The organism is Hahella sp. CR1 (assembly GCF_029813005.1).
Taxonomy (GTDB): Bacteria; Pseudomonadota; Gammaproteobacteria; order Pseudomonadales; family Oleiphilaceae; genus Hahella.
This window is the reverse complement of sequence record NZ_JAPELK010000018.1, coordinates 57672-100259: the sequence shown is the minus strand read 5'-3', so window position 1 is coordinate 100259 and position 42588 is coordinate 57672. Positions and strand designations below refer to the sequence as shown.

Below are 42588 nucleotides of genomic sequence, written 5' to 3'. Positions count from 1 at the left end.
GGTATCCCTCCCAAAGTGGCATCTGAGTCTCTCTTATTACTCCTGTATACCTCTTCACCTAGCTCTAATTGCTCTAGTTTCATTCGATTGGGCTAAATTTTCTTAAAAAGAAATGTCATTAAATTTATGTAGTTATAAGTGTTTTCTACTGGAAATTATCAACACTTATCGACTATAAATAATAGAGTCTATAAAATAAGCGATTCCGCCCTATTAAAAAGTAAATTATCACGGCGGAATCTGCTTGAAGCAGCAGGGACGCAAAATGTCATTGACGACGAAAATATAACCTCATTGTCGTTCTGCTATGCGTGTAAATTGGTTGTGGACAGTTTTGGCGTTGATTATTGGCGTCCTTCAATTCCGTCTTTGGGTTGGCGAAGGTTCTTTCGCTCAGGCTTGGGTGCTTGATCGTCAGGTTGAGAGTCAGAAAGAAGAAAACGAGCAATTGGCGGAAAGGAATCGCAGGCTTGAGGCTGAAGTCATGGAGCTAAAACTTGCACAGAGTGCGATTGAAGAGAGAGCTCGCAGCCAGTTGGGGATGGTGTATCCTGACGAGCAATTTTATTTGCTCATCGAAAACTGAACCTTTCTTGATTTTCCTTATTCGCTTCACTGATACTAGCCCGGTTTTTGCCGAAATCGAGCTTGATTAGTATTAGTAGACAGTATGGAAGAGCATAAGCTTTGGGTGATAGTGCCCGCCGCAGGCGTTGGCTCTCGCATGGGGGGCGAATGCCCTAAGCAGTATTTGAAGTTGCATGGCCGAAGCGTTATTGAGCATACGCTGGATCGGCTATTATCAGCGCCTGGAATATCACAGATCTATTTGCCTCTTCATCCGCAAGACAAATGGTGGCCTGAGATTGCTGGCAAGTATATTGGAAAGACAATACCAGTCGCTGGCGGGGCGGAGCGGTCGACTTCAGTGCTCAATGCTTTAGAGAAGATAGAGCCTCACGCCTCTACTGAAGACTGGGTGCTTGTGCATGATGTGGCTCGTCCTTGTTTTCGCATCAATGATATTTCCAATCTGATGCAGTCGTTATGGAATACTCAACCTGGCGGGCTTTTAGGCGTGCCTGTAGCCGACACAGTGAAAAGGACCAGTGCGACAGGTGAAGTGTTAGATACTGTGCCCCGGACTAATCTCTGGCGGGCGTACACCCCACAGATGTTTCGGTTTGGCATTTTATTGGCGGCTTTAAGGCAAGGGCTAGAAAAGGGCGTCAATATTACCGATGAAGCCTCAGCGATCGAAGCTCTGGGCTTAAGGCCAGTAATGGTAGAAGGGCATAGCGATAATATCAAAGTTACCCATCCTCAAGATTTACCTCTGGCGGAGATATTCTTACGCCGCATTATGCAGGAAGAAGAATGAGTTTGTTTCGAGTCGGCCATGGCTTCGATGTCCATGCGTTTTCTGAGAGTGGCGACTTTATTGCCATTGGTGGAGTGAAGATTCCATATGATCGCGGCTTACAGGCGCATTCAGATGGCGACGTCTTACTACATGCGATATGTGATGCTTTACTTGGCGCAGCAGCCTTAGGTGATATTGGTAAACATTTTCCTGATACCGACCCTTCTTTTTCCGGTGCGGATAGCCGAAACCTGCTTCGCTCTGTGGTTAGTAAACTGCATGAGAAGGGCTACAAGGTGGGGAATATTGATGGAACTATCGTTGCGCAAGCTCCTAAGATGGCTCCCCATATAGAAAGCATGCGGGTCAACATCGCCGCTGACTGCAATGTTTCTATTGATTGTATAAACGTAAAAGCCACTACCACAGAAAAACTGGGTTATACCGGCCGTAAAGAAGGCATTGCCTGTCATGCGGTAGCATTGCTTGAGGCGCAAAAGAACTGATATGAATTTTGATCTTAACTTTCCTGGACTTTGGACTGACACGGCTCCTGGAATATGGCGTCAAACGCCGGAAGACTTCGGGGTGGACGAATTATGGACGCCCCCAGACTCAGGAGGCGAGCATATTTTATTACATATTGAAAAGCGCGGGCAGAATACCGAGTGGGTATCTCGTAACCTCGCGCGTTTTTGTGGTGTGCGTGATTTTGATATCGGGTTAATGGGATTGAAGGATCGTCATGCCGTGACGAGACAATGGTTTTCAGTTTATTTGGGGAAACGTCCTGAGCCGGATTGGAGCCAGTTACAGATTGAAGGCGTAGAAGTGCTCAGCGTTACTCGTACGCAAAAAAAATTACGCCGTGGCGATCACTCAGGAAATGCTTTTAAGATCTGGGTCAGACAGGTGGAAGGAGTTCACGAGCAAATCGATGAAAAGCTTTCATTCATTCAGGCGAATGGTTTTCCTAACTATTTCGGAGACCAGCGCTTTGGCCACGATGGCTATAATTTACAACGTGCGAATGCATGGTTCGTAGAAGGCCAAAAACCGAAAAAGAAGGCCCATCTGGGGATGTATTTGTCTGCGGCGCGTTCTTATTTATTTAATGAAATTCTGGCTGAGCGCGTTCGTCGTGGTGACTGGTCGACCATGATTGATGGGGATGAAGGCGCTCCGGCCGCCAGCTCTGTCGTATCTGAATACACCGTTCCCACTGGCCCTATGCTGGGCGGCCCAGAGTTTTTGTCAGGGGCGGCCGGAGAGATTGAGCAACTGAGAACGGCATCTTTATCAGAATGGCTGACCGCTATTCACAAAGACGGCGCGCGGACAGCGCGGAGACCTTTTGTCGCTATGCCTGTAGATATGAGTTGGCAGTGGCTCAATGACGATATTGAGCTGACATTCTCTCTTGGCTCCGGCTGTTTCGCCTCTGTATTGCTGGACCAAGTATTTAGATTAAACTGATTCCAGCCAAACCTGTTTACTAATAGCTCCTCCCATTGCCACTATCATTGAAGCAATTGACTGCAAAGGCTGGTGACGAGGGAGTAGCGAAAAAAGGAAAAGCGGTAGTGAAATTATTATTGTCCAATGACGATGGCGTGCATGCGCCAGGTTTGTCGGCTCTGGCGGATGAGCTAAAAAATATTGCTGAGATTCGAGTAATTGCGCCAGATAGGGACCATAGCGGAGCGAGTAACTCACTGACGTTGACTCGCCCTCTGATTCTGCAGAAAACCTCACAAGGTTTCTTTGCTGTTGATGGTACGCCGACCGACTGCGTGCATATGGGGCTGAGCGAGATGTTCGGTTATGACGCAGAGCGAGTTGTATCCGGTATTAACTCCCACGCCAATCTGGGTGATGACGTGCTGTATTCGGGAACCGTCGCTGCAGCGATGGAGGGACGCTTTTTGGCGCAACCCGCAATTGCTGTGTCATTGGTAAATCGAGGGCAAGAAAACTACGCGACTGCAGCGAAAGTGGTCGCCAACTTACTGCTCAGACAGCTGAAGTCGCCGATCGCTCCGCGTACGGTGTTGAACGTGAATGTTCCTGACGTGCCTTTAGACGATATCCGCGGGATTCAGTTAACCCGTCTGGGGCATCGTTTGAAAGGCGGCGAGCCCCACGAAATTGTGGACCCCAGAGGTCGCAAGCGTTACTGGATAGCAGCGGCGGGAGAAGGGGACGACGCCGGACCTGGTACGGATTTTTACGCGGTGGAGCACAACTACGTCTCCATTACGCCTATTCATGTTGATATGACTCGCTACGACGCCTTTAATCAACTACAGGATTGGCTGGGAGATACTGAGTGAACTTCGACTTGCAAGGCATAGGCATGACATCGCGGCGCACGCGTCTGCGTTTGATTGAGCGCTTGCGGAAAAACGGAATTCAGAATGAAGCTGTGTTGGAGGCGATGACTGAGGTTCCCCGGCATATTTTTGTCGACGAGGCTCTCGCGCATCGCGCCTATGAAGATACTGCTTTGCCGATAGGACACTCCCAGACGATCTCGCAGCCTTATATCGTGGCTCGTATGACTGAGTTGCTGTGCAGTGGTTGGAAACCGAAACGAGTGTTGGAGGTTGGCGCCGGATCGGGTTATCAAACCGCGATTCTGGCTCGGTTATCCACACAGGTTTATACCGTTGAGCGGATTGCGCCGCTGCTGGAAAAAGCGAAACTGAGGTTCAAGGCGCTAAAGTTAAATAACGTTAGCGCGAAATTATCCGATGGGCGTTGGGGATGGCCTGAACAGGGGCCTTTCGACGCGATTATGGTGACTGCGGCCCCAGAGCAGACGCCATCGGAGTTGCTGGAGCAACTGGCGGATGGCGGACGTCTCGTCATTCCGGTTGGCGGCGGCAACGAACAGATGCTGAAGGTCTATAAGAGACAAGGCGCGGAAATAGAGGAGAGCAGTTTGGAGCAGGTTCGATTTGTGCCTTTGTTAGGAGGCGTTGTTCGATAACATGTGGAAGACTTATCTGAAAGGCGTGGCCATGGGAGCTGCGGATATTGTTCCTGGCGTATCTGGCGGGACGATTGCATTTATTTCCGGTATTTACGAGCGGCTTATTTCAGCTCTTGGGCGAATTCGCCCGGGACTGATTAGCATCTGGCGCACGCAGGGATTCGCAGCGGTTTGGAAAGACATTGATGGAACCTTTCTGGCGACATTGTTCGCCGGCATTCTCACTAGTGTCTTTTCGTTGTCCAGGATTATCAGCTCTCTATTGCAGAGCCATCCCAATCTGATATGGGCCTTTTTCTTTGGATTGATTCTTGGTTCCGTCTGGTTTGTAGGTAAGGCGATCAGAGAGAAGAATGCGCTAACTGCGTTGTTGATCGGGTTGGGCGCTGCGGTGGCCTATGCGCTGACGGCTTTGAGCCCTACCAGCCTGGAGCCGACCTACCTGAACCTGTTCATAAGCGGCGCCATCGCCATTTGCGCGATGATTCTGCCTGGCGTTTCAGGCAGTTTCCTGCTGTTACTTCTTGGCATTTATGGTCCGGTCCTCGCGGCGGTGAAAGGCTTTGAAATTCTGCCTTTGTCCATCTTCGCCTCAGGATGCCTGATTGGCTTGCTGTCTTTCACCCACCTGCTAAGCTGGTTATTAAGACGTTACCACGACTACACCCTCGCTGTTCTGACCGGCTTTATGCTGGGCGCTCTCAACAAAGTCTGGCCATGGAAGTATACGCTGGAATATCGTATTGATTCTCATGGGGCTCAGGTCCCCCTTGTGCAGGCGAATGTTTTCCCCTCTCGTTACGAGGTGATCACAGGTGAGCCGGCGCAAGTGTTAATGGTGGCGGCGTTGTTCGCTATCGGGGCGCTGATGGTGGTTGCGCTGGAAAAAGTGAGACTTGGTTATCAAAAATGAGAGAACACTTTTAGGAAATTAAATCACGTTAGTGTTACTTATTTTCCTTGGTGGTGTTACCTCTGGTATCAGGTATAACGAGCGAACCCGACGGCATTCAATCTATAACTCTATAGAATATAGTTGTAATTTAACTACTTAGGAGTTCGATTTAGAAACTTTTGTAAATAATGAGAATAATCTAGGCTGTATTAATTCCTTTTTGTTTTAAAAAAAGCTAAAAAGTGCATTGTCTAAAATCCCAAAAACACAGGTTTTGTAACAGACTGTATACTGGTAATGGCATTTTTTATGCTTTGAGATCGGTCGCTTTGTCGATCACGCTATTCTTGTGCGCCTGCACCTCTCCTTCTATATATAGAGACCCCGCATTTAACCCTCCGGTGTACTGGGGAAGCCATGTCGTAGAGAAAGGCGACACACTCTATTCTATCGCCTGGAGATATGGTCGGGATTATAAAGAGTTGGCTCGTATCAACCGGATATCCGCTCCCTACATGATTAAGCCGGGGCAGCGGATTTCTCTGGTTGTGCCGGATGGTTACCAGACTGCGAGCGCGCAGCCATCCAGGAAAACCAAAAAGACGACTGTCAAAACCAAGAAAACTTCATCTGTTAAGCCCAAGAAAACTACTCCGCCTAAAACTGCCCAGGCTCCCGTTTACAAAAATACACAAAAGAAAAAAGCTCCTGTAACCAGTAAAACTGATCGAATTGTTACCGGATGGGGGTGGCCCCATCATGGCCCGATTATTGATACTTTTTCTATTGCAGGCGACATCAATAAAGGTGTTGATATCGCCGGCAAAATCGGCGACCCGGTTTTAGCAGCGGCCAGTGGCGAAGTAGTGTATGCGGGTAATGGTTTGCTAGGTTACGGCAAGCTGGTGATTCTGAGCCACGGCGATGAATACATCAGCGCTTACGCGCACAACAGCAAGATACTGGTCAAGGAGGGTGACCTCATAAACCGCGGGCAGAAGATAGCCGAGATAGGTGAGACAGGGACCAACCGACCGATGTTGCACTTCGAAATAAGAAAAAACGGCAATCCGGTTGACCCTCTCAAGTACCTACCAAAACGATAAAACTTGCGCCTGAGCAAGTGCAAAACGTCATCAATACCCCGCAAGGGGTTAACGAGAGCAGGGCATCATCATGGCAGCAGAACGTGAATCTTACGCAGAAGATTTGGCTTACGATGTTGATATCGATTTGGCCGAAATTGAGGCTGAAGAGTTTGAAGACGATGAAAGTGATGTTGTTGTCTCGATTGATCAAGGACGTACCGGTCGTTTCTCCCTAGGTGAAGGCCAATCCTACAGAAACCTCGACGCCACTCAGATTTATCTGAACGAAATCGGTTTCTCCCCATTATTAACCCCGGAAGAAGAAGTTCATTTTGCGCGCATGGCGCGTCGTGGCGATGAGAAAGGCCGTAAGCGCATGATTGAGAGCAATTTGCGCCTGGTTGTAAAAATCGCCCGCAGATATGTGAACAGAGGCCTGAGCCTGCTTGATCTCATTGAAGAAGGCAACCTGGGTCTGATTCGCGCCGTTGAAAAGTTTGACCCCGAACGCGGCTTCAGATTTTCAACTTACGCGACTTGGTGGATTCGCCAGACGATTGAGCGCGCCATCATGAATCAGACAAGGACGATCCGTTTGCCGATTCACGTAGTTAAGGAATTAAATGTGTATCTTCGCGCGTCCCGCGAACTGACCCAGAAACTGGATCATGAGCCCAGCGCTGAAGAAATCGCCGACTTGCTGGAAAAGCCGGTGAAGGATGTTAAACGTATGCTCGGTTTGAACGAGCGCATCACTTCCGTCGATTCGCCGATTGGCGGTAACGCGGAAAAATCCCTTCTTGATACCGTCGCCGATGAGGCGAGCAATGATCCTGCCGAGCTGTTGCAGGATAGTGATCTTAAAGGCTGTCTGGACCGTTGGCTTGACCAATTGTCTGACAAGCAACAGGAGGTGATCGCCCGCCGTTTTGGATTGCGCGGTTATCCCATGAGCACATTGGAAGAAGTAGGGCAGGAAATTGGCCTGACTCGGGAAAGAGTGCGCCAGATTCAAGTAGAAGCGCTCAAGCGCATGCGCGAACTGCTGGAGAAAGAAGGTTTGACCGGAGACACACTGTTTAAGTAACTTTTGGTTACACAGTCGTAACAGTAAAAAGGGCGCATCCAGCGCCCTTTTTTAATGGACCGGTTAGGCTTGCTGTCAGGTTTGTCTTGCGCCTATAGTTGCGAACCAGCTCGCATAACCCGGTATAACTACCTGTTTTACCCTATCTACCGCTTTTGCGGGCTGCCTATAATGGAGTCCGCTCGCCGATTCGGAATTACCCCGCACCGTTGAGCGCTTACAAACAATAAACAGCAAATAATTTAAATAACAATCAATGCAACTAGGGATGAAATATGAAACAACTAATTTCTGCACTTGTGCTCTTGCTGGTTCTATCCCCTTCCTCGCAGGCCGCCAAAGTGGCTGGCGTCGACATTCCCGACACGCTTAGCGCAGCGGGTTCTGAATTAAAGCTCAATGGCGCCGGCGTGCGCTCCAAATGGTTCATTGACGTTTATGTGGGCGGTTTATACCTGCCGCAGGCGAATATGGACGCTTCTGCGATTGTGAAAGCGGACGAGCCTATGGCGATCAAACTGCATATGGTTTCCGGTATGGTGACCAGTGAAAAGATGCAGAAAGCCACTACAGAGGGCTTTGAGAACGCGACCAATGGCAATACGGCTCCCATTAAAGCAAATATCGATAAGTTTATTGGCGTGTTCGATGAAGAGATCCAGGAAAATGACGAATTCGATCTGGTGTACCTCCCAGGCAAAGGCGTAGAGGTGTATAAAAACGACGCGCTTGCGGCCACGATTGATGGCGGCGTTGCTTTTAAAGAAGCCTTGTTTGGTATCTGGTTATCCGACAAGCCGGCTCAGGAAGAACTCAAGAAGGCGATGCTGGGCGCAAAATAGTCTCGGCAATATCTTCCTAATCACACTTCACAGCCGAAGGCGGCTGGCTTTTCTGGTTAAAGGCGGGGTTCCCGCCTTTTTCATTTCCAACGACCCCTCTGATGCCTTAATTTGCCGTCGCCGATGGGCGCTATTGGCGATTTCGCCCGTTTTATTCAGTTAGGGTTAAGCTGCCGCAGGATATAAATAGACTCACATAAAGGCAGTGGCGATGGGATCGGGTAGTGAAATCAGGTCCCGTCGTAATATTCGAAAAATATGAGAATGGTGTAGGAAGATAATGTTGTCTAATCGCTTCAAAAGGTTTGCGGGAGTGGCGTTGGTGGCTTTGGCTGTAACAGGATGCGCGCACCGTAACCTGATCAAGGATGGGGAAGAGTATTACGCTCAAGGCCGTTATGAACTGGCGGTTGAGAGGTACGAAGAAGCCTTGAAGTTAAAGCCCAACGATAAGGACACCCAGAATAGGCTGCAACAGGCGCGCAGAGACTTTACCGCGTGGTTGAACCAGGTAAGAAGCGCCGCTAACACAGCTTATGACCGCAATAATCTGGGCAAGGCCATGCTGCTTTACGGCAAAGTGGCGCAGGCGACACATGAGCAATCCGCTTGGGATAGATATAACTCTGCTTATCAAACGATAGCGACGCAGCATCAGTTTCGCATTAAGTTGGACAGCGACCGGCGCGTTTTCGGCGATGACTTGGGGTATGGCGTAGCCGGTCTGCAGTTGGTCAATAAAGTAAGCAGCAAACTTGGCAATGAGGCGCGCGTGAGCATGTCCCGGGCTCCGGTTCACTATAATCTGAGCGAGTCCGTCGTGCCGGAAGTGCAGCAATACGTCAGCGGTCAGGTGATGGTGAGCAACCCGGATTTTATTCGTCTGCAGGGGGATGTGTCTGATCAGCGATATCAGCTGGATCGCGCCAAAGACAATATGCGGGACGCCCGTCGCGATTTTAAACGGGAGCGGCGGGAGCTGGAATCGGCGGAGCGGGATCTGTCGAAAGAAGAAAGCGCACTGAACAAACTTAACCTCACAGACCCGCAATATGACACACAGAAGAGAGAAGTCGACCGTCTGAAGGACAAGGTTTCTCGTCAAAGGGAGGAGGTGCGTAGAGCTGATGATGAAGTCGACAAGAGAGGCCGCAAACTGGATCGAGCCGATCACAAGCTGGACTCATTGCTGACCGAGTTCTCGATGGTTCCGCCAACCGTGATGGAGGATGTTTACTCCGACTACCATTACGAGCGATACATTCTAACCAAGACCGCCAGCTCTGCATTGGTAATGGAAGTAGATGGTCGCCGTAGCGACACCCCGGTGAATGTCGTCTCCGAAGACGATTATTACGATGATCACTACACGATTGGCTTGGCGCGTAAATCGGCGATGGTGGAGTCTGATCTGGATATGGAAGCGCGTCTGAATACTGAGGTGCGCATTGCCGCCCAAAACAGACTCAAAGCCTTGGTGTCGGACTATAAACAGTCGCTGTTGCTGGAAGCGGCGCAGGTAGTGGGTAACGACGACCGTTTCGACGCCTGGGTGGCCCATGGCGTAGCAGGCTTGCCCGGTGTAGACGGCTTCCTGGCGGACAAAATGCGTCAGTATCTTGAACTGGAGCTGGGAAGAGGCGGGGAACTGGATATCAACGCATTACTGACCCTGCACCCTGGCGCATAAGCGATCACTGTTTAGTGAAATAAAAAAGGCGGTATTACCGCCTTTTTGCGTCTGTCGCCAGGAATACAACTAAGGGGTTTTAATACATCAGGCGACGTTGGCGACGTTGGCGCAGTTCAGGGGATCAGACGAATAATCTGGTCGGCGATTTGGCCTTGCATTTCGGTCAGATCCCGAATGCCCCGGTAGGTTTTATGAATCATATTCTGCTGCAATACCCTGGCTTGATGGGCGACGCCTTCAAAAGGCTGGATCTTACCCAGCGCCAGTAGCGGCTTTTCCGCTATGGATGTGTGAATGCTTTCAAGTCGGATCAGGGACTTCTCGGTGGTGTCCTGCAGACGGTCCTTAACGCTTTGGATTCTACTCATGGCTTGACTCTCCTGTTCTAGCTGAGGGCGCTAATGCGCTGACGCGCCAGCTCATGGTAGAGGCGCAGCAGGGACGCTGGCAAGCTGTCTATTCACTCTAAAGACAATGGCTGCAAATGAGATTGGCGGGTGAATATCAGGCTTGCTCGCAGGCGTTCCCAGGACGAGCGGCGGTTTGTCCAACGTGCTGCAACACGACTTTGGCGACGCGGGCTATCAGCGGGGAAGGGAAGTCGTGGCCCATGCCGGCGATGACTTCAAGTTGCGCGTCACGGATGTTGCGGGCGCAGGCGACGCCCTCAGAAAGAGGGATGAGCGAATCCTCATCGCCATGGATGACCAGCGTTGGCGTGATGATGCGCTTTTGCAGCTCAACCAAAGAGCCTTCGGCAAGAATGGCGCTGGCTTGTCTCTGCAGTCCCTCGTGGTCGACGCTGCTTCTGTCGAGCACTTTACATACTCGCTGTAATAACTCTGATCGGGAGGATGGATAGCTGCGACTGCCAATACGCCGTATCTGACTGATTTTGCTTTCAATAACCTCCGCCCGCAACTTGGGGCGCGTAGGCTTGATTAGCGCCAGCAGATTGGCCGGATTTAAGGCGGGGAGGCGGCTAAAGCCAGGAGCGGACATGATAGAGGTCAGACTGAGCGCCCGTTCAGGATATTTGGCGGCGGCGATTTGCGCGATCATGCCGCCCATGGATGCACCGACAAGATGAGCGCTGGCGACCCGCAAGTGATTCAGCAGACCTATGGCGTCGTTGGCCAAGTCGCTCAGTGTGTAAGCGCTTTTCACCCGCAAACCGAACTGCTTGCGGAGAAAGTTGGTGACTGGACGGGCATGTCCCGCGCCATCGCTTTTGCTGGAGAGGCCAATATCCCGATTGTCGAAACGCACGACGAAATACCCGTTTGCAGCCAGGCGTTCGCACAGGGCGTCCGGCCACACCAGCATTTGAGCGCCAAGGCCCATTATCAGCAGAATGCAGGGATCTTTTTGTGAGCCAAAGGTTTCATAGGCGAGCTGGATATCGCCGATAGCAGCATATTCAACAGTCATTTTTTGTACAACTTGGGCGGGGTTGAAACTAAATCACCATCAAATTGTAATATTGATGGTGTATAAGAGCACGCTGTTCATAAAAGATTCAATTTACTGTCATCTAACTGTCACTTGAAACTCTTTGCTATGAACAGCGCGTTTCGCTTAGGCGAAGCTTTGGGTGATGGCGCCCATTAACGGGCCCTGGCCAAAGTTGCGGGTGTTGCGGTTTTGATTCACCCAGGAGCGAAACATCTCCACATATTCCCCTTTGCGCCAGTCATATAGAAACTGGCAGAGAATCACTAACGCCATATTGCCGCAGTTGCCGGTCAGGCCGCTGACTCGGGCTTCCATGTCCGCTGGCCGGAAGCTGTAGAAGTAAGGCGTGTCGGAAGGAGAGTGCGGTCCCAGGTCTGATCTGCCGATAAGCGATGTGATCACCCCATCGAAATCCTGCGCCTGATTCTGAGTGACGTTGATTTCGTAACTGATCGCCGTTGGGTCCTGAATCATGGCGAAGTCGTCGTACCATAATCCTCTGACGGTGATGTTGTTGCCGCGGGTTGTTTGTAACAATCCGGCGAGCAGGTAGGACTCAGGATTAAATCCCACCACATGGGTGACGACGCCTCCCTGGCGAACGACCAGAGCGGTATGGCCATTCTTGAAGTAGCCGACGCAGCCTTTTGGTGATTGCCAGGAAAAGGTGGACCATAAACGATACAGGTTGCTGGCGCCGGCGCCTTCCTGCTGAACATTCAGCCGGCGAGGCGTGTGCCGCAGCCAACCTTGCCAACTGGAGACGGCGACCAACCCGACGGAGTAATCTTGGTTATTTCCGTTATTAGCTTGAACTGTCATGCGAATATCCCTATTGGTTATTGTTTTTGTTAAGGAAACCGTTGCTTCCACAACGACTTCATCATGCCTGCAATCGGATTGGCTCGCTGTTTCGAATTGTATACGGGGCTATTTAGAACTCTCGCAATGTCCGTTTGATTATCCCGACTCCCTGTGTGATCTCCGTTGGCGTCAGGGTCGCGAATCCCAGTAGCAGACCTGCTGCGGGAGGCTCTCCGTGATAAAACGGGTGTATGGGATAAACGCGTACGCCTTGCGCTTGCACTTGCTCTATGAACGCGGAAACAGCGCTCAGCGGCAGACTGGGCATCCAACACACCAGATGCAGGCCGGCGTTATCGCCTTCCACCAGAATCTCTCTGTCGCCCTCCTGGCGCTGTAACGCCGTCGCCAAGGTTTGTTGGCGAATAGCGTAGCGTTTACGCATTCTGCGCAGATGGCGCTCGAATTCACCCGTTTGCATAAACTCGGCGAGGATATGTTGCTCTAACCAGGGGGAGTGGCGATCCGTCACTTGTTTGGCGTAAGTGAGCGGCTCCAGCCAGCTTTTGGGGAGCAGCAGATAGCCCAGTTTGATGGCGGGGAACAGGACTTTGGAAAAGGTGCCGGCGTAGATAACCCGGTCGTGATGATCGAGTCCCTGTAAAGACTCAATCGGCTTGCCGCAGTAGCGAAACTCGCTGTCGTAATCGTCTTCGATAATCCAGGCGTCGTTCGCTTGCGCCCATTCCAGCAGCGCCAGCCGCCTGCGCAGGGACATCACGCAGCCACTGGGAAATTGATGCGATGGCGTGACGTAAACCAACTTGGGCGCTTCCTCGCCTTGTGGTAAATCCTCTACTTTTAGTCCTTCCTCGTCGACAGCGATGGGAATCAACTTGGCGCCGAGAGCGGTGAGCAACTGTTTGACTCGGGGATAGCCTGGGTTCTCCACGGCAACCCTGTCGCCCGGATTGATCGCCAATCGCGTAATCAGATCGAACGCCTGTTGCCCGCCGGAGGTAATGGCGACTCTGTCGGGATGGCTGCGGCATGCGCGATTGAGTTGCAGATAAGCGGATATCGCCTCCCGCAAGGCCGGTAATCCCAGCGTGTCGCCATAATGGCGGCCTTGCCGGTACGCCCAGTGACGGGCGGATTTTGTCCAGATATGTTGGCTTTTCTCGTCAAGATCCACATTGCCATACTGGAAATCAATTATCGTCGGCGGCGGGATGGCTTTGACGGGACGCTGGCGCATGAGGGCCTCTCCCCAGGAAGACAGAGTTGGAGCAGGACCAGAGTGATTTGTCTGTGGCGGCGAGGCGGTGGGAAAATCCACGCCAGGTAACGGTGAGGCGACATAACAGCCCGATCCACGACGACTGACGATATAACCTTCGCTCAGCAACTGGTCGTAAGCGCTGGTGACGGTGGTGCGGGATAGGCCTCGCGCGTCCGCCATGCTTCGGGAGGACGGCAGGCGTTCTCCTTCCGGCAGCAGGCCCGCCAGAATGGACTGCTTTAACTCTTCATACAGCGATAGATAGCGAGACTTCGCATTTTGCGTCGGAGCGGTCATCTTCTTTCTCTAAAGTGGACTCTTTATAAAGGTTTAAAGTGGACATTAATAGATGTCCAATTTCAAGCTAATCTGCCTGCATCAATAGCTTGATGTGATTGGAAGGAGTAAGTTCGATGACTGACGATGTACTGCCCATAACCCCCAAGACCGCCTTCACCCGCAAACGGGACCGGGCGGGTTACGATCGCCGCGATATCTACAGTATCTTGGATGCGTCTGTTCTGTGCCATGTGGCGTTTATGTTTGACGGCGCGCCCTTTGTGTTGCCAACCGCCTACTGTCGCTACGGCGATAATTTGATTGTGCATGGCGCGGTAAATGGTCGTCTGTTTAAAAGCCTTGCAGACGGGCGTGAGGCGTCCGTCTGCGTCACGTTACTGGATGGTCTGGTGCTCTCCCGGCGGGCGTTCCATCACTCCATGAACTATCGCAGTGTTGTCTTGTTTGGACAGTTCGAGGCGATTGAAGACCCGGATATGAAGAATGAAGTGCTGAATGCTTTGGTGGATCACATCATTCCCGGTCGCTGTTCGGACAATATCATTCCCAACACGCGTAACGAAGTGGCGGCGACGGCGGTGCTGGCCATGCCGATAGTGGAAGCGAGCGCTAAAGTTCGCAGTGGTCCACCCAGAGACAAAGAAGAGGATATGGATCAGCCGGTCTGGGCGGGCGTGGTGCCCATGCGCACGGTGTATGGAATGCCGGAAGTGGACCCGGAAACCCGCAGTGACGCCAGGATGCCGGATTACCTGCGACACCTGACTACAGGGCAGTAGAGATTAACTCACCCACTGCGCGCCGGCTGGCAGCGGATAGTCGCTGAATTCTACGTGGAGAATACGACGCTGGTTGGGCGTCGTTCCCTTGCTGGAGGCGTGCAGCAGGTGAGGTTTCATGACCAGGATGTCGCCTGCCTGGGCGGCGCAGGACAAGGGCTTCGACGATGCGGCGACTTGCTGGATACGTTCATGGGATAACAGTCCTTCGCGGTGAGACCCAGGGATGACTTTCAAGCAGCCGTTACTCTCGTCAGTAGGGTCCAGATGGATGCGAAACGCCAGCATGCGCTCCAGCGTCGCAATAGGAGGCTGCACGTGCAAAACGCCATTTTTCTCAGACCATGGCCCCCAATCTGGCGCATCAAACCGTGCTTTGACGCAAACGGTTCTATCCTGGTGCCAGGTCACCAGCCAGTTTTTTCGCGGCGACTTATTGAACAGGATTGTCCGGACCTGCTGTGGGGCTCCCTCTAAATACCGACAGGCCAGCCGCTTGAGGTCGCCGCCGGCCAGCCACTCCTTCAGCGTTGCATACTTGCACTCTGCGTTACGCACGCCGGAGCCGGAGTTAACCTCATCATCACGGGCAACTTCCTGCAGGATAGCGTTGATCAATGATGCGGGCAGTGCGTCCCGCAGCCATTCAAAACCATCGCGGTGGAAGTCGAACGTCATCAATCCAGCACTTTTTCTTTGAACTCGCACAGATCAGATATGACGCAGGCGCCGCATCGGGGTTTACGGGCGGTGCAGATATAGCGGCCGTGTAGGATCAGCCAGTGATGAGCGTCCATCAGGTATTCCTTGGGGACGTGCTTCATCAGTTTGTGCTCCACTTCCAGCACGTTTTTGCCGGGGGCGATGTTGGTGCGGTTGGAGACCCGGAATATATGTGTATCCACCGCCATGGCTGGCTGGCGGAAAGCAGTGTTGAGCACGACATTGGCGGTCTTGCGGCCGACGCCTGGCAACGCTTCAAGGGCTTCCCGGGTCTGCGGCACTTCTGAGTTGTGCTGCTCGATCAGGATTTTGCAGGTCTTGATGACGTTTTCCGCTTTGCTGTTGAACAGGCCGATGGTCTTGATGTATTCCTTAAGACCCTCCACGCCCAGCGCGTAAATGGCTTCCGGTGTATTCGCCACAGGGTAAAGCTTGCGGGTGGCTTTATTAACGCCCACATCGGTGGCCTGAGCGGACAGAACCACCGCAATCAGCAGTTCAAAGGGGGTGTTGTACTCCAACTCCGTGGTCGGGTTGGGATTTTCCGCTTTTAAGCGGGCGAATATCTCCGCTCGTTTTTGCTTATTCATCAGTCTTCTTATGGCTTGTATTCACAGTCGAATGCGCCGCCCCATTTGTAATGTGGCGGGCAGCGAGAGAGACAGCCGCGCGCGTCAGGATATCTTTCCTGTCACCCGCACGCGTTTGCCGCCGGAGACAGGCTTCTCCAGTTTCACCGCAGCGGCTTCCTTCATACGTTTATCGATCACATTTTTTAGCGCAATCAACAGGCCCATGCCGACAAAGGCGCCGGGAGGCAGCACGGCAAAAAGAAAGTCAGGGTAGTCGGCGAACACCTCAAGCTTCCAGCTCCGCGCGGATTCGCCAAACAGCAGATCCATGCCTGAAAACAGCGAGCCTTGTCCTATCACTTCACGCATGCCGCCCAGCACCATCAGCACCAGACTGAAACCCAGACCCATCATGAAGCCGTCGAGCATGGAGGGGAGGATCGGGTTCTTGGAAGCGAAAGCGTCTGCGCGCCCAAGAATGGCGCAGTTGGTGACGATCAGGGGAATGAAGATGCCGAGAATTTCATACAGCTCATAGGCGAAGGCCTGCATCAACAGCTCGGCGCAGGTTACGAAAGAGGCGATGATCATGACGAATGCAGGCAGGCGTACTGATTCAGGCACGTAGTTGCGGATCATGGAAACCGCGGCGTTGGAGCCGGTCAGCACCAAAGTCGTGGCTAATCCCAGGCCGATGGCGTTGACCACTGTGCCTGTCACCGCCAGCAGGGGGCAGAGGCCCAGCAGTTGCACCAACGCCGGGTTGTTTTTCCACAATCCGTCCCGAACTATTTCTTGATAGCTTTTCGCCATTATGCAGATCCTGGATTCATTCAGTCATTCATGTTCGATACGCTCGCCGTCTGGCTATTCCTGTGTCGCGGTTGCGGTATTGACGCCGCTATTGCTACGCAAGAGTTGATCGCGATGGCTTTGAAAATAGGTTAGCGCATTACGCACCGCCTTCACTACCGCTCTGGGCGTGATGGTGGCGCCGGTCATTTGATCAAAATCGCCGCCGTCCTTTTTCACCTTCCAGCGGTCTTCCGCGGGAGAGCTGAGCGACCGACCGGGAAACTGCTCCACCCAGGGAGACTTCCGCGCTTCAATTTTGTCGCCCAGCCCGGGGGTTTCCTTGTGGGCGGTGATGCGAACGCCTTTAACCGTTCCATCAGGTTGTACGCCGACGATGCCCTGGATTTCGCCGGTGTAACCGTCCGGCGCGACAAAGGGCAGAATCACCGCCACTGGCGAGCCGTGAAGGGTGGCCAGATAGGCTTCCGCTGTGTCTTTGGCGCCGAGCAGAGGGTCTGGATGCAACAGGATGGGGGCCGCCAGCATGTCGTTATCGTGCTCCGTACGTGGAACGACTTCATACAGCGCCTTGGCGCGGGCGTGCTTTTCCGCATCTGCGATACGATCAGCGGTGCTGACTTGAGTTACCGCGATCAAACCGGCGGTCACCACGGCGAATATCGCAAGTCCAATGCCGCCCCGAATAATGGATGCCTGTAATGCGTTCATGGGCGTCTCCTAATCCTGTTTCACGCCGCGACGGGCTTTGCGGTGTCCGTAAGTGCGGGGCTGGGTGTAGTAGTCCAGGAACGGCGCGGCGAAGTTCATCAACAACACGGCGAACGCCACGGCGTCAGGGTAGTTGCCCCAGGTGCGAATCAGGTAAACCAGAATGCCGACGCCAGCGCCATAGTAGAGTTTGCCGAGTTTGCTGGTGGCGGCGGAAACCGGGTCGGTGGCGATGAAGAAGGCGCCGAGCATGGTGGCGCCGGCGAGCAGATGTAGCTGCAGTGGCGCATATTTGTCTTCATCCCAGCCCAGTAGCAAAGAGCACAGCGCCATCGCGGCGAGCATGCTGACTGGAATATGCCAGGTAATAATCTTGCGCCAGATAAGCAACAGTCCTCCGGCGAGGAAGGCCAGATTGACCCACTCCCAGCCCAGCGCGGTGCGCGCGCCGAAGACAGGCATGGCGAAGACTGCTTCCGAAGTGCCGGCGACGATTTCGTGTTTATAGGTGTCCAGAGGCGTGGCCATGGTGTAGCCATCCACGCCGATTTCCGCTCCCCAGAAGATGTGGGCGAAAGCATCCATGAATCCTGGGATTTCCGCCAAGGGACGCGGCGTCGCCCAGTTAGTGGTCATCGCGACAGGGAAGGAGACCAGCAGCAGTGCGTACCCCACCATGGCGGGATTGAATGGATTGTTGCCCAGACCGCCGTAAATCTGCTTGGCGAAAATGATGGCGAACGCCGTTCCAACAAATGTCACCCACCAGGGGGCGTAAGGCGGCAGCGCCAGACCCAGCAACACCCCGGTGAGAACGGCGCTGTAGTCCTGCAGATAAAAGGCCAGTGGCCGTTTGCGTAGCGTCAGCACAAAGGCTTCCGCCGCCACGGCGGTTAACGACGCCAGAATGACGTTGATCAGGGTTCCCCAGCCAAAGAACCAGGTCATGGTCAGCAATCCGGGCACGGTGGCCAGGATCACCCACTGCATGATGGCGGTCGTGCGCGCAGGGCCTTTCAGGTGAGGGGAGGTGATGTGAAGAAATGCCATGGATTAAGCGCCCGCTCCGTCAGTGCTGGTCTGATTTTCCGCCGCGTCGCCGCGAGCTTCATTAAGTGTGGCGCGGGCGGCGGCGACCCGGTCCTGATTTTTCTCCACCGCTCTGGATAGCTTCGCCACTTTCGCTTCGTCCATAGGGGACTCCTGTTGGGCTTCGCTGAGCATGTTCTGCATCATGGCGAGTTTATCCTGCGCTTTCTCCAGCGCAGAGGTCAGAGTCTCGATTTCCTCTGGCGAGGCTGCTTTGACGCCAGCGCCGCAGGCTTGTGTCCGGGCGTCTTCCAGCGTTTTTTGCGCTGCGGCCAAACGGTCCTGATTCTTTTCCACTGCGCGCTGCAATTTGGCGATTTTGGCTTCGTCCGCCGGCTGCTCCGCTCTGGCGTCGTCCAGCATGCCCTGCATCATGCTCAACTTGTCGCGGGCTTTTTCAACCTGCGACGTCAGTTCTTCCAGGTTGGGCTCCGGCGGTTTATCGATTGCTTTATCCGTTGGGGCTGACTCTGCTTCCAACTCCGCCAGCTTCGCCTTGGTTTTCTCCACGGTTTCGGTCAATTGCGCCGCGCGCTGCGGGTCCGTTTCGCGACTGGCTTCTATCGCTTGCGTCAGAGTCTTTATTTTGTCCCGGGTGCGGGCGATAGCGCGCGCCTGTTGCTCTGGGTCCGCCTGTGTCGCTGGCGTTGCATTTGAAGCGGCAGGCGTCGCTGGCGCAGAGTTCTGGGCGTCGTGAAGGGCTTTTTCCGCCGCCGCCAGGCGTTCTTCGTTTTTGGCGATCGAGTTGAGCAGCTTTTCCTGCATGGCGGCATTGGCCCCATCGGATTCCGCCAGCGTCTCGCGCACTTTTGCCAGCTTCTCCCAGGCCTTGTCCACATTGGTCTGCAATTCTGCGATATTGGCTTGGGCTTGGGCTTGGGCTTGGGCTTGGGCTTGGGCAGGTGCGCGCTTGGCTTGGGCGCGCTTGATGGCGGCCTCTATCGCCGCTTTCTTCGGGTCTACTTCCGCCGGCGCATCCTGTTGCTGGGCCGCCTTTTCCGCCTGGGCTTTAGCTGCGGCTTCCGCACGGGCCTTGCGCTTGGCTTCTTTCTCTTCTTTCTCGCGTTCAAGACGGGCTTGTCGGAATTCGAAACGCTCACGCGCCTTGTCGGATTTCTGTTGCTCCTGCGCCGTCACCCGAATTTGATTCTTGGCGTAACGGTAATATTGCACCAGCGGAATGCTGCTGGGGCAGACGTAAGAGCAGGCGCCGCACTCGATGCAGTCGAACAAGTTATAGTTTTCCGCCTTGTCGAATTCCTGGGCTTTGGCAAACCAGTAGAGCTGTTGCGGCAGCAGTTCCGCGGGACAGGCTTCGGCGCAAAGGCCGCAACGAATACAGGCCTGAGCGGGATCGGGTCTGGGAAACTCCTTGGCCGACACCGCCATAATGCAATTGCTGGTCTTCACCAGCGGCAAGTCTGGATCCGTTAAGGTGAAGCCCATCATAGGGCCGCCCATGATCAGGCGATCCGTTTTGCTCGCGTCGAATCCCGCCTGTTGCAACAGGTAAGACATGGGCGAGCCTAATAAAACTTCAAAATTACCGGGCGTAGCGACGCCGTCGCCTGTCACTGTGGTGATGCGAGAAATCAGCGGCTCGCCGAAACGGACCGCGCGGTACACTGCCGCAGCGGTGCCTACGTTTTGGCACATCACGCCGATATCAGCGGGGATCTTGCCGTGGGGCACTTCCAGGCCAGTCAGGATTTTGATCAGTTGTTTTTCGCCGCCGGAGGGATATTTGGTGGGAATCACAACCACTTCGATATGAGTGCCGGAGGCGGCCTGCTTCAGTGCTGCGATGGCTGCCGGCTTATTGTCCTCTATGCCGATCAGACACTCTTCAGGCTCCAAAAGCTGAGCCATGATTTCCATGCCGCGTATGACTTCGTCGGCGCGTTCTCGCATCAACATGTCATCGGCGGTGATGTAAGGTTCACATTCCGCCGCATTCAATATCAGCGCATTGACCTTGTCGTTGCGAGGCGGGTGCAGCTTGATCGCCGTGGGAAACCCTGCGCCGCCCATACCGGCGATACCGCCCTGACGAACACGCTCCAGCAACTGCTCAGGGCTAAGTGAGCGATAGTCTTCGCATGGCGTCAGGTGCGTCCAGGCGTCTTCCCCGTCGGTCTCGATCACAATGCAGACATCGCTGAGGCCGGAAGGATGCGGCACGGGTCGTCTTTCCACGGCTGTCACGGTGCCGGAAGAAGATGCATGAACCGCTACGCTGACCGGCCCTTCCGCCGCGGCGACGACTTCGCCCTTCAACACTTTTTGGCCGGGCGCCACTAGGGCTTTGGCGGGCTGACCAATATGCTGGCTCAGGGGAAGTATCAGCGTTTTCGGCAGCGTCGCCTTGCGGATCGGTCTGCTGGTGGATTGGCTTTTATTTTCCGGAGGGTGTACGCCGCCGTGGAAATCCCAGATTTGTCTCATGCTCAGGCCTTACTTCCTCACGCCGCCATACCGTTATTCTGATCTGTCGCGATGATCGCGCCGTTATTCGTCGGCGGCTTGGGCATATCCCAGGCCCAGTCGCGGATGCCGCTGGGGGCTGGGATCATATCTATACAGTCCACAGGACAGGGATCGACGCACAGGTCGCACCCCGTGCATTCGCTGACGATCACTGTATGCATCTGTTTGGCCGCGCCGAGAATGGCGTCCACTGGACAGGCCTGGATGCATTTGGTGCAGCCGATGCACTCATCTTCGCGAATATAGGCCACCTGTTTGCCTTTGCTTTCACCGTGTTCGGAATCCAGCGGTACCGCTTCCACATCCAATAGGTCCGCCAGGGCGGTGATGGTGGCTTCGCCGCCGGGAGGGCATTTATTGATGGCGTCGCCGTTGGCGATGGCTTCCGCATAAGGTCGGCAGCCGGGGTAACCGCACTGTCCGCATTGGGTTTGCGGCAACAGGCCGTCGATCTGGTCGACGATGGGGTTGCCTTCCACTTTAAATTTAACGGAGGCGAAGCCAAGCACGGCTCCGAAGGTAAGCGCCAGCGCGGAGAGCGCCAATACGGCTATGACGACAATACTCATCTGCGGAAGGCCTCTAGATATTAACCAGGCCGGTGAAGCCCAGGAACGCCAGCGACATCAGGCCGGCGGTGATCATGCCGATGGCGCCGCCCTTGAACGGTTCAGGCACATCGGCGGCGGCGATGCGCTCACGCATGGCGGAAAACAGCGTCAGCACCAGTGAGAAACCGACAGCGGCGCCGAATCCGTACAGGATCGACTCCATGAAATCATTTTGCTTTTTGATGTTTAACAGCGCGACGCCAAGCACGGCGCAGTTAGTGGTGATCAGCGGTAGAAAAATACCCAGGACGCGATACAGCAGGGGACTGGTTTTTTTGATCACCATTTCCGTGAACTGGACAACGACTGCGATCACCAGAATGAACGTAATGGTTTTCAGGAATTCCATGCCGAGAGGCGCCAGCAGGTATTCGTACGCCAGATAACTGCACAACGAGGATAGTGTCAACACGAAGGTGGTGGCCAGGGACATGCCCATGGCGGTTTCCAGTTTGTTGGACACGCCCATGAAGGGGCACAAGCCCAGGAATTGGACCAGTACGAAGTTGTTGACCAGTATGGTGCTCACCAGTATCAACAGGTATTCAGTCATCAGCGCCTCTTATTCAGGATCTTCACCAGCTTTATCCTAATGCTATCCAAAGCGTCGCTTATGGAAGCCCGCCGCGCAACAGCTCGCCAGCTCCCGGAATTCCCTGACTCTGGCGGTTATTATCTGGTTGTGTTGCAGTGCGTTCAAGGCTGCGCCAGTCGCTCTTGCGCGGATTTAGCGCAAATTTGAGCCAGCGCAGCAAAACGGCGCCTGAAAGCGCCGTTGTGTCGGTTATTTAACCTGCATGCCCGGCTGCGCGCCGCTGTCCGGCTGCAACAACCAGATGTCTTTGCCGCCAGGGCCCGCCGCCAGCACCATGCCTTCGGACATGCCGAACTTCATCTTGCGCGGCTCCAGGTTGGCGACCATGACCGTCAAGCGGCCCACCAGATCTTCCGGCGCGTAGGCGGATTTGATGCCAGCGAATACCTGACGTTGTTCACTGCCGATATCCAGTTGCAGGCGCAACAGTTTGTCTGCGCCTTCTACATGCTCTGCGGAGACGATTTTAGCAATGCGCAGGTCGATCTTGGCGAAGTCGTCGAACTTGATCGTTGGCGCAATCTCCTCTTCGGATTTCGCCTCTTTCTTGTCCTTTTTCGCTTTGCCGTTGTCTTTTGGCGCTTGCGCCATGTTGTCTTTAGAGGCTTCCACCATGGCGTCCACGGCCTTTGGATCAACCCGGGAGATCATTGGTTTGAACTCATTGACGGCATGGTCGGTCAGCGGCTGCAACGGTTTGTTCCAGACGATGGGCGCGTTCAGGAATTCTGCGGAAGCCGCAGCGACGCCTGGCAGCACTGGGGCCAAATAGGTGATCAGGATGCGGAACAGATTCACGCCGACAGAGCAGACGTCTAATACTTCCTGTTCTTTGCCTTCTTCCTTCGCCAGTTTCCAGGGCGCTTTTTCATCGATGTACTTGTTGGCCAGGTCGGCCAGCGCCATGATTTCTCTCACCGCTTTGCCAAATTCGCGATCTTCGTACGCTTGGGCGATAAAGTCGGATTTGGACAGGAACTGTTCAACCAATTCAGGCTCGCTGATCTGAGACGACAGCTTGCCTCCCGCTTTGGTAATGAACTTGGCGCAACGGCTGGCGATATTGACCAGCTTGCCAACCAGGTCAGCATTCACTTTCAGCGTGAAGTCCTGCAGGTTCAAGTCCAGATCGTCCACATTGGAGGTCAACTTGGCGGCGAAGTAATAACGCAGGTACTCCGGATTCAGGTGCTCCAGATAAGTCCGCGCCATGATGAAGGTGCCGCGGGATTTGGACATTTTGGCCCCGTCCACCGTCACAAAACCATGCGCATAAACGGCGCTGGGCGTTCTGAAATCCGCGCAGCTCAGCATGGATGGCCAGAACAGCGCGTGGAAGTTGATGATGTCCTTGCCGATGAAGTGATACAGCTCGGCGGTGGAGTCTTTCTTCCAGTATTCGTCGAAGTCCAGATCCGCGCGACGCGCGCACAGATTCTTGAAGCTCGCCATGTAGCCAATCGGCGCGTCCAGCCAGACGTAGAAGAACTTGCCGGGTTGATCTGGAATCTCGAAGCCGAAATAGGGCGCGTCGCGAGAGATGTCCCACTCCTGCAGGCCAGCGTCCAGCCACTCCGCCAGCTTGTTGGCGATCTGCGGCTGCAGAGTTCCGCTGCGTGTCCACTTCTGCAGAAATTCCTGGAAGTCAGGCAGTTTGAAGAAGAAGTGGGTGGACTCTTTTTCAATGGGCGTCGCGCCGGAAATGGCGGAACGGGGGTTGATCAGCTCGGCGGGCGTGTAAGTGCTGCTGCAGACCTCACAGTTATCGCCGTACTGGTCTTCCGCTTTACATTTAGGGCAGGTCCCTTTAATGAAACGGTCGGCCAGGAACAGGTTCTTTTCCGGGTCGTAAGCCTGGGTGATAGTGCGCGTGGCGATCTTACCCGCGTCCAGACAGGCCTTGTAAATATAGGATGATAGCTCCCGGTTTTCTTCCGAGTGCGTGGAGTAATAATTGTCGAACTCGATCAGAAATTCTGCGAAATCGCGACGGTGGTCGGCGTTGACCTGATCGATCAGTTGCTCCGGAGTAATGCCCATCTGCTCGGCTTTAAGCATGATCGCTGTGCCGTGCGCGTCGTCCGCGCAGACATAGGTGCATTGATTGCCGCGAAGCTTCTGGAAGCGCACCCAGATATCGGTCTGGATGTATTCCAACAGATGCCCCAGGTGAATAGGGCCGTTCGCGTACGGTAAAGCGCTTGTGACGAGAATTTTTCTAGGCTCTCCGGACATAATTCTTTCCGTTATTACTCATATAAGGCTTGTCGCCAAGCCATGGACAATAGCCGTCGACGCTGGTGCGTCGGCGATGGTGACAAAACGCGGGACGGATGTCGTCATCAGGATTCCCGCGAGGGGCGCATATGATACCGTTTGGAAGCCTGATTTTCATCCTGCCGGGCGCGATTAAATTGAATAAAACCATACTGATTCAGTATAGTATTGCCCCATCTTTCCTCTATATATCCCACCTTTTCCGGAGAACAGAATGAGCAGCATTGACAGATCTGCAGTGGAAGCCGCCATAAAGGGCTATAAGGACCCCTATCTGAAGGAAGATCTTTTCGCTATCGAAGCGATAAAGTCGCTGGATATTCAAGGGGATACCGTCAAGCTGGAGGTGGAGCTGGGCTATCCGGCGGCGGGCGTCGCCGGCGGTTTGAAGCAGATCGTCGGTTTGGCGATTGAAGATGTGGATGGCGTGGAGCGCGCAGAGGTGAACGTCGGCTGGAAAATCCTGCCGCATCAGGCGCAGCGCAATCTGCAAAATATCAAAAGCGTGAAAAACATCATTGCGGTCGCCTCCGGCAAGGGCGGCGTGGGGAAATCCACCACCGCCGTGAATCTGGCGTTGGCGCTGCAGAAAGAAGGCGCCAGGGTGGGCGTGCTGGACGCCGATATATACGGTCCCAGCCAAGGCATGATGCTGGGCGTGGCCGACGGCTCCCGTCCGGATGTGCAGGACGGTCAGTTCTTCATCCCGATTCGCGCCCATGGCATGCAGGTGATGTCCATGGCGTTTCTGGTGACGGAGAAAACGCCGATGGTGTGGCGCGGACCCATGGTCAGCGGCGCGCTTCTGCAATTGCTGACGCAAAGCCTGTGGGAAGATCTGGATTATCTGATCGTGGATATGCCTCCCGGCACTGGCGACATTCAGCTCACGCTGGCGCAAAAAGTGCCGGTGACCGGCGCCGTCATCGTGACCACGCCGCAGGATATCGCGCTGCTGGATTGCAAGAAGGGCATTGAGATGTTCCGTAAAGTGGATATTCCGGTGCTGGGCGTCGTGGAAAACATGAGTATTCATATCTGCAGCAACTGCGGCCATCACGAGCCCCTGTTTGGCGCTGGCGGCGGCGAGCGCGTCTCGGAAGAGTACGATACGGAGCTGCTGGGGCAATTGCCTTTGCACATGACCATCCGGGAGCAAACAGATTCAGGGTCGCCAACGGTAGCGGCGGAGCCGGATTCCGAGGTCGGCCTGATTTATCGGGATATTGCGCGCAAGCTGGGAGCGATATTGTCGCAGCGGGCCAAAAATCAGGCGCAAATGTTTCCTGAAATCATTATCAAATCGGACTAATGTCCCGTTATATAGTTGATATAGCGCGCTGTTCCGGCATGGGACCTTTGTCTAAAACCGGCTATCCATGTATGATTGCGCGCTTATCGATCAACCTGTGCAGAATGAGTAAGAGTTATGGCGATTAAGTCGGATAAGTGGATTCGTAGAATGTCCCTGGAGCATGGCATGATCGAGCCGTACGAAGGGAACCAGGTGCGCGAGTCGGAGAATGGCAAGATCATCTCCTACGGCGTTTCCAGTTATGGCTACGATGTCCGCTGCAGTAACGAATTTAAAATTTTCACCAATGTCCATTCTGTCACCGTTGATCCCAAGGCCTTTGATTCGAAGAGTTTTGTGGATTTCGTCGGGGACGTGTGCATTATTCCTCCCAATTCTTTCGCCCTGGCGCGCACAGTGGAATACTTCCGTATTCCCCGCAATGTGTTGACCGTCTGTCTGGGCAAATCAACTTACGCCCGTTGCGGCATTATCGTCAACGTCACTCCGCTTGAGCCGGAGTGGGAAGGGCACGTGACATTGGAGTTCTCCAACACGACCAATCTGCCCGCGAAGATCTACGCCAACGAAGGTGTGGCGCAGATGCTGTTTTTTGAATCTGATGAAGTGTGCGACGTCAGCTACAAAGACCGCGGCGGCAAGTATCAGGGACAAGTCGGCGTTACTCTGCCGAAAGCCTGATTCCTTTCTATGATGCAGGCGCTGCGCCGACGATAGGTCGGTTCGCCGCCTGCGGTGTTGGTGTCTCTCTGACGAATTGGTTCGCAACATGGCGCAAGAGGGTGTCATTAAATTTGATCTGCGGCACACGCAGCAACCGCTGCCTGAGCAATTGGATCTTAGCGAGCTGGAAGCCTGGCGAGGCGTGCTATTTGAGCATGGCCTGATTGGGCAAGACCCATTTCGTTATGACGGCCTGGGCTACGGCAACATCAGTATGCGAACCGGTCCAGAGAGCGCCTTTATTGTCACGGGAAGTCAGACGGGAGGCGTCTCTCATCTTGAGGCGAACCAGTATGCGCTGGTGACGGAAGCTGAGGTGGACGCCAATCGCCTGACCTCCCTCGGTGAAATCAAACCTTCCTCAGAATCCCTGACCCATGCGTTGTTGTATGCGCTTGACCCCGAGATCAAGGCGGTGGCGCATGTGCATTCGCCGGAAATCTGGCATAACGCAGCGGCTCTTGGTCTGACGACCACGCCGGAGAGTGCGGAGTACGGCAGTATGGATCTGGTCAACGCCATTAAGTCATTGTGGCGTGACGGCAAGCTGAAGACGCCCGGCGTTTTTGTCATGTTGGGACATCAGGATGGCGTGGTGGCGTTCGGGTCCTCGTTGAGAGCGGCGACCGGCATTATTTTGAACGCCCATCATCAGGCTATATTTGGCGTTCCAACCTCACCCGGCGGCAACCGCCGTCTTTGATTTCCCTTATACTGGAGCCGAAGCATTCGGCTCATTCATTTAACTCTGACTAACTATTCCCGGTAAGGAGACTCCTGGTGGCGTCTTTAAAGCATTTTAAAAAACTCGAAAGTCTGCGCGGCTGGCGGCAAGTGGTATTTGTCTTATCTCTGGCGGAGCGGGCGACCCCGAACCTGAAGTTGTTCGTCGAGTCTCAGGAGTTGACGCTGTCCCGCGAAGTGAAAGGGGTTCTGGGCGCATTGTGGAAAACGGTGCAGGAAAACGCCAAGCTGCAAACTTTGCCCTACGTGGAAAAGTTGGAAGAGTTCCTCGATCAACTTGGAGATATTGACTCCTATGGCGCGCGCCCCGCGTCTGACTGGGCGCAACTGCTCTTGCTGGGACTGCAGTTGTGGGATGATGAGAAAAGCAAAAAGGCGCGTGAAGCCTCTGAAATCTCCTTCCGCACAGTGACGGATTTTGTTGAATTTTCCGAAGGTGAGGGGCTTTCCGACGACGATCTGGTGGCTTTGTGGGATAAGCACCCCTTGGTGAAGGATGAATTAGCATTTCACGATGAGCTATACGCCAAACTACAGGAGCTGCGCGCGCCTACTGCCGAGGGGCTGGCGGAGATACGTAAGCTGAGTCGCCAGGGTGGAGTGAGTAATATCGGTATCTCTCTGGACGGATAAACGCGGTCAGCAGGCGCATCCGTAAAAATACAATTGTCTGCATTCAGCTAAAAATTGTAGTCTCTGACGCTCCCCGTGGAGGTTCTCCGCGGGAAAAAGCCTTAAACTAAATCTGGCCGGCGAAGTTTTCCGGTCGTCGGACGCCATTAAAATAATGAGTCGAGCGTAAGGGGAGTGTCATGTTGTTATCGGAATTTGGAACCAAGTTTACCAGGGAAGCTGGCATCAATTCGTTAATGGAGGATTTGGGGAACGCCCTTGCCGGAGGCGACATGATCATGATGGGGGGCGGCAACCCAGGCAACATCCCTGAAGTGCAAGCCGCGTTTCAAGATCAGTTGGCGCGCATTAGCGCTGACGCAGACGAATTCCGTAAGTTAACAGGCATCTATGACCCGCCACAGGGTGAGAAGCAATTTATCTCCGCGCTGGCCGAGTTGCTGAGCCGGGAGTACGGATGGCCGATCAAGCCGGAGAACATCGCCCTTACCAACGGCAGCCAGTCCGCCTTTTTTATTCTCTTCAACATGTTCGCCGGTCGCTATCCCGATGGCGGACATAAACGCATCATGCTGCCGATGACGCCAGAGTACATTGGCTATGCGGACGCTGGGCTCAGCGAAGATTTCTTTATCTCATCCAAGCCGACCATCGAAATGCTGGATGAGCATACTTTTAAATACCACGTTGACTTTGACCATCTCAATATTGATGAGAACGTCGGCGCGATGTGCGTATCCCGTCCGACCAACCCTACGGGTAATGTACTGACCGACAATGAAATGGCGCGCTTGATCGCGATGGCGAAAGAGCATGACGTGCCGCTCATTGTTGACGGCGCCTACGGCCTGCCATTCCCTGACTTGGTGTACATCGACGCCAAACCCGTTTGGGATGAGCATTTGATTCTGTGTTTGAGCCTGTCCAAGCTGGGCTTGCCGGCGGTGAGAACGGGTATCGTGATTGCTCAGCCGGAAATCATCAAAGCTGTAGCGTCAGTTAATGCGATCGTTAATCTGGCTCCGGGCAGCTTCGGCGCCATGTTGACCAAAGACTTTGTCCGTAGCGGGGAAATTCTGCGAATCAGTCGTGAAGTGGTTAAGCCATGCTATCAGGCCAAGGCGGAGAAGGCGGTGGCGACGCTGCATCGCGAGTTGGATGGATTGCCATTTGCGTTGCACAAAGCGGAAGGGGCTATGTTCCTGTGGCTATGGTTGCGCGATTTCCCGCTTTCCAGCCATGAGCTTTACCAGCGCCTGAAACAAAAAGGCGTGTTGGTGGTGTCTGGCCACTATTTCTTCCCGGGATTGCAGGAAGAGTGGGAGCATACTCATGAGTGTCTGCGTATTACTTATTCGCAGGACGAAGAGTTAGTGGAGAAGGGCTTGAAGATTATGGCGGAAGAGATCCGACGCCTTTACGCTGAAAAGTCCTGATTGATGAAATCCATGCTGGGCGAGTGCTTTCGCCCGGCACGGATGAGTAATAAAGAGTGATGCTTAAGGTTTAATTACCCGGTCGCCCACTTTGGCCTTTTCCAGATAGATTTCGTACTTCTCTCCATCCGGTTCAATCTGCACCATTTGCACCAACAGGTAATTCCAGTCCTTAGCGAACCAGAGGCGGGTTTGGCGGTCGCTGTCCGGCTTGCGAACTTTTTCCACGATGATGCAGTCAATTTTCCCCAGGCGGGTATCCAGCTTTTCTTCGCCGACCACACTGAAGACGAATTCCTTGAGATGTCCGCCATCTGCGACCTTATAAGTCAGGTCGGTTATTCCTTTCGCCAAGTCCAGACGTAGCTGTAACTGGTAGCTGAGCTTGTCCAGTGTCTGCTCTGGAATGGTCATGCTCCATGGCTTGTTCTCAACATTGTTGCGAACGGACATCTTAGTCCAGTCGAAGTCCACGGTAGCTTTCTTGTCCTTGACCCAGCCGCTCCGCTCATAGGAGTAGTTGGTGGGGCGGATGTAGTCGTTAACCCATTGGAAATTAACGCGTTCGTTAATATCCACGATGAACGAGTTAACATCGAAATTGTACGACCAGGAGCCATCCTCAAGCTGTTTCAACTCCCTAACGGCGGTGCCGCGAATGGGAATGCCTTTCTTGTAGGAAGCCTTATATTCCGCCTTGGTGGGGATTAACTCCTGATTTGCGTAGGCCTGACTCGGCGCTGTTACTGCAGAGGCCGCTACCAAAAATAACGAACATGCAACAGGAAGCCTTAGTGTATCTGCGAGCGCCCTGAGGTGTCCCCGCATATATGGTTCTCCGTTGTTTAACTGACAGGTCAACATTAAGCGCTCAGGCGCCTGGGATCAAGCGCCCCCAGGCGTTATCGCATTGCTGATTTGTAATCCGGCGGGAGGAAGTTCGGCGTCATCCAGATAGGCGCGCTCGTCGCGCATGACCAGCCTGCCTTCGCAGAACCAGCGCACGGCTTGCGGGTAGATAAGGTGCTCCTGCAACTGCACGCGATCCGCAAGGCGCTTGGGATCATCGTCGGGCAGAACGGGAACGACCGCCTGGATAATGTTGGGGCCGCCGTCCAGCTCCTCCGTGACAAAGTGCACGGTGGCGCCGTGTGCGGAATCGCTGGCTTCAAGCGCTCTTTGGTGCGTGTTGAGCCCTTGATATTTGGGCAGCAGTGAAGGGTGTATATTGAGCATGCGACCATGATAATGGCGCACGAACTCGACTGTGAGAATGCGCATGAAGCCCGCCAGCACCACCAGATCAGGAGCGTGACGATCTATCTCAGCGATCAGCGCCTGGTCAAAATCAGTGCGGGTTGCAAACTGTCTATGGTCGATCACTGTCGTGGGAACGCCCGCCTTGGCGGCGCGCTCAAGGCCGTAGGCGTCCCCTTTGTTGCTGATGACACTGACAATCTCGCCGTGAACGGTATCTGCGATGACGGCGTCCAGCAGCGCTTGCAAATTGCTGCCGGAACCGGAAATTAAAACGACGATTCGCCGCGGCGCGGATTCAGTTGCAATAGTCACGCTCAGTCAACCAGGCCTTTCATTTCGACGACAGGTTCTTCTTCCGTGTGGGCTTCAATGGTTCCCAGGCGGAACACGGTTTCTCCCGCTGCGCTCAGCAATTCCTGTGCTTTTTCGGCGCTGTCCGCGGGTACGCAGACCACCATGCCGATGCCGCAGTTGAAGGTGCGGAACATTTCGTTCCAGGCGACGTTGCCGTTTTCCTGTAACCAGTTGAACAGGGCGGGGATTTCGAAGGCGCTGACGTCGACCACCGCCTTTGAGTGTGCAGGCAGTACGCGGGGCAGGTTTTCCAGCAGGCCGCCGCCAGTGATATGGGAAAGCGCGTGGACAGGAGTCTGGCGGATCAGCTCCAGCAATGGTTTAACGTAGATGCGAGTAGGCGCAAGCAGTGCTTCGCCCAGGGTGGCGTCGCCAAACGGCTGGTTCAAATCAGCGCCACTGACTTCCACGATTTTACGCACCAGGGAGTAGCCATTAGAGTGAACGCCGGAAGAGGCCAGTCCAAGCAGCACGTCGCCGGGTTTGACCAGACTGCCGTCGATAATTTTGGATTTTTCCACGATGCCAACGCAGAAGCCCGCCAAATCGTAGTCGTCGCCTTCGTACATGCCGGGCATTTCTGCGGTTTCGCCGCCGACCAAAGAGCAGCCTGCTTGACGACAGCCTTCGCCGATGCCAGTGACGACGGTCGCCGCTACGTCAACGGACAATTTGCCGGTGGCGTAGTAATCCAGGAAGAACAAAGGTTCTGCGCCTTGTACGATCAGGTCGTTGACGCACATAGCCACCAGGTCGATGCCGATGGTGTCGTGCTTGTTCATTTGCATGGCCAGCCGCAGCTTGGTGCCCACGCCGTCGGTGCCGGAAACCAGAACAGGCTCCTGATAGCCTTTCGGCAGTTCGAACAGGGCGCCGAATCCGCCGAGTCCGGCCATCACTTCCGGACGGCGAGTCGCCTGTGCGGCGCCCTTGATGCGCTGCACCAGCGCATTGCCAGCGTCGATATCAACCCCAGCGTCACGATAACTTAAAGAAGGCTTGTCATTGGAAGCGGTCATAATAGGTGTCTGCCCTATAGCGTAGGTCCACGGAAAGGAGGCGTATTTTAACAGCCCAGTTCCCCCAGCGCCAATGCAGTAAACAATAAGTCGTAGCGGCTATTCGAGCGAGGCGTGGCCCGCATTGAAGTTAATCGGCTTTAATAGTGGAGAAAAGTTAAATGGTGTATCCTTGCCTGTCGTGCTTAGGCTCCGTAAATCACCCGTCTGGCGATACTGTGGCGGAAGGGGCGAAAAGGGCGCTCCCGGGTGATATCGTCGGGTCGTCCGTAGTTTGAAAAATACGGGAGGATGGCTTGAAACAGGCCGCTAGATTGTTGTTCCGGGCGATCGTCCTGAAACGCCGGATACTGTCGTTTTTATCTTTATTCTTGCTGTGCGGTTATGTCCACGCTGTCGCGATCAGCGACATCTATGACGTGGAAGTGCCGGTTTCCGGGCAGGACCCGAAAGAGCGCGCCGAGGCTGTTGAGAAAGGCGCAGGCATGGTTATGGATCGCGTCGCAGGTAACAGCGGGTGGCGCAATGTGCTGGATGCGGCGGTGCTGGCGGAGCAGGCGCCGCGCCTGTTGGAAGAATACAGTTACGGTTACGCGGTGGTGGATTCAGGTTCCGGTCCGCGTCGTCTGCTTGTATTAAAAGCGCACTACTCCGCACAGGGGTTTGAGAACCTGCTCAGTCAATACAAAGTCCCTGTATGGGGCCGCAATCGGCCGCAAGTATTGGTATGGATGGCGGTGGAAGGCGATCGCGGGCGTGAAATCCTGGGCGAAGGCGCTTCGCATCACTTGGTGGCTGCGGTGAAATATTCCGCGCAGCGTTGGGGCGTGCCTCTATTGTTGCCGCTGATGGATCTGCAGGATGCGTCCAGTCTGAATACGTCGGATTTGTGGGGCTTTTTCGCGGAACCTGTTGAGGCGTCCTCCACGCGTTACAGTCATGACTCAATCCTGATGGTGCGCGCCTATCCGAGAAGCGGCCGCTGGAGCGGCTTGTGGCAGTTGCGAGTCAGCGGCCAGAAGATCGCGGAAGAAAGTGTCGAAGCGGACACCATCAGCGCCATGGCGGATAAGATGATGGAGTCCGTCGCGCTGTCGCTGGCTCATAAGTATGCGGTTAACCTGGGGGCGGACGCCCAGGGCGATGAAGTAACCGTGGAAGTGTCGAATGTGACGGATTTCCGCGCTTATGCGGATATTCTCAAGTATATGCGTCAACTGGCTCCTGTGAAGAAAGCGGAACCTGTGTATGTCGGCGAAGACATCGTGCGTTTTCAGTTGAAGCTGAACGGTTATCCTGAACAGCTGGCTGAGCATTTGGCGCTACAACCAAGACTGCGTCCTGAGTTAGGCCCTTCCACTCAGCAAGAGGTTGGACGCAGACTCTATTATTCGTGGGCCGGCGACCGCTAGGCCGAATAGAGACCGTGACGTCTCTCTTGTCACGGTCCTTATGGCCAAGTCTTGAACCATATTGAATGAGTACAACGCCCGTACGCCGGGCCGTCACACGGAATGACGACGCAACAAGTTTCCGGATAACTTCAGATTTTTTCATGGCCGGAGGAAAACAGGATTTGCGATTAGAGTGGCGACATATTCCTAATGTCATAACCGTGTTGCGCATTTTCCTGGTTGGGCCGATCGCGTATTGTCTGGCCCGTGAGCTATATCGGGAAGCTATGTGGCTGTTTTTTGTCGCAGGCGTCTCCGATGCCTTGGATGGTTTCCTGGCGCGGGCCTGTAAATGGTCGAGTCGTTTCGGCGCCGTCACCGACCCATTGGCGGATAAAGCTCTGCTGGTCACGGTGTTTATCGTGCTGACTTACAATGAGGTTCTACCACTTTGGTTGACCTTGTTGGTCTTCGCGCGGGATGTGATCATAGTGGCGGGAGCGTTGACCTACCACAAATTGGTCGGCGCCTATAAAATGCAGCCCTCGCTGTGGGGCAAGCTCAGTACGCTGAGCCAGATTACCTTTATCCTTGCGGTGATTTTGAATCTCGCGGGAATAGCCATGCCTCCATGGGCTCTTGAGGGCGGAGTCTGGGTTGTCGCGCTGACCAGTTGCATCAGCGGCGCGCACTACGTGATTCTGTGGGGAGGCAGATTTTATCGCGCTCGCAACGGACTGGCCAAGTGACGGCGCTGTAACTGCTTATTAGACTTTGCGTAGAAGATGCGGAAATCAGAAAACACACAAATGGCGTTGCGGCTGTCGAATGGCGAAAGCGCTACGCTGGAAAACTTTTTCGAGCCTCCCTCCGGCGTTGTGGTGCAGTCCATTCAACGCTTTCTCACTGCGTCTGAAGATACTGTGTTTTCCATCTGCGGCGCTTCCGCTCAGGGTAAAACCCACCTTTTGATGGCCGCCTGCAACGGGTTCCATAACGCGAAATGCTTTTATCTTTCTTTGCGTGAGTACGCGGACTTTGGCGTGGATGTGCTGGCCGGGCTGGAGTCTTTCGATGTGCTGTGTTTCGATGACATTGACGCCATCGCGGGGCAGCCGGAGTGGGAAGAGGCTCTGTTCCACTTGTTCAATCGTTGTCGCGATCGCGGTTGCAAGTGGCTGATCACGTCAGCGGAAGCGCCTTCCCAGACCCCGTTTTTGCTGCCGGACCTAAAGACCCGACTGGCCTGGGGAGAGTGCGTGCGCCTTCCTGAGCTGGATGAAGTGCAGCGCATCAATGTTCTGGACATCAAGGCGGCCAATATTGGTTTTCGTCTTTCAGATGAAGTTAAGCAATACATTATGCGTCGCGCCCCAAGGGATTTAAGCTCGCTTTCCCTGATTCTGGAGCGTCTGGACAAGGCATCTCTCGTGGAAAAGCGCCCTATAACCGTGCCTTTCGTCAAATCTGTGATGAATTGGTGACCCTTCTAATCCTTTAGGTCTAACTTTTTGCCTGTTTGGCTGGCAAAATCCCCCCTTATCAGTAAGAATTTTCAGGATATAAAAATAAGCGGGGGGATTATGCGCAGAGTGGTCTTTAATCAAAAAGGCGGAGTGGGTAAATCCAGCATTGTCTGTAATCTGGCCGCCATCAGCGCCGCGCAGGGCTCCAAGACCTTGGTCGTGGATCTGGACCCGCAAGGCAATTCGAGCCTTTATCTGCTGAGCCGCAACGTCATGGAGTTGAAAGATACGGTAGCGGACTTCTTTGAGCAGACCATGGCCTTCAACTTATTCAATAAGAAGGTGGACGATTTCATTCACGCCACCCGTTATCCCAATCTATTCGTCATGCCCGCCAGTCCCGAGCTGGAGTTTCTGGAGCGTAAACTGGAAGCGCGGCACAAGATCTATAAGCTGCGTGATGCGCTGGTGAAGTTGGGCGATGTCTTCGACCGAATTTATATTGATACCGCTCCAGCCTTGAATTTTTACACCCGATCGGCGTTAATCGCCGCCCAGCGATGCCTGATTCCCTTTGATTGCGACGACTTCTCCCGGCAGGCCCTGTACTCCATTCTTGGAGAGATCCAGGATTTGCAGGAAGACCACAACAAAGACCTGAAAGTGGAAGGGATTGTCGCCAATCAGTTTCAGCCGCGAGCGAACCTGCCGACGCAGATTATTGAGTCCATGAAGGAAGAAGGTTTGCCAGTATTACCGGTGCGCCTGAACGCCTCCGTGAAGATGAAAGAGTCTCATCAGGCGCATGAGCCCCTGATACATTTCGCGCCCAAGCATCCGCTGACGCAGCAGTTTCAGGAATTGCATACGATGCTTCAGGGCGCGTCTGCTTTGTCTGAGGCCTGATCGGCGCGTATCATGTTTTTGAGTATCTATTTTTGTTGTAAGAGTAGGCAGTAGTGACAGATCGAGTATACGTAGAGTTGGCGGATGTCCTGTTGGGGCTGGAAATGGAGCTCCGAAATTTAGGCCTGTGGCGGAAAGATCAGCCTCATGAGGAGGCTCTCGCCAGTGTGACGCCTTTTTGCGCAGACACGCTGGAGTTTCATGAGTGGCTGCAATTTATATTCATTGAGCGCATGAAGGTGATTGTGGAATTCCGTGCGCCCATGCCGCCTATGCGCAGCGGCATTGAGCCGGCGGCGGAAATGGCGTATCAAGGGCAGCTGGGCAAAGTGGCCGGCCTTTTAGCTTCATTGCGCAAGGTGGACGAAGCCATCAACAATGCGCGGGACGCATTAGCGGGCGGTCAGGGGTTCAGTCGAAACTAAGCAAGTCGTGCACGTGATTCCGCACTTGTGGAATCACCTCTTCTTCGAACCAGGGGCGCTGCTTCAGCCACAGGGTATTACGAGGCGAGGGATGCGGCAGCGGGATCAGTCGGGGATACCAGTCGCGCCAGTGCTTAACGTTTTCAGACAGGCTCTTGTAGGCGTTTGGCAGGTAAGCTTGTTGCGCATATAGCCCCACCAGTAGAAACATTTCCAGACGAGGCAGTCGCGCCAGAATTTTGTGGTGCCAATGCTCGTAACACTCTTTGCGCGGAGGGAGATCGCCGCTGCGGCCTTTGCCGGGATAGCAAAAACCCATCGGCATGATGGCGATTCGGTTTGTATCGTAAAAAGTCTCTTTGTCCAGGCCCAGCCACGTCCGCAGTCTGTCGCCGCTGGGGTCGTTCCAGGGGATGCCTGTGGCGTGCACGCGAGTGCCGGGCGCCTGGCCGATGATCATCAGGCGGGCGCTGGAGCCTACTTTCACTACCGGGTTGGGCTCCAAATGCCGCTCACACAGGCGGCATGCGCGAACGTCCTGCAACAGTCGGTTTAATTCGCTGTCGGTATCCGTTGTGTCTATCCTTCTTTGAGTCATCTTCTTGCGGTAAATATGACTTCGTTGTTAGCGAACCCGACTCATCCATACAACGAAGATTTTTCCTGGGAGGGCGCGCGTATTGGCTCGTTGGGAGACTCAGCTTGATCCTATTAGAACTTCCACGCCTTGATCCGCGTATATCTGCTTGATCTTCAGCAGGTCGTCCCCTAGAGATTCCGATGGGAAGATTTTGCCGAGAATACGGCCGCGCTTACGTTTGCTGTCCGACATCATCAGGATGATCGGCGCGCCGGCTGCTTTGGCGATATGCCAGAATCCGGTGCGTATGGGTTTGCGTTCTTCCTTCATTTTGTTGCGGGTGGCCTCTGGCGCGATGGCCAGTGTAAAGGTGGCGCGCTTGGCGAACTCCAGGCGCATCTGATCGACAAGATTGGTTTTGGAGCTTCTGTCTACGGGGATGCAGCCGAATTTGGACAGGAACCAGGAGAAAGGCCACACAAACAAATCTTTTTTAACCAGTGTGTGCAGCTTGCGGCGGTAAATGCAAAACAGCGCCAGGATGCGCACCCCATCCATGTTTGTGGTGTGAGGAAAGCCGATCACCACTTGCTTGTCTTCCCACAGCTCTGGTTTCTCGTCATAAGTCCAGCCGCTGAATTTGAAAAGAAGTTTTGAAAGCAGGTACAACATCGCTGTTATTTCCGGGTAAAAATGGTGTGGATCGAAGCCACTTTTAGGGTTTCAGCCCGCTATTGTAACTCACAACCGTCGGAGCGGGTACTCAAGTCCATGGTCGCCAGACTGTGATAAATGGAGCCGTTTTCTCCCTGTGTGCTCTGGTAGAGCTCAACGGCTTTTACGTCAAAATGGAGCGGAGCGATCAGATTGGCTCGCAAATCCAGGCGCTGACGTCGGGAGCGCCCTCTGGCCAGGGTGAGGTGAGGGCGAAAAACACGTTCGTCGACAGCTTCCCCAGCCTGCGCTATGCGGGATTTAATATGTTCATGCAGCGCCAGCAAACGATCATTGGCTGTAATCTGCGCAGTCAGGTATCCCGCGCGCTGGACGCTGGGAAAGGGGGTGATGGCCTCGAACGTGATAGAAAATGCTGGAAAATGCAGCAGACTTTCACGAAGGTCTTTCACAAGGCGCTGCGCGACCTCCGGGTGAAGGTCGGCAAAGAAATGCAGAGTGATGTGCAGTTGCTCCCTTGTTTGCCAGCGATAGTGGCGCGACAACTCTGGATGCTGCGTTCGCAGGCGCTCGATATCCATGAGCAGGCGTTCTTTGACGCAGGGGGGAGGAACCAGGGTGAAAAAGCATCTCATCGTGTTGGCAGGGTCATTGGCGTTGTTTAAGTTGCTTCAGCAGATCCCGCTTCTGCGCTGAAGAATAGCTGCTCCAAGCCAGTATTTCCTGCAGTGTGCGTTTACAGCCGCAACAGACGTCGTTCTCGTCCAGGCAGCAGTTGCGGACGCAAGGGTTGGCGGGCTCGCCGTTGGCGTCGGTTTGACTGGGCGCTTTGCTTGCACCGCTCCACCAATCTTGTGGAGGCGATGATGGGGGCCAGCGTTTGGACATAAGCGACTCGCTTTGGCGGTCCGTCTTAATTCAGCGGGAGGCCGATTTGGCCGCCTTCCGGGTTGAGTACGCCTTGTTTGAGGGCGTTAAAGAATTCGGGCAATTGATCGGAAGGCATGGGCAGGGAATACAGATGACCCTGCACGTAACGAACGTTGTGATTGCGGAAAAAGGTTTCCTGTTCGGTTCTTTCTATGCCTTCCACGATGACACGCATATGCATGCGGCTGGCGATGCTTAGCAGGGTCTCAAGAATAGCGGCGTCGTAGTCGTCCCCTGGCACATTGCGGGTAAGGGCGCGATCGATTTTTACCGCATCCACCGGTAGCCGGGCCAGGTTGGATAGCGAAGAGAGGCCTGAGCCGAAGCTGTCGATAGTGATATTAACGCCGATCTCCTTCAGTCTGCCCAGGATTTCCGCCGCCTCAGCGGGGTTGCTCACCAACACCTGCTCGCCAATCTCCAGGTTGAGGAAGGCGGGATTGACGCGTATCTCGGCGATGACCCGTTTCAGCGTATCCACCATCTGAGGATGATGCAGCTGGCGTGCGGAAATGTTGATCGCCACTTGCACATGGGAGCGGCTCATCGCCTGTATCGCCCGGCATTGCAGGCAGGCGTTATAGAAGATCCATTCCCCCAGGGCGGGCAGTAATCCTGTTTGCTCGGCCACGGTGATGAATTCATGGGGCGCCAGCACGCCCCGCTTGGGATGACGCCAGCGCAGCAAAGCTTCCAGCCCGACAATATGCTGGTTTTCCAGGTCGATCTGCGGTTGATAGTAGATATCGAACTGGTGCCCGGAAATGGCGGCGCGCAGTTCCTGTTCCGTGTTGATCTGGTGCGTCAGCTCGTCGTTCATCTCCTTTTGATACATCTGAATATTGTTGCGGCCGGCTTTCTTGGCCCGGTACATGGCCATGTCGGCGTTTTTCAGCAGCACAGAATATTCCACGCCATCCCGGGGCGATACGGTGACGCCGATACTGGTGGTGATTACCAGCTGCTGTCCCGGCAGCTCGACCGGTTTGGTTATGGCTTCCAAGAGATTGCGGCCCACCAGCTCGCAGTCTTCCGCTCCGTTTACCCGGTTCAGAAGGATGGCGAATTCATCACCGCCAAGCCGCGCGATAGTGTCTTCCTCCCGCACGCAGGACGCCAGACGACGACAGATTTCCTGCAGTAGCGCATCGCCGGCGTCATGGCCCAGGGTGTCGTTAATACGTTTAAAGTGGTCTATGTCCAAACTGATCAGGCCAACGTCATGTTGTCGACGGGAGGCCTGTTTCAAAGCCTGGCGGCAGCGGTCCTCGAACAGGCGGCGATTGGCGGCGCCTGTCAGTACATCGTAGTGGGCGAGAAAGTGCAGTTGGTTCTGGGTTTCGCGGATGGTGGAGATATCCTGGCCGATAATGATCGCCTGGGTCAGCTCTTCATCTACGTCCACTACGCGGTTGATGTTCCATAGCATGACGTGGGAGCCGCCATCCGCTGCGGTCATTTCGCTCTCCAGGTTTTCCACCGGGACGCCGGTTTCCAGCACTTTGGTGATTTTCCAGGCGGTTTCATCCTGAAACGCCTTCGGCACGAAGCAGGTGATGTAATTTTTGCCGTAGATGTCTTCCCGGTGGTAACCGAACAATCGACTGGCGGCGCCGTTCCATTGAACGATGCGGAAGTTCTTATCCATGACAATGATAGGGCTGCCCGCTGTTTCAATAATGGCGCGGTAGCGACGGGTTGAGGTGCGAAATGAGCGTTCCGCCTGCTTGCGAATATGCACCTCGTCCTGCAACTCCTGATTGATGGCCTCAAGCTCGCGGGTGCGTCGCTGCACCAGCTGCTCAATGGCGTCTTCCACTCGGGCGCGGTCGGCGGCGAGCGCAGACAGATAAAGACTGAATATGGTCATCACCGCCACTTCGCTGTGGAACAGATTGAAGTGGGCGAGGGAGCCATATCCTGTATCGCCGTAGCCATAAGCCAGCAGAGCGGCCAGTCCTGACAGGCAGATTGCGAGCACGCCGCCGAAACGGCCAAAGCGCAAGCTCGACCAGACGAACAGCGGTAGAAGTAAAAACAAAGCCATGCCGCCGTTTTTGATCAGCAGGCCTCCCGCCATGAGGAGCAAGGCAATCCAGACCAGTACTTCCCAGACCCGGGCGACGGCGAGTGTGTAGAGCTCGTTCCTGCGACGCCATTGGGTGTAGACCGGGACCGTCAACAGAATGGGCATGCCAATGCTGTATAGAAGATAAAGTGTTGTTTGCAGCAGCACTTCTCCGGGCATGGCGCCCCTCACCACTAGCGCGATAGGCAGGCCGGCGGCCAAGGCGCTCAGAAACAGACTGGCCAGCAGATTCCATAAGCGGGTTTCTGAGTGGGGCGGAGCGACATTCGTCTGCAACAGCAGATACAGGCGCTTCAGTAAAATGGGTTGCGCGCAAAGCAGGGCGCTGATGGCGACGGTAAGGGGGAGTGCGGTAATCAGCGGGTGAGACGTTTCCTGGCGCCACAACGCCAGCACGCCGGTGAATGTGGCGATAATGATAACCGGCAGAGCGCGGAGCCCGTAACGGAAATAGGCGATGGCGCAAACCGCGGCGCTGGGCCAGATCCAGGGAAGAGATTCAACGGAGGTGAATAAACTGGCGGAAAGTGCGCAGACGACAGCGGCCACGCCAATAATAAGCAAAGTTCGCCATTCGCCGCGTCCCGACGGTGAAGGGGAATCGTTGCTTATCAGGCCGTTGTCTTCTGGCATGTTTTGTTAGGAACCGGAGCCGCTGTTCCTTGTGTCCCTGAGTCAGTTTGAGCGCGAATATGCGACCGTATAATGAAACTATAGTGTAATCAGACTGCTTCCGACGATATCACGACTGCAACGATATGTATCCTCATGTAACTGAACGTAAAGGGATTTGCAGTGCGCAGTCGGAAGCTTGCTGGCGCTGTCTCTTCAGATCAGGCGCATGGAAAGATCAATGGCGCGGCAATGTTTGGTGACGCCGCCAATGGAGATGAAGTCCACGCCGGTTTCAGCGATCGCCGCCAGGGTTTCCGAGGTGACGCCGCCGGACGCCTCAAGTTTTGCGCGCCCCTGATTAACGACGACAGCATGCGCCATCTGTTCGATGCTGAAGTTGTCCAGCATGACGATATCGGCGCCGGCGCTCAGGGCTTCCTGCAGCTGTTCCATGGTTTCCACTTCCACTTCCACCGGTTTGCCGGGGGCGATGCGGTGAGCTTCCTCTATGGCGTTCTGGATAGAGCCGCAGGCCATGATGTGGTTTTCCTTAATCAGGAAGGCGTCCCACAGACCGATACGGTGATTGCGGCAGCCGCCGCAGGAGACGGCGTATTTTTGCGCGACCCGCAGACCCGGCAGTGTTTTGCGAGTGTCCAGCACTTTGGCTTTGGTGTGGCTGACCATATCGGCGTACTGGCGCGCCTGGGTCGCTACGCCAGACAGAGTCTGCAGGAAGTTCAGCGCAGTGCGTTCCGCTGTCAACAGTGATCGGGCGCGTCCGCTAACGGTGAATAATACGTCATTGGCGCGGGCCTGATCGCCGTCCTTGAATTTCCAGTCCACTTTGCAGTCCGGATCGACTTTGGCGAAAACTGCGTTAACCCACTCGACGCCGCAGACGATAGCGTCCTCCCGAGTAATGACTCTTGCTTCGGCGCGCTGTTCCGCAGGAATCAGCATGGCGGTGATGTCGCCGGAACCGATGTCTTCCGCAAGGGCTTTCTCTACGTCTTGTTGAATGGCGGGCTGAATGAGTTGTTCCAACATATATAAAGGCTCAAAGTGTAGTGTGTGTATTCGGCGATAAAATCAGCGTGCCGTTACGTTGGGTGAACGACAGTCTCTGCAATGCGCTCATGCCAAGCAGGATTTCATCCTCCTCCGTCATGGAAGAGAGAATGCTGGCCTCGACGTTATGCAGTTCAAACGGGCCGATAGTCAGCGTTTTTAAATAAGTGCGAGTGGCCTCGACGGCGCCATTGGCGGTCTGTACGTAGCCCCGGCTCAATTTTGGCAATTGCAGACGCTCCGCCAGTTCGGCGGGCACCGCCACGGTAGTGGCGCCGGTATCCAGGAGAAAGTCCACTTCTTCTCCGTTGATGAGTCCAGTGGTCAGGTAGTGTCCCTGATAATTGGATTGTAAGACCAATTCCTGCGCTCCATTGGCGGACTGGATGATCACGGGAGACTGATTGGGATTCTGCCTCTTCTTTTCCCAAAAGTCGAAAAACTGGGTGAGCAGGAGAATGCCGATGATCCAGGCGGCGATGAACATTCCTT

The 42588-nt window shown here is 54.4% G+C and carries 45 protein-coding genes; 22 read left to right on the top strand and 23 right to left on the bottom strand.

Annotated features, from left to right (window positions below; translation table 11 throughout):
- Positions 1 to 307: 307 nt before the first annotated feature.
- The 11 genes from ONV78_RS28805 (at position 308) to ONV78_RS28755 (ending at position 9960) form a co-directional block, all read left to right on the top strand.
- On the top strand, positions 308 to 586 hold the full coding sequence (locus tag ONV78_RS28805) for a septum formation initiator family protein (protein WP_127972699.1): 279 nt from the start codon (positions 308 to 310) through the stop codon (positions 584 to 586).
- 84 nt (positions 587 to 670) lie between these two features.
- On the top strand, positions 671 to 1381 hold the full coding sequence (gene ispD, locus ONV78_RS28800) for a 2-C-methyl-D-erythritol 4-phosphate cytidylyltransferase (RefSeq protein ID WP_279507957.1): 711 nt from the start codon (positions 671 to 673) through the stop codon (positions 1379 to 1381).
- Complete coding sequence (gene ispF / locus ONV78_RS28795; RefSeq protein WP_279507956.1) at positions 1378 to 1869, top strand: 2-C-methyl-D-erythritol 2,4-cyclodiphosphate synthase; 492 nt, start codon at positions 1378 to 1380, stop codon at positions 1867 to 1869. The genes ispD and ispF overlap by 4 nt, the downstream gene beginning before the upstream one ends.
- Position 1870: 1 nt before the next feature.
- Positions 1871 to 2839: a tRNA pseudouridine(13) synthase TruD gene (locus tag ONV78_RS28790; RefSeq protein WP_279507955.1), complete on the top strand. Its 969-nt coding sequence runs from the start codon at positions 1871 to 1873 to the stop codon at positions 2837 to 2839.
- Positions 2840 to 2946: 107 nt separating this feature from the next.
- Entirely contained in the window at positions 2947 to 3696 is a 750-nt protein-coding gene (gene surE, locus ONV78_RS28785) for a 5'/3'-nucleotidase SurE (RefSeq protein ID WP_127972691.1), read from the top strand.
- Positions 3693 to 4355: a protein-L-isoaspartate(D-aspartate) O-methyltransferase gene (locus tag ONV78_RS28780; protein ID WP_127972689.1), complete on the top strand. Its 663-nt coding sequence runs from the start codon at positions 3693 to 3695 to the stop codon at positions 4353 to 4355. Before surE ends, ONV78_RS28780 begins: the two co-directional genes overlap by 4 nt.
- Position 4356: 1 nt before the next feature.
- Entirely contained in the window at positions 4357 to 5271 is a 915-nt protein-coding gene (locus ONV78_RS28775) for a DUF368 domain-containing protein (RefSeq protein ID WP_216739809.1), read from the top strand.
- Between the two features lie 296 nt (positions 5272 to 5567).
- Entirely contained in the window at positions 5568 to 6359 is a 792-nt protein-coding gene (locus ONV78_RS28770) for a peptidoglycan DD-metalloendopeptidase family protein (RefSeq protein ID WP_347815437.1), read from the top strand.
- Positions 6360 to 6429: 70 nt separating this feature from the next.
- The gene (rpoS, locus tag ONV78_RS28765) at positions 6430 to 7428 is read left to right on the top strand and encodes an RNA polymerase sigma factor RpoS (protein WP_011395785.1); all 999 of its coding nucleotides are present in this window, start codon (positions 6430 to 6432) and stop codon (positions 7426 to 7428) included.
- A gap of 275 nt (positions 7429 to 7703) precedes the next feature.
- Positions 7704 to 8270, top strand: coding sequence for a chalcone isomerase family protein (locus ONV78_RS28760; RefSeq protein WP_279507953.1), 567 nt, complete (start codon positions 7704 to 7706; stop codon positions 8268 to 8270).
- Between the two features lie 280 nt (positions 8271 to 8550).
- Positions 8551 to 9960, top strand: a complete 1410-nt coding sequence (locus tag ONV78_RS28755) for a tetratricopeptide repeat protein (protein WP_279507952.1) — start codon at positions 8551 to 8553, stop codon at positions 9958 to 9960.
- Positions 9961 to 10076: 116 nt separating this feature from the next.
- Here the strand turns inward: ONV78_RS28755 and ONV78_RS28750 are convergent, their stop codons facing one another.
- The 4 genes from ONV78_RS28750 to ONV78_RS28735 all read right to left on the bottom strand — a co-directional run bounded on the left by ONV78_RS28750 (position 10077) and on the right by ONV78_RS28735 (position 13801).
- The gene (locus tag ONV78_RS28750) at positions 10077 to 10331 is read right to left on the bottom strand and encodes a hypothetical protein (RefSeq protein ID WP_127972680.1); all 255 of its coding nucleotides are present in this window, start codon (positions 10329 to 10331) and stop codon (positions 10077 to 10079) included.
- A 136-nt stretch (positions 10332 to 10467) separates the two neighbouring features.
- Positions 10468 to 11394, bottom strand: a complete 927-nt coding sequence (locus tag ONV78_RS28745) for an alpha/beta hydrolase (protein WP_279507951.1) — start codon at positions 11392 to 11394, stop codon at positions 10468 to 10470.
- Positions 11395 to 11541: 147 nt separating this feature from the next.
- Entirely contained in the window at positions 11542 to 12240 is a 699-nt protein-coding gene (locus tag ONV78_RS28740; protein ID WP_279507950.1) for a hypothetical protein, read from the bottom strand.
- Positions 12241 to 12352: 112 nt separating this feature from the next.
- Positions 12353 to 13801 carry a PLP-dependent aminotransferase family protein gene (locus ONV78_RS28735; protein ID WP_279507949.1) on the bottom strand — a complete coding sequence of 483 codons (1449 nt, stop codon included), beginning with the start codon at positions 13799 to 13801 and terminating at the stop codon, positions 12353 to 12355.
- Between the two features lie 116 nt (positions 13802 to 13917).
- Here ONV78_RS28735 and ONV78_RS28730 point away from each other — a divergent pair, with 116 nt between their 5' ends.
- Positions 13918 to 14583: a pyridoxamine 5'-phosphate oxidase family protein gene (locus ONV78_RS28730; protein ID WP_216739802.1), complete on the top strand. Its 666-nt coding sequence runs from the start codon at positions 13918 to 13920 to the stop codon at positions 14581 to 14583.
- A 3-nt stretch (positions 14584 to 14586) separates the two neighbouring features.
- Here ONV78_RS28730 and ONV78_RS28725 read toward each other — a convergent pair whose 3' ends face one another.
- The 9 genes from ONV78_RS28725 to metG all read right to left on the bottom strand — a co-directional run bounded on the left by ONV78_RS28725 (position 14587) and on the right by metG (position 24419).
- Entirely contained in the window at positions 14587 to 15261 is a 675-nt protein-coding gene (locus tag ONV78_RS28725; protein ID WP_279507948.1) for a phytanoyl-CoA dioxygenase family protein, read from the bottom strand.
- Positions 15261 to 15896, bottom strand: coding sequence for an endonuclease III (gene nth, locus ONV78_RS28720; protein ID WP_279507947.1), 636 nt, complete (start codon positions 15894 to 15896; stop codon positions 15261 to 15263). The genes ONV78_RS28725 and nth overlap by 1 nt, the downstream gene beginning before the upstream one ends.
- Before the next feature lie 84 nt (positions 15897 to 15980).
- Entirely contained in the window at positions 15981 to 16691 is a 711-nt protein-coding gene (locus ONV78_RS28715) for an electron transport complex subunit E (protein ID WP_279507946.1), read from the bottom strand.
- Positions 16692 to 16745: 54 nt separating this feature from the next.
- A complete protein-coding gene (gene rsxG / locus ONV78_RS28710; protein ID WP_279507945.1) occupies positions 16746 to 17402 on the bottom strand; it encodes an electron transport complex subunit RsxG in 657 nt (218 codons plus the stop codon).
- Positions 17403 to 17411: 9 nt separating this feature from the next.
- Positions 17412 to 18452 (bottom strand): electron transport complex subunit RsxD, encoded by a 1041-nt coding sequence (gene rsxD, locus ONV78_RS28705; protein ID WP_279507944.1) that lies wholly within the window; start codon positions 18450 to 18452, stop codon positions 17412 to 17414.
- 3 nt (positions 18453 to 18455) lie between these two features.
- On the bottom strand, positions 18456 to 20936 hold the full coding sequence (rsxC, locus tag ONV78_RS28700; protein ID WP_279507943.1) for an electron transport complex subunit RsxC: 2481 nt from the start codon (positions 20934 to 20936) through the stop codon (positions 18456 to 18458).
- Between the two features lie 17 nt (positions 20937 to 20953).
- A complete protein-coding gene (gene rsxB / locus ONV78_RS28695; protein ID WP_279507942.1) occupies positions 20954 to 21547 on the bottom strand; it encodes an electron transport complex subunit RsxB in 594 nt (197 codons plus the stop codon).
- 13 nt (positions 21548 to 21560) lie between these two features.
- The gene (gene rsxA, locus ONV78_RS28690; RefSeq protein WP_011395801.1) at positions 21561 to 22142 is read right to left on the bottom strand and encodes an electron transport complex subunit RsxA; all 582 of its coding nucleotides are present in this window, start codon (positions 22140 to 22142) and stop codon (positions 21561 to 21563) included.
- 231 nt (positions 22143 to 22373) lie between these two features.
- Positions 22374 to 24419: a methionine--tRNA ligase gene (gene metG / locus ONV78_RS28685; RefSeq protein WP_279507941.1), complete on the bottom strand. Its 2046-nt coding sequence runs from the start codon at positions 24417 to 24419 to the stop codon at positions 22374 to 22376.
- A 256-nt stretch (positions 24420 to 24675) separates the two neighbouring features.
- On the opposite strand from metG, the gene apbC reads away from it, so the two are divergent.
- The 5 genes from apbC to ONV78_RS28660 all read left to right on the top strand — a co-directional run bounded on the left by apbC (position 24676) and on the right by ONV78_RS28660 (position 29312).
- The gene (apbC, locus tag ONV78_RS28680) at positions 24676 to 25773 is read left to right on the top strand and encodes an iron-sulfur cluster carrier protein ApbC (RefSeq protein ID WP_279507940.1); all 1098 of its coding nucleotides are present in this window, start codon (positions 24676 to 24678) and stop codon (positions 25771 to 25773) included.
- A 117-nt stretch (positions 25774 to 25890) separates the two neighbouring features.
- Positions 25891 to 26457, top strand: coding sequence for a dCTP deaminase (dcd, locus tag ONV78_RS28675; RefSeq protein ID WP_216739791.1), 567 nt, complete (start codon positions 25891 to 25893; stop codon positions 26455 to 26457).
- A gap of 88 nt (positions 26458 to 26545) precedes the next feature.
- A complete protein-coding gene (locus ONV78_RS28670; RefSeq protein ID WP_216739790.1) occupies positions 26546 to 27202 on the top strand; it encodes a class II aldolase/adducin family protein in 657 nt (218 codons plus the stop codon).
- Between the two features lie 77 nt (positions 27203 to 27279).
- Positions 27280 to 27876 carry a YjaG family protein gene (locus ONV78_RS28665; RefSeq protein ID WP_279507939.1) on the top strand — a complete coding sequence of 199 codons (597 nt, stop codon included), beginning with the start codon at positions 27280 to 27282 and terminating at the stop codon, positions 27874 to 27876.
- A gap of 179 nt (positions 27877 to 28055) precedes the next feature.
- Complete coding sequence (locus ONV78_RS28660; protein WP_127972648.1) at positions 28056 to 29312, top strand: valine--pyruvate transaminase; 1257 nt, start codon at positions 28056 to 28058, stop codon at positions 29310 to 29312.
- Between the two features lie 63 nt (positions 29313 to 29375).
- On the opposite strand, the gene ONV78_RS28655 is transcribed toward ONV78_RS28660, so the two are convergent.
- The 3 genes from ONV78_RS28655 to purM form a co-directional block, all read right to left on the bottom strand.
- Entirely contained in the window at positions 29376 to 30077 is a 702-nt protein-coding gene (locus ONV78_RS28655; RefSeq protein ID WP_279507938.1) for a DUF3108 domain-containing protein, read from the bottom strand.
- 120 nt (positions 30078 to 30197) lie between these two features.
- On the bottom strand, positions 30198 to 30884 hold the full coding sequence (gene purN, locus ONV78_RS28650; protein ID WP_279507937.1) for a phosphoribosylglycinamide formyltransferase: 687 nt from the start codon (positions 30882 to 30884) through the stop codon (positions 30198 to 30200).
- A 2-nt stretch (positions 30885 to 30886) separates the two neighbouring features.
- On the bottom strand, positions 30887 to 31945 hold the full coding sequence (gene purM, locus ONV78_RS28645; RefSeq protein ID WP_279507936.1) for a phosphoribosylformylglycinamidine cyclo-ligase: 1059 nt from the start codon (positions 31943 to 31945) through the stop codon (positions 30887 to 30889).
- Between the two features lie 296 nt (positions 31946 to 32241).
- On the opposite strand from purM, the gene ONV78_RS28640 reads away from it, so the two are divergent.
- From ONV78_RS28640 to ONV78_RS28620, 5 genes are all read left to right on the top strand, one after another.
- Positions 32242 to 33357, top strand: coding sequence for a DUF2066 domain-containing protein (locus ONV78_RS28640; RefSeq protein WP_279507935.1), 1116 nt, complete (start codon positions 32242 to 32244; stop codon positions 33355 to 33357).
- A gap of 143 nt (positions 33358 to 33500) precedes the next feature.
- A complete protein-coding gene (locus ONV78_RS28635) occupies positions 33501 to 34088 on the top strand; it encodes a CDP-alcohol phosphatidyltransferase family protein (protein ID WP_253938678.1) in 588 nt (195 codons plus the stop codon).
- 36 nt (positions 34089 to 34124) lie between these two features.
- The gene (gene hda, locus ONV78_RS28630; RefSeq protein WP_279507933.1) at positions 34125 to 34823 is read left to right on the top strand and encodes a DnaA regulatory inactivator Hda; all 699 of its coding nucleotides are present in this window, start codon (positions 34125 to 34127) and stop codon (positions 34821 to 34823) included.
- Between the two features lie 99 nt (positions 34824 to 34922).
- Positions 34923 to 35711, top strand: a complete 789-nt coding sequence (locus ONV78_RS28625; RefSeq protein ID WP_279507932.1) for a ParA family protein — start codon at positions 34923 to 34925, stop codon at positions 35709 to 35711.
- A 53-nt stretch (positions 35712 to 35764) separates the two neighbouring features.
- Positions 35765 to 36136, top strand: a complete 372-nt coding sequence (locus ONV78_RS28620; RefSeq protein WP_279507931.1) for a YqcC family protein — start codon at positions 35765 to 35767, stop codon at positions 36134 to 36136.
- Here ONV78_RS28620 and ONV78_RS28615 read toward each other — a convergent pair.
- The 7 genes from ONV78_RS28615 to ONV78_RS28585 all read right to left on the bottom strand — a co-directional run bounded on the left by ONV78_RS28615 (position 36123) and on the right by ONV78_RS28585 (position 42583).
- Positions 36123 to 36734, bottom strand: a complete 612-nt coding sequence (locus ONV78_RS28615) for a uracil-DNA glycosylase family protein (RefSeq protein WP_279507930.1) — start codon at positions 36732 to 36734, stop codon at positions 36123 to 36125. The two genes, ONV78_RS28620 and ONV78_RS28615, sit on opposite strands and share 14 nt — an antisense overlap.
- A gap of 99 nt (positions 36735 to 36833) precedes the next feature.
- The gene (locus tag ONV78_RS28610; RefSeq protein WP_279507929.1) at positions 36834 to 37388 is read right to left on the bottom strand and encodes a 1-acyl-sn-glycerol-3-phosphate acyltransferase; all 555 of its coding nucleotides are present in this window, start codon (positions 37386 to 37388) and stop codon (positions 36834 to 36836) included.
- Between the two features lie 59 nt (positions 37389 to 37447).
- Positions 37448 to 38026 carry an RNA 2',3'-cyclic phosphodiesterase gene (gene thpR / locus ONV78_RS28605; protein ID WP_279507928.1) on the bottom strand — a complete coding sequence of 193 codons (579 nt, stop codon included), beginning with the start codon at positions 38024 to 38026 and terminating at the stop codon, positions 37448 to 37450.
- 13 nt (positions 38027 to 38039) lie between these two features.
- Positions 38040 to 38279, bottom strand: a complete 240-nt coding sequence (locus ONV78_RS28600) for a DUF1289 domain-containing protein (RefSeq protein WP_127972624.1) — start codon at positions 38277 to 38279, stop codon at positions 38040 to 38042.
- Positions 38280 to 38304: 25 nt separating this feature from the next.
- Positions 38305 to 41043, bottom strand: a complete 2739-nt coding sequence (locus ONV78_RS28595; RefSeq protein WP_279507926.1) for an EAL domain-containing protein — start codon at positions 41041 to 41043, stop codon at positions 38305 to 38307.
- 195 nt (positions 41044 to 41238) lie between these two features.
- Entirely contained in the window at positions 41239 to 42075 is an 837-nt protein-coding gene (nadC, locus tag ONV78_RS28590) for a carboxylating nicotinate-nucleotide diphosphorylase (protein ID WP_279507925.1), read from the bottom strand.
- A 10-nt stretch (positions 42076 to 42085) separates the two neighbouring features.
- A complete protein-coding gene (locus ONV78_RS28585; protein WP_279507924.1) occupies positions 42086 to 42583 on the bottom strand; it encodes a TIGR02281 family clan AA aspartic protease in 498 nt (165 codons plus the stop codon).
- Positions 42584 to 42588: the final 5 nt, after the last annotated feature.

Bases quoted from the DNA above. Each gene is read 5' to 3' on its own strand.
- ONV78_RS28805 (WP_127972699.1), top strand. From the start codon at position 308: ATGCGTGTAAATTGGTTGTGGACAGTTTTGGCGTTGATTATTGGCGTC.
- ispD (WP_279507957.1), top strand. From the start codon at position 671: ATGGAAGAGCATAAGCTTTGGGTGATAGTGCCCGCCGCAGGCGTTGGC.
- ispF (WP_279507956.1), top strand. From the start codon at position 1,378: ATGAGTTTGTTTCGAGTCGGCCATGGCTTCGATGTCCATGCGTTTTCT.
- ONV78_RS28790 (WP_279507955.1), top strand. From the start codon at position 1,871: ATGAATTTTGATCTTAACTTTCCTGGACTTTGGACTGACACGGCTCCT.
- ONV78_RS28775 (WP_216739809.1), top strand. From the start codon at position 4,357: ATGTGGAAGACTTATCTGAAAGGCGTGGCCATGGGAGCTGCGGATATT.
- rpoS (WP_011395785.1), top strand. From the start codon at position 6,430: ATGGCAGCAGAACGTGAATCTTACGCAGAAGATTTGGCTTACGATGTT.
- ONV78_RS28760 (WP_279507953.1), top strand. From the start codon at position 7,704: ATGAAACAACTAATTTCTGCACTTGTGCTCTTGCTGGTTCTATCCCCT.
- ONV78_RS28755 (WP_279507952.1), top strand. From the start codon at position 8,551: ATGTTGTCTAATCGCTTCAAAAGGTTTGCGGGAGTGGCGTTGGTGGCT.
- ONV78_RS28750 (WP_127972680.1), bottom strand. From the start codon at position 10,331: ATGAGTAGAATCCAAAGCGTTAAGGACCGTCTGCAGGACACCACCGAG.
- ONV78_RS28745 (WP_279507951.1), bottom strand. From the start codon at position 11,394: ATGACTGTTGAATATGCTGCTATCGGCGATATCCAGCTCGCCTATGAA.
- ONV78_RS28740 (WP_279507950.1), bottom strand. From the start codon at position 12,240: ATGACAGTTCAAGCTAATAACGGAAATAACCAAGATTACTCCGTCGGG.
- ONV78_RS28735 (WP_279507949.1), bottom strand. From the start codon at position 13,801: ATGACCGCTCCGACGCAAAATGCGAAGTCTCGCTATCTATCGCTGTAT.
- ONV78_RS28730 (WP_216739802.1), top strand. From the start codon at position 13,918: ATGACTGACGATGTACTGCCCATAACCCCCAAGACCGCCTTCACCCGC.
- ONV78_RS28725 (WP_279507948.1), bottom strand. From the start codon at position 15,261: ATGACGTTCGACTTCCACCGCGATGGTTTTGAATGGCTGCGGGACGCA.
- nth (WP_279507947.1), bottom strand. From the start codon at position 15,896: ATGAATAAGCAAAAACGAGCGGAGATATTCGCCCGCTTAAAAGCGGAA.
- ONV78_RS28715 (WP_279507946.1), bottom strand. From the start codon at position 16,691: ATGGCGAAAAGCTATCAAGAAATAGTTCGGGACGGATTGTGGAAAAAC.
- rsxG (WP_279507945.1), bottom strand. From the start codon at position 17,402: ATGAACGCATTACAGGCATCCATTATTCGGGGCGGCATTGGACTTGCG.
- rsxD (WP_279507944.1), bottom strand. From the start codon at position 18,452: ATGGCATTTCTTCACATCACCTCCCCTCACCTGAAAGGCCCTGCGCGC.
- rsxC (WP_279507943.1), bottom strand. From the start codon at position 20,936: ATGAGACAAATCTGGGATTTCCACGGCGGCGTACACCCTCCGGAAAAT.
- rsxB (WP_279507942.1), bottom strand. From the start codon at position 21,547: ATGAGTATTGTCGTCATAGCCGTATTGGCGCTCTCCGCGCTGGCGCTT.
- rsxA (WP_011395801.1), bottom strand. From the start codon at position 22,142: ATGACTGAATACCTGTTGATACTGGTGAGCACCATACTGGTCAACAAC.
- metG (WP_279507941.1), bottom strand. From the start codon at position 24,419: ATGTCCGGAGAGCCTAGAAAAATTCTCGTCACAAGCGCTTTACCGTAC.
- apbC (WP_279507940.1), top strand. From the start codon at position 24,676: ATGAGCAGCATTGACAGATCTGCAGTGGAAGCCGCCATAAAGGGCTAT.
- dcd (WP_216739791.1), top strand. From the start codon at position 25,891: ATGGCGATTAAGTCGGATAAGTGGATTCGTAGAATGTCCCTGGAGCAT.
- ONV78_RS28670 (WP_216739790.1), top strand. From the start codon at position 26,546: ATGGCGCAAGAGGGTGTCATTAAATTTGATCTGCGGCACACGCAGCAA.
- ONV78_RS28660 (WP_127972648.1), top strand. From the start codon at position 28,056: ATGTTGTTATCGGAATTTGGAACCAAGTTTACCAGGGAAGCTGGCATC.
- purM (WP_279507936.1), bottom strand. From the start codon at position 31,945: ATGACCGCTTCCAATGACAAGCCTTCTTTAAGTTATCGTGACGCTGGG.
- ONV78_RS28635 (WP_253938678.1), top strand. From the start codon at position 33,501: ATGGCCGGAGGAAAACAGGATTTGCGATTAGAGTGGCGACATATTCCT.
- hda (WP_279507933.1), top strand. From the start codon at position 34,125: ATGCGGAAATCAGAAAACACACAAATGGCGTTGCGGCTGTCGAATGGC.
- ONV78_RS28625 (WP_279507932.1), top strand. From the start codon at position 34,923: ATGCGCAGAGTGGTCTTTAATCAAAAAGGCGGAGTGGGTAAATCCAGC.
- ONV78_RS28615 (WP_279507930.1), bottom strand. From the start codon at position 36,734: ATGACTCAAAGAAGGATAGACACAACGGATACCGACAGCGAATTAAAC.
- ONV78_RS28610 (WP_279507929.1), bottom strand. From the start codon at position 37,388: ATGTTGTACCTGCTTTCAAAACTTCTTTTCAAATTCAGCGGCTGGACT.
- thpR (WP_279507928.1), bottom strand. From the start codon at position 38,026: ATGAGATGCTTTTTCACCCTGGTTCCTCCCCCCTGCGTCAAAGAACGC.
- ONV78_RS28600 (WP_127972624.1), bottom strand. From the start codon at position 38,279: ATGTCCAAACGCTGGCCCCCATCATCGCCTCCACAAGATTGGTGGAGC.
- ONV78_RS28595 (WP_279507926.1), bottom strand. From the start codon at position 41,043: ATGCCAGAAGACAACGGCCTGATAAGCAACGATTCCCCTTCACCGTCG.
- nadC (WP_279507925.1), bottom strand. From the start codon at position 42,075: ATGTTGGAACAACTCATTCAGCCCGCCATTCAACAAGACGTAGAGAAA.
- ONV78_RS28585 (WP_279507924.1), bottom strand. From the start codon at position 42,583: ATGTTCATCGCCGCCTGGATCATCGGCATTCTCCTGCTCACCCAGTTT.